This is a genomic window from Bradyrhizobium sp. Ec3.3, from assembly GCF_000472925.1.
Taxonomy (GTDB): Bacteria; Pseudomonadota; Alphaproteobacteria; order Rhizobiales; family Xanthobacteraceae; genus Bradyrhizobium.
On the sequence record NZ_AXAS01000008.1, the window covers coordinates 1 to 56,535 of the forward strand.

General features: G+C 60.7%; 53 protein-coding genes, 1 tRNA gene and 7 pseudogenes (1 of these 61 only partly in view). 26 read left to right on the forward strand and 35 right to left on the reverse strand.

All coding sequences use genetic code 11. The annotated features are described in order from the left end of the window. From YUU_RS50485 to YUU_RS0109140, 3 genes are all read left to right on the forward strand, one after another. The coding region (locus YUU_RS50485; protein WP_035661843.1) for a prolyl oligopeptidase family serine peptidase at positions 1-347 on the forward strand (347 nt) is incomplete at its 5' end. Between the two features lie 381 nt (positions 348-728). Next, a complete protein-coding gene (locus YUU_RS0109135) occupies positions 729-1,052 on the forward strand; it encodes a hypothetical protein (RefSeq protein ID WP_027522095.1) in 324 nt (107 codons plus the stop codon). Further along, on the forward strand, positions 1,049-4,189 hold the full coding sequence (locus tag YUU_RS0109140) for a hypothetical protein (RefSeq protein ID WP_156944184.1): 3,141 nt from the start codon (positions 1,049-1,051) through the stop codon (positions 4,187-4,189). The genes YUU_RS0109135 and YUU_RS0109140 overlap by 4 nt, the downstream gene beginning before the upstream one ends. Before the next feature lie 598 nt (positions 4,190-4,787). Here YUU_RS0109140 and YUU_RS0109150 read toward each other — a convergent pair. Together YUU_RS0109150 and YUU_RS0109155 are read right to left on the reverse strand one after the other, a co-directional pair. Further along, positions 4,788-5,177, reverse strand: a pseudogene (locus tag YUU_RS0109150) (helix-turn-helix domain-containing protein); the annotation flags it as partial. Between the two features lie 71 nt (positions 5,178-5,248). Then, a complete protein-coding gene (locus YUU_RS0109155) occupies positions 5,249-6,124 on the reverse strand; it encodes a DUF3800 domain-containing protein (protein WP_156944185.1) in 876 nt (291 codons plus the stop codon). Between the two features lie 78 nt (positions 6,125-6,202). On the opposite strand from YUU_RS0109155, the gene YUU_RS62655 reads away from it, so the two are divergent. Continuing rightward, positions 6,203-6,409, forward strand: coding sequence for an ABC transporter substrate binding protein (locus YUU_RS62655; protein ID WP_198031725.1), 207 nt, complete (start codon positions 6,203-6,205; stop codon positions 6,407-6,409). Between the two features lie 728 nt (positions 6,410-7,137). On the opposite strand, the gene YUU_RS55010 is transcribed toward YUU_RS62655, so the two are convergent. From YUU_RS55010 to YUU_RS62660, 3 genes and pseudogenes are all read right to left on the reverse strand, one after another. Further along, positions 7,138-8,409, reverse strand: a complete 1,272-nt coding sequence (locus YUU_RS55010; protein WP_156944186.1) for a tail fiber domain-containing protein — start codon at positions 8,407-8,409, stop codon at positions 7,138-7,140. Positions 8,410-8,891: 482 nt separating this feature from the next. After that, entirely contained in the window at positions 8,892-10,022 is a 1,131-nt protein-coding gene (locus YUU_RS61080) for a sulfatase (RefSeq protein WP_256375273.1), read from the reverse strand. 61 nt (positions 10,023-10,083) lie between these two features. Continuing rightward, positions 10,084-10,344: pseudogene (locus YUU_RS62660) on the reverse strand (sulfatase-like hydrolase/transferase); the annotation flags it as partial. Between the two features lie 457 nt (positions 10,345-10,801). Between YUU_RS62660 and YUU_RS0109185 the strand changes: the two are divergent. Then, on the forward strand, positions 10,802-11,785 hold the full coding sequence (locus YUU_RS0109185; protein WP_084801390.1) for an ABC transporter substrate-binding protein: 984 nt from the start codon (positions 10,802-10,804) through the stop codon (positions 11,783-11,785). 81 nt (positions 11,786-11,866) lie between these two features. Here YUU_RS0109185 and YUU_RS0109190 read toward each other — a convergent pair whose 3' ends face one another. Beyond that, positions 11,867-12,328, reverse strand: a complete 462-nt coding sequence (locus YUU_RS0109190; protein WP_027522101.1) for a MaoC/PaaZ C-terminal domain-containing protein — start codon at positions 12,326-12,328, stop codon at positions 11,867-11,869. Positions 12,329-12,478: 150 nt separating this feature from the next. Between YUU_RS0109190 and YUU_RS0109195 the strand changes: the two are divergent. From YUU_RS0109195 to YUU_RS56245, 3 genes and pseudogenes are all read left to right on the forward strand, one after another. Continuing rightward, a pseudogene (locus YUU_RS0109195) lies at positions 12,479-12,880 on the forward strand (methyl-accepting chemotaxis protein); the annotation flags it as partial. A gap of 389 nt (positions 12,881-13,269) precedes the next feature. Beyond that, the gene (locus YUU_RS62665) at positions 13,270-13,557 is read left to right on the forward strand and encodes a LysR family transcriptional regulator (RefSeq protein ID WP_210164172.1); all 288 of its coding nucleotides are present in this window, start codon (positions 13,270-13,272) and stop codon (positions 13,555-13,557) included. 523 nt (positions 13,558-14,080) lie between these two features. After that, entirely contained in the window at positions 14,081-14,230 is a 150-nt protein-coding gene (locus tag YUU_RS56245) for a hypothetical protein (RefSeq protein WP_198031727.1), read from the forward strand. Positions 14,231-15,021: 791 nt separating this feature from the next. Here YUU_RS56245 and YUU_RS58500 read toward each other — a convergent pair. From YUU_RS58500 to YUU_RS0109235, 5 genes and pseudogenes are all read right to left on the reverse strand, one after another. After that, positions 15,022-15,164, reverse strand: a pseudogene (locus tag YUU_RS58500) (IS630 family transposase); the annotation flags it as partial. A 756-nt stretch (positions 15,165-15,920) separates the two neighbouring features. Further along, positions 15,921-16,376, reverse strand: a complete 456-nt coding sequence (locus YUU_RS61085; protein ID WP_051389681.1) for a hypothetical protein — start codon at positions 16,374-16,376, stop codon at positions 15,921-15,923. 139 nt (positions 16,377-16,515) lie between these two features. Next, positions 16,516-16,695: a hypothetical protein gene (locus tag YUU_RS61090; protein WP_035661853.1), complete on the reverse strand. Its 180-nt coding sequence runs from the start codon at positions 16,693-16,695 to the stop codon at positions 16,516-16,518. Between the two features lie 572 nt (positions 16,696-17,267). Continuing rightward, on the reverse strand, positions 17,268-17,681 hold the full coding sequence (locus YUU_RS0109230) for a hypothetical protein (RefSeq protein WP_027522105.1): 414 nt from the start codon (positions 17,679-17,681) through the stop codon (positions 17,268-17,270). Positions 17,682-17,779: 98 nt separating this feature from the next. Next, the gene (locus YUU_RS0109235) at positions 17,780-18,061 is read right to left on the reverse strand and encodes a DNA -binding domain-containing protein (RefSeq protein WP_027522106.1); all 282 of its coding nucleotides are present in this window, start codon (positions 18,059-18,061) and stop codon (positions 17,780-17,782) included. Positions 18,062-18,461: 400 nt separating this feature from the next. Between YUU_RS0109235 and YUU_RS55015 the strand changes: the two genes are divergently transcribed. The 3 genes from YUU_RS55015 (at position 18,462) to YUU_RS0109245 (ending at position 21,103) form a co-directional block, all read left to right on the forward strand. After that, complete coding sequence (locus tag YUU_RS55015) at positions 18,462-18,692, forward strand: hypothetical protein (protein WP_051389682.1); 231 nt, start codon at positions 18,462-18,464, stop codon at positions 18,690-18,692. Beyond that, positions 18,643-20,364 carry a chromosome partitioning protein ParB gene (locus YUU_RS50515; protein ID WP_156944187.1) on the forward strand — a complete coding sequence of 574 codons (1,722 nt, stop codon included), beginning with the start codon at positions 18,643-18,645 and terminating at the stop codon, positions 20,362-20,364. Before YUU_RS55015 ends, YUU_RS50515 begins: the two co-directional genes overlap by 50 nt. A gap of 139 nt (positions 20,365-20,503) precedes the next feature. Next, entirely contained in the window at positions 20,504-21,103 is a 600-nt protein-coding gene (locus YUU_RS0109245; RefSeq protein WP_027522107.1) for a DUF6088 family protein, read from the forward strand. A 438-nt stretch (positions 21,104-21,541) separates the two neighbouring features. Here YUU_RS0109245 and YUU_RS0109250 read toward each other — a convergent pair whose 3' ends face one another. Further along, the gene (locus YUU_RS0109250; protein ID WP_027522108.1) at positions 21,542-22,660 is read right to left on the reverse strand and encodes a DUF4407 domain-containing protein; all 1,119 of its coding nucleotides are present in this window, start codon (positions 22,658-22,660) and stop codon (positions 21,542-21,544) included. Between the two features lie 1,200 nt (positions 22,661-23,860). Here YUU_RS0109250 and YUU_RS0109265 point away from each other — a divergent pair. Then, positions 23,861-25,123 carry an ATP-binding protein gene (locus YUU_RS0109265; protein WP_027522110.1) on the forward strand — a complete coding sequence of 421 codons (1,263 nt, stop codon included), beginning with the start codon at positions 23,861-23,863 and terminating at the stop codon, positions 25,121-25,123. 121 nt (positions 25,124-25,244) lie between these two features. Here the strand turns inward: YUU_RS0109265 and mobC are convergent, their stop codons facing one another. The 4 genes from mobC to YUU_RS0109290 all read right to left on the reverse strand — a co-directional run bounded on the left by mobC (position 25,245) and on the right by YUU_RS0109290 (position 27,191). After that, positions 25,245-25,580, reverse strand: a complete 336-nt coding sequence (gene mobC, locus YUU_RS56255; RefSeq protein WP_198031728.1) for a plasmid mobilization relaxosome protein MobC — start codon at positions 25,578-25,580, stop codon at positions 25,245-25,247. Positions 25,581-25,929: 349 nt separating this feature from the next. Beyond that, positions 25,930-26,274 carry a hypothetical protein gene (locus tag YUU_RS0109275; protein ID WP_027522111.1) on the reverse strand — a complete coding sequence of 115 codons (345 nt, stop codon included), beginning with the start codon at positions 26,272-26,274 and terminating at the stop codon, positions 25,930-25,932. Between the two features lie 336 nt (positions 26,275-26,610). Next, positions 26,611-26,982: a DUF2958 domain-containing protein gene (locus YUU_RS50520; RefSeq protein ID WP_035661858.1), complete on the reverse strand. Its 372-nt coding sequence runs from the start codon at positions 26,980-26,982 to the stop codon at positions 26,611-26,613. Continuing rightward, entirely contained in the window at positions 26,982-27,191 is a 210-nt protein-coding gene (locus YUU_RS0109290; protein WP_027522112.1) for a hypothetical protein, read from the reverse strand. Before YUU_RS0109290 ends, YUU_RS50520 begins: the two co-directional genes overlap by 1 nt. 425 nt (positions 27,192-27,616) lie before the next feature. On the opposite strand from YUU_RS0109290, the pseudogene YUU_RS50525 reads away from it, so the two are divergent. Continuing rightward, a pseudogene (locus YUU_RS50525) lies at positions 27,617-28,219 on the forward strand (IS5 family transposase); the annotation flags it as partial. A 478-nt stretch (positions 28,220-28,697) separates the two neighbouring features. On the opposite strand, the gene YUU_RS0109300 reads toward YUU_RS50525, so the two are convergent. Next, the gene (locus YUU_RS0109300; protein ID WP_027522113.1) at positions 28,698-30,068 is read right to left on the reverse strand and encodes a site-specific integrase; all 1,371 of its coding nucleotides are present in this window, start codon (positions 30,066-30,068) and stop codon (positions 28,698-28,700) included. Positions 30,069-30,280: 212 nt separating this feature from the next. Continuing rightward, a tRNA-Leu gene (locus tag YUU_RS0109305) sits at positions 30,281-30,365 on the reverse strand. A 154-nt stretch (positions 30,366-30,519) separates the two neighbouring features. On the opposite strand from YUU_RS0109305, the gene YUU_RS0109310 reads away from it, so the two are divergent. Further along, positions 30,520-31,059 carry a disulfide bond formation protein B gene (locus tag YUU_RS0109310; protein ID WP_027522114.1) on the forward strand — a complete coding sequence of 180 codons (540 nt, stop codon included), beginning with the start codon at positions 30,520-30,522 and terminating at the stop codon, positions 31,057-31,059. 44 nt (positions 31,060-31,103) lie between these two features. Here YUU_RS0109310 and YUU_RS0109315 read toward each other — a convergent pair whose 3' ends face one another. Both YUU_RS0109315 and YUU_RS0109320 read right to left on the reverse strand, forming a co-directional pair. After that, positions 31,104-32,189, reverse strand: coding sequence for an AbrB family transcriptional regulator (locus YUU_RS0109315; RefSeq protein ID WP_027522115.1), 1,086 nt, complete (start codon positions 32,187-32,189; stop codon positions 31,104-31,106). Positions 32,190-32,277: 88 nt separating this feature from the next. Next, the gene (locus YUU_RS0109320) at positions 32,278-32,547 is read right to left on the reverse strand and encodes a PsiF family protein (protein ID WP_027522116.1); all 270 of its coding nucleotides are present in this window, start codon (positions 32,545-32,547) and stop codon (positions 32,278-32,280) included. 197 nt (positions 32,548-32,744) lie between these two features. Between YUU_RS0109320 and YUU_RS0109325 the strand changes: the two genes are divergently transcribed. Further along, positions 32,745-33,239, forward strand: a complete 495-nt coding sequence (locus tag YUU_RS0109325) for a hypothetical protein (protein ID WP_027522117.1) — start codon at positions 32,745-32,747, stop codon at positions 33,237-33,239. A gap of 42 nt (positions 33,240-33,281) precedes the next feature. Here the strand turns inward: YUU_RS0109325 and YUU_RS0109330 are convergent, their stop codons facing one another. Further along, positions 33,282-33,836 carry a TetR/AcrR family transcriptional regulator gene (locus YUU_RS0109330; protein ID WP_027522118.1) on the reverse strand — a complete coding sequence of 185 codons (555 nt, stop codon included), beginning with the start codon at positions 33,834-33,836 and terminating at the stop codon, positions 33,282-33,284. A 98-nt stretch (positions 33,837-33,934) separates the two neighbouring features. On the opposite strand from YUU_RS0109330, the gene YUU_RS0109335 reads away from it, so the two are divergent. From YUU_RS0109335 to YUU_RS0109345, 3 genes are all read left to right on the forward strand, one after another. Then, positions 33,935-34,360 (forward strand): thioesterase family protein, encoded by a 426-nt coding sequence (locus YUU_RS0109335; RefSeq protein WP_027522119.1) that lies wholly within the window; start codon positions 33,935-33,937, stop codon positions 34,358-34,360. 2 nt (positions 34,361-34,362) lie between these two features. Next, positions 34,363-34,830, forward strand: a complete 468-nt coding sequence (locus tag YUU_RS0109340) for a PaaI family thioesterase (protein WP_027522120.1) — start codon at positions 34,363-34,365, stop codon at positions 34,828-34,830. A 134-nt stretch (positions 34,831-34,964) separates the two neighbouring features. Beyond that, positions 34,965-35,627 (forward strand): DsbA family protein, encoded by a 663-nt coding sequence (locus tag YUU_RS0109345; protein ID WP_027522121.1) that lies wholly within the window; start codon positions 34,965-34,967, stop codon positions 35,625-35,627. Between the two features lie 75 nt (positions 35,628-35,702). Here YUU_RS0109345 and YUU_RS0109350 read toward each other — a convergent pair whose 3' ends face one another. The 3 genes from YUU_RS0109350 to YUU_RS0109360 form a co-directional block, all read right to left on the reverse strand. After that, positions 35,703-35,903: a hypothetical protein gene (locus YUU_RS0109350; protein WP_027522122.1), complete on the reverse strand. Its 201-nt coding sequence runs from the start codon at positions 35,901-35,903 to the stop codon at positions 35,703-35,705. An 82-nt stretch (positions 35,904-35,985) separates the two neighbouring features. Continuing rightward, complete coding sequence (locus tag YUU_RS0109355) at positions 35,986-37,056, reverse strand: phospholipase (protein WP_027522123.1); 1,071 nt, start codon at positions 37,054-37,056, stop codon at positions 35,986-35,988. Between the two features lie 37 nt (positions 37,057-37,093). Continuing rightward, positions 37,094-38,065 carry a S1C family serine protease gene (locus tag YUU_RS0109360; RefSeq protein ID WP_027522124.1) on the reverse strand — a complete coding sequence of 324 codons (972 nt, stop codon included), beginning with the start codon at positions 38,063-38,065 and terminating at the stop codon, positions 37,094-37,096. Between the two features lie 269 nt (positions 38,066-38,334). Here YUU_RS0109360 and YUU_RS0109365 point away from each other — a divergent pair, with 269 nt between their 5' ends. The 7 genes from YUU_RS0109365 to YUU_RS55020 all read left to right on the forward strand — a co-directional run bounded on the left by YUU_RS0109365 (position 38,335) and on the right by YUU_RS55020 (position 46,607). Beyond that, positions 38,335-39,753 carry a M20 family metallopeptidase gene (locus YUU_RS0109365; RefSeq protein WP_027522125.1) on the forward strand — a complete coding sequence of 473 codons (1,419 nt, stop codon included), beginning with the start codon at positions 38,335-38,337 and terminating at the stop codon, positions 39,751-39,753. Between the two features lie 260 nt (positions 39,754-40,013). After that, a complete protein-coding gene (locus tag YUU_RS0109370) occupies positions 40,014-41,807 on the forward strand; it encodes a peptide ABC transporter substrate-binding protein (RefSeq protein WP_027522126.1) in 1,794 nt (597 codons plus the stop codon). Positions 41,808-41,835: 28 nt separating this feature from the next. Continuing rightward, a complete protein-coding gene (locus YUU_RS0109375) occupies positions 41,836-42,795 on the forward strand; it encodes an ABC transporter permease (RefSeq protein ID WP_027522127.1) in 960 nt (319 codons plus the stop codon). Beyond that, the gene (locus YUU_RS0109380; RefSeq protein ID WP_027522128.1) at positions 42,761-43,690 is read left to right on the forward strand and encodes an ABC transporter permease; all 930 of its coding nucleotides are present in this window, start codon (positions 42,761-42,763) and stop codon (positions 43,688-43,690) included. Before YUU_RS0109375 ends, YUU_RS0109380 begins: the two co-directional genes overlap by 35 nt. Beyond that, complete coding sequence (locus YUU_RS0109385; RefSeq protein ID WP_027522129.1) at positions 43,690-44,670, forward strand: ABC transporter ATP-binding protein; 981 nt, start codon at positions 43,690-43,692, stop codon at positions 44,668-44,670. Before YUU_RS0109380 ends, YUU_RS0109385 begins: the two co-directional genes overlap by 1 nt. After that, positions 44,667-45,635 (forward strand): ABC transporter ATP-binding protein, encoded by a 969-nt coding sequence (locus YUU_RS0109390; RefSeq protein WP_027522130.1) that lies wholly within the window; start codon positions 44,667-44,669, stop codon positions 45,633-45,635. Before YUU_RS0109385 ends, YUU_RS0109390 begins: the two co-directional genes overlap by 4 nt. A gap of 66 nt (positions 45,636-45,701) precedes the next feature. Further along, positions 45,702-46,607 (forward strand): type VI immunity family protein, encoded by a 906-nt coding sequence (locus YUU_RS55020; RefSeq protein ID WP_051389684.1) that lies wholly within the window; start codon positions 45,702-45,704, stop codon positions 46,605-46,607. A gap of 155 nt (positions 46,608-46,762) precedes the next feature. Here YUU_RS55020 and YUU_RS56260 read toward each other — a convergent pair. The 11 genes and pseudogenes from YUU_RS56260 to YUU_RS0109445 all read right to left on the reverse strand — a co-directional run. Continuing rightward, positions 46,763-46,999: pseudogene (locus tag YUU_RS56260) on the reverse strand (HAD-IA family hydrolase); the annotation flags it as partial. Then, positions 46,983-47,930: pseudogene (locus YUU_RS50535) on the reverse strand (cache domain-containing protein); the annotation flags it as partial. The pseudogenes YUU_RS50535 and YUU_RS56260, both read right to left, overlap by 17 nt. Positions 47,931-48,111: 181 nt before the next feature. Further along, entirely contained in the window at positions 48,112-48,333 is a 222-nt protein-coding gene (locus tag YUU_RS0109405) for a dodecin (protein WP_027522131.1), read from the reverse strand. A 120-nt stretch (positions 48,334-48,453) separates the two neighbouring features. Continuing rightward, the gene (locus YUU_RS50540; RefSeq protein ID WP_063621688.1) at positions 48,454-49,746 is read right to left on the reverse strand and encodes a glycosyltransferase family 87 protein; all 1,293 of its coding nucleotides are present in this window, start codon (positions 49,744-49,746) and stop codon (positions 48,454-48,456) included. A gap of 89 nt (positions 49,747-49,835) precedes the next feature. Then, entirely contained in the window at positions 49,836-50,030 is a 195-nt protein-coding gene (locus tag YUU_RS0109415; RefSeq protein WP_027522132.1) for a hypothetical protein, read from the reverse strand. Between the two features lie 55 nt (positions 50,031-50,085). Beyond that, positions 50,086-50,628, reverse strand: coding sequence for a hypothetical protein (locus YUU_RS60140; protein WP_051389685.1), 543 nt, complete (start codon positions 50,626-50,628; stop codon positions 50,086-50,088). Between the two features lie 31 nt (positions 50,629-50,659). After that, on the reverse strand, positions 50,660-51,217 hold the full coding sequence (locus YUU_RS0109425) for an HNH endonuclease (protein WP_027522133.1): 558 nt from the start codon (positions 51,215-51,217) through the stop codon (positions 50,660-50,662). A gap of 328 nt (positions 51,218-51,545) precedes the next feature. After that, on the reverse strand, positions 51,546-52,517 hold the full coding sequence (locus YUU_RS0109430; protein WP_027522134.1) for a peptidyl-alpha-hydroxyglycine alpha-amidating lyase family protein: 972 nt from the start codon (positions 52,515-52,517) through the stop codon (positions 51,546-51,548). 143 nt (positions 52,518-52,660) lie between these two features. Continuing rightward, on the reverse strand, positions 52,661-54,448 hold the full coding sequence (locus YUU_RS0109435) for an NAD(P)/FAD-dependent oxidoreductase (protein WP_027522135.1): 1,788 nt from the start codon (positions 54,446-54,448) through the stop codon (positions 52,661-52,663). A gap of 78 nt (positions 54,449-54,526) precedes the next feature. Next, positions 54,527-55,612, reverse strand: coding sequence for a DUF2855 family protein (locus YUU_RS0109440; protein ID WP_027522136.1), 1,086 nt, complete (start codon positions 55,610-55,612; stop codon positions 54,527-54,529). Further along, positions 55,609-56,349 (reverse strand): DNA-3-methyladenine glycosylase, encoded by a 741-nt coding sequence (locus YUU_RS0109445; protein ID WP_027522137.1) that lies wholly within the window; start codon positions 56,347-56,349, stop codon positions 55,609-55,611. Before YUU_RS0109445 ends, YUU_RS0109440 begins: the two co-directional genes overlap by 4 nt. A gap of 123 nt (positions 56,350-56,472) precedes the next feature. Between YUU_RS0109445 and YUU_RS50550 the strand changes: the two genes are divergently transcribed. Further along, a protein-coding gene (locus YUU_RS50550) for a nucleotidyltransferase domain-containing protein (RefSeq protein ID WP_245287982.1) crosses the window boundary here: on the forward strand, positions 56,473-56,535 show its beginning. It continues 765 nt past the right edge of the window; 63 of the gene's 828 nt are visible here — the first part of the coding sequence; its start codon is at positions 56,473-56,475; its stop codon lies off the right edge, out of view.

A 56,535-nucleotide genomic window follows, 5' to 3' on the forward strand; every position in this document is an offset into this window, starting at 1 on the left:
GGCTCTGGGCTCGGGAATACGGCGATCCGGAAGATTCCAAGATGTTCCCGATCCTGCGCAGCTATTCGCCCTACCATAACATCCAGCCAGGCCGCCGATACCCGGCCATACTGATCGGGACGGCAGAAACTGACGATCGCGTCGCGCCCATGCACAGCTTGAAGTTCGCCGCGCGCCTGCAAGCGTTGGCCGCCACCGATAAGCCGGTGTTGCTCGAGGTGCAGATGAAGGCCGGGCATGGGGCGGGGACAAGGCGATCCTCGGTCGCGAATGAGGCTGCGGATCGGCTCGCCTTTTCGCTCAAGAACCTTTACATGCACCTCCCACCAGGCTTCGGTCGTCCTTAGAGTCTGACTAGTGTGCTAATCGAGAGTCTGATTCGTCATCACGGTGCACTGCCACGCCAAACCCGCGGTTTTATTGAACAGAACGACATCCGATTGACGCCGGATTCCGCCGTGGCATGCTGGTCCTGAGGGCAGAGAAAGCCTGTCTTCGGGGTGTGAGAACCTCTCGGTTAGCGTAACGGTGTCACGTCACGATGCCGCCTTTCGACCCTATGGGCCGGGAGGCGGCGGCGGAGTCTATGCTTAGCATGGGCTCTGGATGTCGAAGCCTCGCGGCCAAAGGCGGTCGCAGTCGTCTAACCGCGACTTCTCAACTCCCGTGCTCGCCAGTGGAAGGTCCCCTTCCTGGTGTCTTTCCGAGCTTTCCGGAAGGGAGTTCTTGTGAAGCGTCTTGTGTGCGTCCTCTTGCTTGTGCTGGCTACCATCGCGAAGAGCGCGGCGGCGGCCGATCAGCCGAAGACCGTTTCACCGAAGAACGACCCACTTGGGGGCATGATCTTCTCCGGCGCCAACCATTGCTGCGTCGGTATCGGCACCGCAAATCCCGCGGCGCATCTGGACGTCTATCAGGGCGAGCTCAAGGTTGGTTCATCCGGCGTCGGATGCGCGGACAAGAACGCAGGCTCGATCCGCTACGCCGACAAGCACTTGCAACTTTGCGACGGAACGAGCTGGCGAAATGTCAGCCTCGATAAGGTTGAATGAAATCTGGTCGCTCAAATAGTCTTATCGGCGTGCTGGCGCTGATCGCTCTGCTCAATCCGGCGCAAAGTCCGGCCCAGCTCGCGACGCCGCCCGGCTTCGCGGTAGGCACCTCAGGTCAGTCGTGCAGCGGTTCGAGCATTCAGTATGGCTGGCCGGACGCCAACGGGCAGATACTGAAATGTTCATCCAATGTCTGGAGCGTTGTCACGCAAACCGCTGGTGCGGGCGGGGCGAACGGCCAAGTGCAGTTCAACAGTTCGAATGCGCTGGCGGGCAACAGCAATCTGTTTTGGGACAATACAAACAACAGGCTGGGCATCGGAACGGCGGCACCGGGCAGCTTGTTGTCCGTAGGAGCAACGAACGCAGTTTCTATCGACAATAGCGGTAATGTCACAATCGCAACGTCCACGGCAGCGACATCGGGAACGCAACAAGTCTCATCGCCAAACCTGGTGCTTTCGTCAAACTATTGGACGGGTTCGTCTTCCGCCGCCAACAATCTGACAATGTCTTGGACCGCCCCCTATGTCGGCAGTATTGGGCCTGTGTTGACATTTTCTCCGTCTGTAAATCTTGGTTCCGGAAATGAAGTGAGGTTTGGCTTTGGAAACACCTTATTGGAGTCGTGGAATATCAACGACAATGAAGGTGCAGCTTTCGGCGAAACGTACAACACGGCCTATTTTGGCCTCAAGAATGTCACCGGTGCAACAAGCGGCGTCATTCCTAATGGTTCGGCCTATGGCTTCCTGGCTTTGAATAGAACCGGCGTTGTGGGCACCGTTCAGCATTCCATGGTCAACACCGCGCCATCGTATCGAAACGTGCTCGACGACGGATCAGCATCAGCAAAAGTCGGCCTCGGCACGACGGCGCCACTGAACAAGCTCGATGTCTCGGGTGGCGAGGTTGTCGGCGCGGGCTATATCGGCACCACCACCGCCCCCTCCAATGGCCTAATTGTGCAGGGGAGCGTCGGGATTGGCACGCAGACAGCGCTGAATGCGCTGGATGTTAACGGCGGCAATATAAGCGTGAATAACGGGGGAATGTATTTCGGCTACGCCAATAGTGGTTCTTATCCGCTTCGTATCGTGGCTCCAAGTTCGGCCTCGGCAAGACTGCAGATCGGCGGCCCGGGCGGCAGCATTCTTTTTGCCAGTAACACTGCATCTACGACTGGGGTTTATGCAAACTCCGGCGCTTTGTCATTGTATAACGGACCTCTTGCTGTCGGCACAACAACAGCTTTGAATATGCTCGACGTCTCTGGCGGTTCGGTCATTGGCGCGGGCTATATCGGCACCACCACCGCGCCCACCAACGGCCTTGTCGTGCAGGGGAATGTGGGGATCGGGACATCTTCGCCAGACATGCTCCTCACTGTCCGAAATGCGGTGAACAATTCCAACTTCGTCCCGGTTCAGGATCTGATCGTAGCGGACACGTCCGGGGCGGGATACGTCGACAAATTCTCCTTTCTCGTTGGCGCAACTGCGGCGCGCGGCGGGGCCATTGAGTTTGGCGAAACCGGTGGCAGCTTTCCAGCCATAGCTGAACAGATGCGTGCTGGCTTGAATGTCTTGGATTTCGCACAGGCCGGTGGGTACCCGATTACATTCAGCACCAACAACTGCAACACGACTTCTTACGGTTATATAAGTTGCTCTGAGAGAATGCGTATTGATGGCTCCGGTAACGTCGGCATCGGGACGACGACGGCGCTGAACAAGCTCGATGTCTCGGGCGGCGAGGTTGTCGGCGCGGGCTTTATCGGGACCACTACGGCCCCTACGAATGGCTTAGCCGTGCAGGGAAACATCGCTGTAGGTACGTCAGCGGCGGCAGCTGCCCTGACCATTGCCTCAGCTCCGGCAATGGCCTTGAGCGTCGTGAACAGCGCCGCAACTTCGCTAGGCGGTATTACCAACAATGCGGTTTTTCGTGCTCAATCAGGCGGCGCAGGCAGCCAGGGCTACGTGTTCACCAGCGACCTGAATTCTGGCATCGGCAATCCGGCAACCGGCAATGTTATTGTTGTCGCCTCCAGCGCCGAGCAAATGCGCGTCAATTCAACTGGCGTCGGCATCGGCACAACAAGCCCGATGAGCAAGTTGCAGGTGAATGCCGGTGAAGTACAGATCGGGTCCTCGGGCGCAAGCTGTACCGCTAACACGGCGGGTGCATTGCGTTACAACAGTGGCTCATTCCTCGTCTGTAATGGCGCAAGCTGGAGCGCGCCGTCTTATGCTGCGGGCGGTTCAGATGGACAGGTTCAGTACAACAGCTCCAATGCTCTCGCCGGCAGCAGTAGTTTCACCTGGGATTATACCAACAACAGGCTCGGCATCGGCACCAACGTTCCGCTCGCCTCACTCGATCTCAGCCGCAAAACTGACGCAGCACTTCTTCCTGTCGGCACGACAGGACAACAACCAACCTGCAACAGCAACACGACAGGAGGCATACGCTACAATTCCTCGACCGGCTATCCGGAATTCTGTTCGGGGTCAGCGTGGATCCCTTTTAAGGCAACCGGCGCTCCGCCGGGCTCGGGGTACTTCATCATGGACGCGGCAGCCAGCACTTATCTCGGAAATCTCGGCAGTTACAGTGCGGCAGGCGGCAATACGGGCCTTGCGGCAGGCAACGCAATTTGCCTGCATGATTTGACGACCTTTACCAACTGGTGGGGATACGCAACCGCCAATGCCGCCGGTATTCTGGCACCATCGCACGTGTTCGCGTTTTTGTGCGACGGCACCTCGTGTAACACCTTGTCAGCAAACACGACCTACTACGTCGGAAGCAATGGAGACAGCACCGTTGGCGGAGCATCCTTTACGACAGACTCTAGTGGCAATGGTCCTAACAGCAGCATGACCTTTTCTCTTGGTTCAGGCTGGGGATACGTAAATCCGGCCAAATTGATTTATTGGACCGGCCGAGGAACGGGCTCAACCAATACTTGGCCGGCAACCAGTGGTTCATCGACATGTAGCGGCTGGACAGATTCCACAAACGGAAACCCTGGCGTCATCGGCGCTATAAACGGATCCAGCACAGCACGTTGGTCAAACGGCGGTGGTAACTGCGGACAAGGCTATTACCTTGTTTGCTACGTCAATCCGTAGTCGTTTTGTCCGAGAATAAAGAGCAATCCGCGCCGCGAACCAATCCGGCGAATCCGCAGCGGTCAGGATCACCTGCGCAGGCGTCCCGCCTGACCCAACGCTAGTGTCGCAACGAAGTGCCGCAACTGCGAACTTCCAACAATGTCACTAAAACAGATGTGCGGCGTCCATGCGCGTCGTTGCAATAAGTTGATCAATCCTCCTGGACTGCGCCTCCAGTCGCTTTCGAGTTGTCTCGCTTTCGGTCCGGCCAATGAGAAGCCGAATGCATGCGTTTGCGCGTTCAAGGAAGACAATGACGTCACGCAGATCGTTCGCCGTACGAATTCCTTCACTGTGGATCTTCGAAAGCAAGGATGCTGCAAGGCTGATGACTTCGGAAGCTTCCGAATGCGACCGGTCTTGTTCGGACCTGCCTGGGTCGGGTTGAGGAAAGTTCAGGATCGTAGCCATCTAGTCAATAAATCTGAATAGTGTTTAGTCCCGGCATTTGCTGGAGCGGATTAAGTTTGAATCGTTCTCGCTGCGAAGTCCAGCATTTGCAGATGTATTCGTAAGGGGTGAGCCCCTTCAGGGTTTTCAGCCGCCGAGCATAGTTGTAAGCCTTGAACTTTTTCTTCGAAGGCTTGCTGCCCTCGACCTCCGGCAATCGGCTGATGCCGTGTCGCTGGAGGCAACGATGCAGGGATGATCGCGTCAGATGCGGGATGGTCGGCTGGAGCGCATAGAGGCAATCGTCGAGCGGCAGTAGCGTATGCTGCCGGAAAGCGACGATGATCGCCTCCTCCTCGATGGAAAGCACGCTCGATTTGGCTGCCTTGGGACCTGTCGGGAGATCGGCGACGGCCTCGCGCTCCTTCCACTTGGCGACAGTCTTCTGGTTGATCCCGTAGCGCTTGGCGAGCGCTCTCAGGCTCTCTTGACCATTTTGTATTGCTCGACGGACCGCCTCAGTCGTGGTGGCGCAGCCGTGTAAAACTTGTCCCATAGCGCATCCTTCGAATCGTACGATAAGAATGCACCATCAAAGCCCGGGACTAAACACCTAGTAAGCGCCCGTCAAAGTGAGCGACCGGTTTTTTTATCGATTATTCTTCGGTCGCCATGCTGCTCTCTGATTTTGAGGCAGAAGAACTCAAGTAACTGTTCCTCAGTAAGCCAAACATAAAGCGAGTAGTTATTCCGAATCGGAAAAAGTTTCTCGATCCTATCGTGCTCACCTGCTTCGCAGCCTTCTCTCACCCACCACGCCCAAAAATCAGCCGCCTGCAAAGGCAAAAATTTCGAGTCATCTTCAAACCTGGGCGTAGAACCGAATCTTTTCCTAATCTCAGGCTTCATGCTTTCGATCCAGCCATCCCAATTATCTAAGACCCTTCTCTTCTTGCTCGTATTGTCGAAGATAAAGTCAACAGGTTCTTGGGATGGCACCACGCTATGGATCACATCTCTGGTTTCATGGAGTGTTCTCAACAGCCCTTGAAATAAAAGGTCGAAATAGTCTCCCTCATATTTGAACGATATGCCGTCATCGATCAGGATTTTGTTCTGTGCGCTGACGCAGTCTTGATGCTTGATGAAGCAGGACAGTGAAACAGACACATGTTTTGCAATGATTTTGTAGAATGCCCGCACCCGCTCCATTCGTTCGGGATTGGCCGCCATTTGGCTCATTTTGAAATTGAAATTGCCATCCTTGTCCATAGACGAGTACGGGAGCATCTCTTCCCATTCCCGACTAAAATTCGCCCATGCTTCAGCGCTCGCAACATGTCCAGAAAACACGGAACACGAGTCGGACACGCTGTCGTCTATGTAGGCTTGAAAAACCATCGGGAATCTCGCCGCTGATTTGCTCGGGCGCAAACCACTGACCTGAGACCAAACACGATCTGCGGCTGGCGAAACGCCCCAACGATGGGTCAAGATGCTCATCTTAGCCATTCGCGCGGGTACGTAAAGTATAACGTTCCCCAACGCTCTAGCTTACCGAGAGTTTGTCGATATCGGAGGATGGATGGCTTATGGCATCGACAGAAACTACATGTTCCGTCAGTCGCGCACTACATCGATATGATCTTTAAGGGAGCCAAGCCCGGCGACATACCGATCTATCAAATGGACAAGCATATTTTGGTCATCAATCTTAAAGCGGTCCAGACGCAGGGCATCGCGATCCCCGCCTCTCTCGTTCTCCGGGCTGACGAATTGATCGAGTAGGACCGAGCTTCTGCGTGGGGCCGCAAGTGGCTCTTCGCGTCATTTAGCTGTGCTGCAGAATTTTGGTCGCTATGGAGGCATAGCGGACTCTGGCGAGCCGTGCGCTGGCAGATCTATGGGTTCACGGCCTAGATAAACAATAGACTCAAGTAAAAATGACCATGACAAACTGGTCATTGCTTCTTAGACCTCGTTTGGATTGCAATCCGGGACGGGGTCGGACAGAAGGGCGGCTTCCGTCATTGGGCCGACGTTTGCGATTGGAATGAAAAAACACGCGGCAGTGATGGGCTACTCCACGAAATGCTTAGCTATTCAATAAGTGAGGCTGACTTCAGGTGCTGAGCCGCGCGAGCAACGCCTTTGTCAGTACGCCTGCTTTGTAAAGCGAGGATATCAGAAGACGGTGATCAACGTTGATGGCCAAGACCTATTCCCAGTGTCAGGGCCTTCTGCCGAAGCGCTCCCACAGACCTTTTCATCTGTCTCGAGATCCTCGCGACCGGCGTCCTGGTCCTCGAATGCTGCTTCAGCAGCTTTATATCAGCCGCAGTGTAGGCTTTCTTGCGAGGTGGGGTTTTCTTTTTCGCGTTGGCCACATTGTTCTCCTTGAACGGGCGGCCTACATAGCGAGCTCTGCTCGCACAGTCAAACCGCTACGCCGCCAGATCCGGCAGCGTCGTACTCGGCTTAGATTCGCGCACGGCCAGCTCGAAATCCGGTCGTCCCTATTGCGAATGGAGTTTGGTTTTGAGTTCGGCGATTTCGCGATGATCGTCGTCCAGGAGCCTGCGAAGCTCTTTGTCTTCCGCGCGCAGATTGTCGTTGTCGGTCTTGAGCTCGCGGATCGCTTCGATCACGGGGCCGACCAGGCTGTCATATTCAACAGCCATGTCGCCTTCGGGGGTTTTGCTAACGATATTCGGGAAGGTCTCGCTCACATTCTGCGCCGTAACACCCATGTCGTGCTTGCCGTTGGACTTCCAATCGAATTCGATACCCTGCAAAGCAAGAAGCTTGTTCAGTGCATCTTGGATAGGGTGGATGTTCGTTTTCAAACGGGCATCCGAGGTATGATAAAAGGCAGATCCATAAACGGGCCCGGCCGAATAGACACCATAGCTGCTTCCGCCAACCCATATGCCGTAGGGCGAGGCCGGGCTGCCGCCATTGTAGTTGAACATGGCTGCCCATATCGAACTCGTCGGCTCGACATCCATTCTGCTGTACGCATAGGGTGTCGCAACACCGATCCCGAGACTGCCGCTTTGTGTGAGCACCATGACGTCGCTTGCACCCGCGGTCCAAAAATGCAAATCCTGACTGTTTGAGGGTCTGTAGATGACGATATCCTGTCCGTTGGTGTCATCATTGAACGCTAGCGAACTTTGGTTTCCAAATGGCGCTCGAATACGCAGGTAAGTATGAGGGCCAGCCGGATTATAAACGGTCAGCGTGTCAGAGCTTTGAAGCAGGCTGGTTGTCCCGATTAGCACGTTGCCGGCTGGTGATATGACGAAGCCATAATGCCAGAGCGATCCATCCCAATATGCATTGCCGTAGTAATTCTGCATTCCAGGGACGTCCGTGTACGCATTGCCTCTTGCAAAAGTCGACCAGCCCCGGTTACCCGACGAGGCGCCTAGCCACGTGCCGTTGTCCTTGGTGACGAAGTCTATGCTGGCTTGCTGCTCCCCTTGCGTGCCTGGCGTTACGACATTGATATTGCTGTCTGTGTTCCAGGGATCATAAATTTCGAGCGTAGCAAACGGAGATTGCGTTCCGATCCCGACATAACCGTTCGTCCCGATCGTCATATAGACATTGTTGTTGGTGCCCATATAAAGCGGCGTCGTCGCATCAGGCGTATTGATGCCGGTCTGGACGGCCATGGCGGGGCCATTGACGAGAGCCATGGTGATGACGCCGCCGCTGAGCAACAATCGGCGAGCGACCGCGGCAAAGCATGAACTGAAGCGCAACGATGTGATGTGCCGCACGATTGGATCCCCCGCTGAATAAATGCTGATTTTCCTAAAATCTGCCAGCGGATGCCTAACGATTCATTAATTCGGAAAAAAGGCACGTAAAACGGGAAGTTAGGCGCTTTCGCAGAACGCGAAACCGGGCTCTACGCGCTGCGCTTGCCGAGTCTCACGCTTCGTCCCATCCGGGTCACGATCCCTTCTGTAATCCGAAGTCAGACGTCCAGCTTCTTATTGTCGGTTCGCCGACCACCGGTCACGCGACGAATTGCAGACTCTTCGCTGGCATGGCTGCCCCATGCGCCCGCTAAGGGTAGGAGGGTTGCGGCGTCCAAGCGCACCAGCAGCCCTTAGAAAGTCGACATGTTCGCCGCGAAGGACTTAAGGCGGCTGAACTCAGGGCGGCCAAACCGATCGACTTCGGCTTGTCGCGGGGAGAAAATCGATCGCCACCTGCTGCGCTTAGAAGGGCCGGCGTTCATTCGAAAGTGTGGGCTTCAATCGAGTGCTGGATCCGGGTCGAGTGTCACTGGTTTTGCGCCCGGTCGATCGACCCATTGTTTGCCAATATTGTTATAGGTGAAGCTCGTGGCGGTTTCTGGCAGCATGGTCGCATTCCACTTGTTCCATTCGGCGACGAGACGATCGTAGATATCCTTGTGCCGCTCCTTCAGATTGGCGCGCTCCATCGGATCGTCGGCAACGTTGAACAGAAATGTATTGTCGAGAATCTTTAGATATTTCCAGTCCCCGATGCGCGCGGCACGCTGCCAGAGCGCCTTGTAGCGCCAAAACAACCGCCGCTCCACCGGACGCGCGCCCTCCGAAAGCTGTGGCAACAGATTCATCCCGTCCGATGGATAGGCCGGATCTAGTGCTGCCCCGGCTGCGGCAAGCAGCGTCGGAAGCCAGTCCATATTCGCGGTCACCTGCTGGCTAACGAGGCCCGCGGGAATGCGCGCGGGCCAGGAGACGAGCGCAGGAACGCGCAGGCCGCCCTCCAAAAGCTCCGTCTTTCGCCCGCTGAAGGGCCAAGTGTCGGAAAAGCGTTCGCCGCCGTTGTCGCTGGTGAAAATCACGATCGTGTTGCTGGTGAGGCCGTGGTCGTCCAGCGCTTTCAAGACGCGCCCGACCTGATCGTCGAGTGCAAGTATCATTCGCCGATACGTCTCGCTCGAACCGCCGTCAAGGTGGAACAGATTGCGTCCTCCGAGGCGCTCGGCCTCGGCTTGGTCCTCCGGACCTTCCCAAGGCCAATGGGGTGCGCTGAAATGAAGACTAAGGAGAAACCGCTGGTCCGCGCGTGCATAATCTTCAATGACCTTCACTGCCCGATCGCCAAGAAGGGTAGTCATATAGCCGGTTTGAGATACTGGTTGGTCTTCGTCCCAAAGGTCCGGCTTGCCCTCCGTGTCGACGTGGAGGAAGTAGTCAACCGCGCCGCTTCTATAGCCGTAAAAATGGTCATACCCGCTCCTCAAAGGACTAAATTCAGGCAGGTTGCCGAGGCGCCATTTGCCGACCAGCGTCGTGCCGTAACCGACTTTCTTTAGAAGCGACGGCAAAGTCGGATGCTCTGGCGGCACGCCAATGCCCGGTTTTGTGACTATTGTAAGCGGCTCTTCCATTCTCTTCCATTCCGACCCGCAATCTGGCTTGGTACCGGCCTGTTATGATAGCAACGCGCGATGCTGTGCAGACCGGCGAGTTGGCGTACGCTTGGGAAAAACGCGCACCCTGCATGGCAATGCGATCGATGTTCGGCGTCATGAAGTCGCGTCGACCGTTGCATGAAATATCCGCGTAACCCATGTCGTCGGCAATGATGAAAACGATGTTTGGCTTCTGCGGCTCGGGCTGAGCGAGAGAAGCGGAGGAGCCCAACGCCAAGGTAACGCCGCCGGACGCAGCGTTCCGAAGAATTGTTCGTCGCGTGTATATTGGCGTCATAGCTTGCCTCCCTTCTTTGGACTTTCGGCGCGGCTGAAATCATGATCGACGCCCTGAGCCCGTTTTTGAGGATCTTGACCATGTCTGGCTCGCAGACTTGGCCGATCATGTTCTTGGGGAGACTAGAGCCAAGGGATCTCACGTTCGAACAACCGACGCTCTTCAAAATGAATTTATCATTGCAAGACTGCAAAAGCACCCTGGCTTGAGCTTCCGCGCTGCAGTGCACGACTCCGTTGTTGGCCCTTCGCTACATATTGCACCACCATTGGTCGCTAACGGGGCATAGCGGAAATCGACAGGCCGACATCTATTGCAGAGTTCGACGCCCATGCCCCAAAGCTGCCTCAGACGCCCTTTGGTTCTCCGCGTCTGCCCCAGCTCTTTAGTAGCCTCTCGCAAAGCCGAAAAAGTGCTAGTCTCCCGCTATCATAGGCGTGGTCCTTGAGGGGGACACATGCGACGGCGCGATCTTCTTGCAGGGTTGTTGGCTACCACGACGGTGACCGCGCTGCGGGCTGCCGAGTCAAATAGGGTCTATCGGCTCGCATTCGTGTCCTCGGTCGCCGATCTAAGCGAAACCGGTATTTACAAACCGCTCTTTGCCGAGTTGCGTCGACTTGGTTACGTCGAAGGACAGAACTTTGTTGCTGGCCGCTTCTCGGCAAAGGGAGATGCCTCGCGCTACGATACGATCATCCGCGACGCCGTCAGCTCGTCCCCAGATGTCATTCTCATTACAGGGACTATGGAGATGGTCCTTCGTGTCAAAGCGCTGGTTCACTCCATTCCAGCCGTTGCGACGATGGCCGATCCGGTTGCATTTGGGGTCCTCAACAACCTTGCTCGTCCGGAAGGAAACATAACCGGAATCAGTGTGGATGCCGGGATCAAAATCTGGGGCAAGCGGGTCGAGATACTTCTCGAGGCTATTCCGACAGCTCATCGGGTGGGGTATCTTTCCACGGAAGGAGCCTGGAACGGCGGTTACGCTGACGTGGTGCGCGCGGCAGCTCGCAGCTTTTCAGTTAGTGTCGTGGGGCAGCCGATGCGGGCGTTAGAAGAAACCGAGTATCTACGCGCTTTTGATCTTCTCCAACGTGAACAGGCTGATGGTCTGCTCGTCGGTGAAATTGGGAATCACTTGGACCACCGACTTCTAATTGTACACCTCGCAGAAAGGGCTCGCCTCCCAACGCTCTATGCTTACCGGGAGTTTGTCGATATCGGAGGATTGATGGCTTATGGCATCGACAGAAACTACATGTTCCGTCAAGTCGCGCACTACACCGATATGATCTTTAAGGGAGCCAAGCCCGGCGACATACCGATCTATCAAATGGACAAGCACATTTTGGTCATCAATCTTAAAGCGGCCCAGACGCAGGGCATCGCGATCCCCGCCTCTCTCGTTCTCCGGGCTGACGAATTGATCGAGTAGGACGGAGCTTCTGCGTGGGTCCGCAAGTGGGCCCTGAGCGGACGTCGCGTCCAAAACCGATTGACCGCACTTGTTTGAATTCTACGTCGATGCTTTCGCATCCGGCCGCCTCGCGACGAAAACAGTGCCGAAGCATTGCAACACCGTCTCGTGTCTTTGGTTGCGCAGGTAGATTTGACTGCGAAGGATTCCCGTATCCGGTCTCGACTTCGACTCGCGCTTCTCTGAGACGATCGCCTCAAGCTCGAGTTCATCGCCCGGGCGTACTGCGTTTGGCAGCCTCAGCTCATCATAGCCAAGTCCAGCAAGTGAACGGATCGGAGGCTGATATTTGTTTGTTAGAAAGATGAAGATCGCGAACGTGTGGGCGGCAGATGCCGATAGTCCTCCAAAGACGGAACGCGCGGCAGCTTCCTCATCGATATGGAAAGGCCGGGGGTCGTACTGCTTGGCGAACTGAATAATTTCGGCCTTGGAAACAAGATAGGGACCAGCCTTGCGGCTGTCGCCGACTTCAAAATCTTCAAAATATCCGCTAGTCATCTGGTCGATCCTCCACGCACGGGTTGAGAAGGGGACGGCACGAAATGGGCTGATTTTGGACCACTATAGCCCAGTGCTGGTCCAGAATCAGCACGTCCCCTTCTGGCCCTTCGCGTCATTTAGCTGCGCTGTAGAATTTTGGTCGCTATCGAGCGGCTCACTGAGGCCGCGCAGGCGATGAGCGGTATTGTCGAGATGATCAACAACATCACCGCGCAGATCAACCTGCTCGCGCTCAACGCCACGATCGAGTCCGCGCGCGCGGGCGAAGCAGGCCGGGGCTTTGCGGTGGTCGCCTCCGAGGTCAAGAGCCTCGCCAACCAGGCCAAGCAGGCGACCGACAAAATCGCCGCTGAGATTGGTAGCCTCAACGGTATCTCGGGAGACGTTGTCGGTGCGCTGAATTCGATCAAGCAGGCCATCAACAATGTCAGTGAGTATGTGACGTCGACTGCCGCTGCCATCGAGGAGCAGAGCACAGTGACGAACGAGATGTCGACCAGCATGCAGCGCGCCGCTGCGGAGGCGGCAGCGATGACCAGCCGGGCTTGATCGTGAAGGATCGCCAGACCGGCAACATCATCCCCTTCATTCAGCGAAAGCTGCCAAACGGGTCACGATCCCATCGTGCAAGTGCTGATGTGCGTCTCGCCGGAGGCACTCGCTGGAGGGGCTCGCCTTCGGCGAACGCTATTACTGCCCATCCAGTCGGGTGCCTTTTTGAACCGGTCTCGTCGCTGCACTCGTCCCGCGTGCCGGCTTCGCCGTCGCTATGCTCACGCGGCCCGTGCCATTTCAGGTGGGCGATGCGCTGCGCGCACGCTGATTGAGTATCGCTGATGACTTTCCGGACTATACAATTATGAATTGTGTTTATGCTATAAGATGACCACAATGGAGTCGATTGGGGGCGCTACCATATGACATCTATCCTGAGGGAGATGGCTGATGAGGCCATTCTGACTGTCATTCGAGAATGTCGAATTGAAGTGGAGGTTTTGAGGCAGGTTGTTCAGAACGGTAGTTTCGCATCTGCGGTAAGCAGTCTGGATTTAACTGCATCAGAAGTCGAAGAATTGATCGCGAGGCTCGAACGTCTGCTCAATGCTCGAATTCTCTTGCATGACGACGGTCGATTGGCTCTAACTGAGTTGGGATACGCACTATATTGCGAGGCCTTACGAAACCGGGCACTGAGCAGGCGCGACGAGGAAGAAGCTCAAACTTAGTGCCTCCCCACTGAGTCATCGGAAGCAGTTGGTTCACTTCGGTAACCGCGCGTCCGGCCCTGCTGCACTGATGCTCGCTTGGACCGATGAGCATTGGCTAGTTCGAAGCTGGCCAGCCATCACGCAACAGAAGCCTGTAGCCGTACTCGGTCGTCCACTTGGCGCGTTCAAGGTGACTTTCATAGGCTCTCCGCGCGCGAGTCGGTTCGCGCTCGGGATCGATGTGCAGCACACGCCGCATCAATTCACGTTTGGTCTGCTGCTGCTCTGCAAGATCTGACGATAGCCATGCCCGCTCATCCACTGGGCGCGCACCAGATGGCTGTCATAGGCCTGCTTTGCACGTTCAGGCTCACGATCCGGATCGATGCGCAGGACTAACGCTGTTCGCCTGCGCATTTGCGTCGAATTTCCGACTACGCTTTCTCGCCCTCGTCGAATTCGACGCTCGCGAGGCCGACGAGGCGGAGCCATGTGATGATGAAGTCGAGGACGTTGCCGATGTGGCAGAAGAAACGGCGGCATGAAACTCACGACGCTTGCCGAGCCACAGCTGGAATTCGGCACCGATACACACATTTGTCCCCGCACCGGGATCGAGCACTTGGGCGTCTACGACCAGCGGGACAAGTTGCGTCGGACTGAACTGCGGATCGGGGTGGTTGGTCGCTGAGAGGGCATAGACCTGCTCGACGAGTGGCTCGAGAAGTATCGGAATGGGATCGAGCGCAAGCAAGGAGTCCAAGCTTCCACCCAACCTGATGGGGATGGAGGTCAGTGAACCGCACGCTAGGGCTGCTGCCGTCGCGAGGCGGGGTCTGAACGAAGCGTGGATCAAAGGTGCGAGCCGATGAACAAAAACCGGATATGAGCCGCAAGCGTCGGACGAGCGGGCGCCATGAAGGATGCGAAGCGTAGATATTGCCCGAGGCGAATTGGTTGGCGATGAGATTGAGAATACGCCGTCGAGAAACACGCGGCTCCCCTTCTTGAGAACTGAACGTAGTCCCAGTTGGTCCAACTGTGAGATCTTCTGACCTCGTCAGCTTCTCGCAAGCTTGCCCTGCCAAGGTGCGAGCCTAGAACTTTGGATTGCGAGGCAGTTGAGTGAGCGCCTTACGAAATGAACAGTCACTCAAAGGTCGACGTAACCCAAAAGTTCGGCATCCTTCTGACCGATAGGTTGGACTCGGGCTCCTCAAACGATCTCCACCCTCACATCGGAGTATAGTGCTATGCAGCTCAACACCTCTTCGTCATCCGCCAGTGCGGCTCCAGCTCTGTTCGTGCTTGCTCCGGGAACCACGGCCGTGGGTCCTTCCGTGCAGCCGCCCGGCCAGCAAGGCGCCCCCTTCGAGGCCATGTTGTCCAGTCGCGCGCGGGAAGCCAAATCCGAGTTGCCGTTATCTCGTTACGAGGGAGAAAGCGCGTGAGCGTTAGCCTCCCTATTACCCAGAATCAGGCCTAAGCGATACGGCCGCCTTTGAAACGGCGTTGACGGACCTTTTTCTTGGTCCAGACGAAGGGCTCGGCTTGTCGTTGTACGCGCTGACGTAGGCATCTATGTGTTCGTGAAGCTGCTTGAGGCTTGTGAAGGAGGTGCCGCTATCGCTGCAGCATTGGGGGCGAAGAACCTCCGTCGAAGCTCCTCCAGACCAACCGGTTCAACATGAGTACGATCTCCTCAAAGACGCTTCTGCGCAATCGGCCGACGTATTCCGTGGCCAATGCTGATGATCGTCGCGCCCGCTCTCGTTTACCCTTTGTCACGGTCATCGCATCGGCGCTCACCCTGTTCAGTCCCGTTCTTGCTGCCCCTAAGACCAAATTCTGCGCTTCATTAGACGAGACGACAGCATCCTCATCTTTAGACTGCGTCCGGTGGTATTTCGCCTGCCACATGGGAGCGCCGTCTCCGAACCCAGAGCCCCCGTACGACCAATTGCCGTACCCCGAGCGCGCAAGGCTGCGCGCCACCGCTACATTTCTGGTCGCCGAGACCACATGCAAACACTTCAGCTACGCCGAAGCCTGGTCTGCCCTGCAAGCTCACATGCAAGATCCGCCGGAGCCGTCACGCTGACCTCAGCCGTATCCGCAGGGGCAGCAAACCGCAACCGAAGGATAGCATCGACGTCAGGTTTCGCGTCTAGTCCTCAAAACCGCATCACGTGATGCTTCGAATGCAACACCAATTGTGTGAACCGAGAAAATAATTCTACCGAGTGACCCGATAAGGGTGGAACGGTCCTGTCAGCCCGCCGGCGTCGTGTGGTCTCAATCAAGCGCGAAGAGTCCCAATGCCGCACGCCCCTCACGCAGCGTTGCATCCGTTGTCTCGCGCGCACGCTCGGTACCCGCTTTCACAAGGCCCAGCACGTGACCAGGATCCTGCGCCAGAAAACGCGCCGGCGTTCCCGTATCGGCGTCAGTAGCGCTTGCGGCACGTCGTTCAGACGTTTTTTCACGAGGCTGTCGCCCAGACCACCCCGCCTGTAGCGATCCTTGAGAGCGGCGACCGCTCCCTGCTCGTCATCGAACGCATCGAGATAGCTGAAAACGGCATTGCCTTCCACACGGCCGGGGTCGGACGCGCGCACATGGTTGGGGTCGGTGAACATCTGAGAGATCGCAGCGCTGATCTCGTCGGGCGTTGCCGCGAGGGGGGTCGCGTTGCCCTGCGACTTGCTCATCTTGGCCTTGCCATTAACGCCCGGAAGGCGGCCCATGCGTGGGATCAGCGCCTGCGCCTCGGGTAGTACCTCGCGATCAGCCAGGCGATTGATGCGCCGGACAACTTCATTGGTCTGCTCGATCAAGGGCGCCTGATCTTCGCCGACCGGTACGGCGCTCTCTCGCTGGATGGCTGGGACAGCCGCATAACCTACTTCCCGGTGCGTCAGCCGGACGCGAGCCTGCCGGACTACATGCGGTGAACTGAGGAATGGGCTAGAGCCCCTAATAGTGCAGGCCGCGGCGACCCATTGCACGGCGGATATTATTGAGCGTCGTAAGTACGGCGTATCTCTCGCAGGTGCCGGCCTCGAATTCCGCCAGAGCGTGCCGCAGGTTGCCATCGAGATTGCAGAGCTCGTCACGCGTCAGGTGCATCAGTTCGCCTATCGTCCAGAGCAGCATCGTGTCCTCCGTCGCTGGACCGCGCCAATCGCGGCCTTCTGACGAAGGCCCTTGCGACGGAGGAGGCGGGCGCACCCTTGGGCGGAAGCGAAGCGGACGAGCGCTATGCGCTTGCGCCCATCAGCCGAGACCGGTGCGAAAAGGCCGGAGAAAGGACGCGTGGCATGCGTCAGGATGGTGGAAATGATGATGTTCTGGATGGTGCGCGTCCGCTACGCGGAGCGAGCTCTACAAGCTGCGCTTGCCGAGTCTGCGCCTCGGCCCATGCGGGTCACGATCCCATCGCGCAAGATCTGATGAGCGCCTCGCCGGGGGCACTCGGAAAAAGGGGCTCGCCTGCGGCGACCGCTATCACTGCCCCGTTCCCGGGTGCCGCTATTGAACCGGTCTCGTCGCTGCACTCGTTCCGCGTGCCGGCTTCGCCGTCGCTATGCTCACGCGGCCCGGGTGCCATTTCACGGGGGCGATGCGCTTCGCGCACGCCAACGGCACTGCGTGCCGGATCAATTCGGGTACGCCCCGCGAAAAATATGACGGTAGTCGTGCTCGGTCATCCAAAGCGCCAGCGCGATTCAAGGCGCATGGCCTGGGTCATCTGCCGCGTCTTGGACGTCCTCGCGCCTAAGGAACCACTTTCCGTTTTTGCGCTCGACAAGGCCGAGATTCGACTTCATTAGGGAGAGCGTGGTGCTGACCGCATTGCTAAGCTGGGAATCGGTCTTGACGAAAAAGCGGCTATCCGTCGATTTGAGCCAATCCCTAATATCCCTCGCCGACCTTCCGTTCGGAAACTTGGTTAGTTGCTGCAAAATAAGTTTTGCCAGTTTCGGTGGACGGGAAGCTCTCCGTCGCCGCTCTGCTGCCCTGAAAATCCGCACTGCGTCGCTAATGGCCGCCGCGTAACCCTTTTCGTACGCTTCGTCGAGTAAGGTTTTTGCCGCACGTTCGCGGTGGTTAGACAATGGATTTGTTGAATGTGCTTTCATTGAGGTTAGTTTTCCACAATCCTCGGCAGCATTCAAGAATCGTGTTCGGCGCTTCGAGCTCGGCCAATTCATCAGCCGCAACAGCAGCGTTACTCAATTCAACAGCGAGCCACGCCACGCAAAAGTTGCCTGAAACCATTCTCCATCATCCACTTCGCTCGCGCCAAGTGGCTGTCGAAAGCCCGCTGCGCTCGTACTGTTTCGCGCTCGGGATCCATATGCAGCACGAGCTGCGCCACTTCGCGCCAATCGGCCCCTTCCGCGTTCGCATCCAACAAACGCAGATACGTGATCGCATGTTCGCGATCGTAAGGGGTGAGGGCGACCGGATCGGCCGGCGCCGCGTCCGCGACATCAGGATCGGAAGGGATATTTCGCATTTTATTGGGCCTCAAGCGTGGCAGTTGGCCCGCCATTCTGCGCGAATGCCACGCTCCGCATAGTGTCGTTTTCAGCACCACGTGGTGCGCCACCCCGACCACCGACCCGGCCGTCGTAGAAAATCCTGCTCCTGGGACGCGCTGCGCGCGGCATTTCTTTCATTGGCATTTTTCGCCGCTGCTGCGGCAGTCGCTTAGGGGCGCGGCCCCTCGGCGCGGCGCAAGGGCAGGCCCTTCGGGTTTTGGCTCCCTCCACACGCTACGCGTGCGGCCCCTCCCAAAAAACTTGCTGCGCAAGTTCCTTCGGCCCTTGCGCCTTGCACACCGCGCTACTCGCCGCGAGGCAGGGGTTATGGCGGCTTTTTGCCGCGCACAACCCCAGCCACGAAGGAAAACAGCCATGAGCAACCGAAAGACCGTTCCCGCCGAAGCCCGCAACATCGTAATGGTGCCGCTCGGCAAATTGAAGAAGTCGCCGAAGAATGTGCGGAAAGTCCCACATACCGAAAGCGAGATCGCTTCACTTGCCGCCAGCATCGCCACCGTCGGCATGCTGCAATTTCCGGTGATCGAGCCCGAGCTTGGCCCCCAAGAACAAACCGACCGGCAATTTTCTGGTCAATGCCGGTGAGGGCCGACGCCTTGCGCAGTTGCTGCGGGCCAAGCGCAAGGAAATCGCGAAGGACGAGCCGATCCCTTGCGTCGTCGATACCGAACACAACGCGGCCGAGATCAGCCTTGCCGAAAACACCATCCGCAGCAACATGCATCCGGCCGACGAGTTCGAAGCGTTCGCCGAACTGAACCAGAAGGAAGGCATGAGCGCCGAGGATATCGCGGGTCGCTACGGCGTCACCGCAGCCGTGGTCAAGCAGCGGTTGAAGTTGGGAGCCGTCAGTCCGTCCCTGCTCGCTCTCTACCGCGAAGGGGCGATGAACCTCGATCAACTGACCGCCTTCACTATCACCGACGACCATGCCAGGCAGGAACAGGTCTGGGCCGAACTCGGCCGGGACAAGAGCCGTCAGGCCATCCTGCGCGAACTGACCGACGGGCAGGTCGCGGCGAACGACCGGCGCGTCAACTTCATCGGTCTTGAAGCTTATGAGGCAGCGGGTGGCACCGTCATCCGCGATCTGTTCGATGAGGAGGATGGTGGTTATCTGACCGATGCGCCCCTGCTCACCCGCCTTGTGCGCGAGAAGCTTCCGCGCGTCGCCGAAACCGTCACGGCCGAAGGTTGGAAATGGGTGCAGGTTGATGTCGAGTATGATTATCAGCGCACGGCCAGCATGGCGACCATCGATACCGTGCCAAGGCCGCTTAGCGACGAGGAACAGCAGCAGCTCACCGCCTTGCAGGAAGAGCTTGAGCAGATCAGCGTTGAGGCCGAAGAAAACGGTGAAGGCGAAGACACCTACGCCGAGATCGAGCGGCTGGAGACCGAGATCGCCAAGCTCTCCGAAGAAACCTTCCTTCCCGAGGACATCGCCCGCGCCGGTGCGTTCGTTGCGCTGGGCACCAACGGCGAGGCTCGAATCGAACGTGGCTATCTGCGGCCGGAAGACGTCCAGCACAAGGAAGGTGAGGGCGGCGCGGAAGGCAAGACTGCCTCTCCCGCCGTCAAGCAGGCGGAAGGTCTATCGGCGGCCTTGGTCGCCGAACTGAGCGCGCATCGCACGGCCGCCCTGCAAAATGATCTCGCGCAGGCTCCCGACCTCGCACTGATCGCGGTCACCCATGCGCTGGCGGCCAAGGCATTCTATCACTTTGGTGACCTATCGTGCCTCGGGGTGTCGTTGAATGCGACCTCGCTTTCAGGGGCAGCTTCGGGAATCGAGGAGACCGTCGCGGGTCAAGCTATCGCCGAGCGCCACGCCGCATGGGAAGCACGGATGCCCGAGGAGCGGGAAGCCCTCTGGGCGTTCGTCTCTTCCCTCGCCATGGACGACCTGCTGGCCCTGCTCGCCCATTGCGCGTCGCTGTCGCTCGATGCGGTGCAGCGGCCCGGTTCGCATTCGCGTGGGGCCGCGCTAACCCATGCGGATACGCTGGCAAAGGCCATGCCGCATGACATGACGCGCTACTGGCAGCCGACCGTCGCCAATTATCTCGGCCGCGTCAGCAAGGAGCGCATCCTTGAAGCCGTTCGCGAGGGAAGGGGGGAGGACGAGGCCCGGCACATCGCCGGTCTCAAGAAGCAGGCGATGGCCGAGCTTGCCGAGCAGAGTCTGAGCGGCGAGAACTGGCTGCCGCCCCTGCTTCGCATCTCCGTAGAGGAAGCAGCGCAAATCGAGGCATGATTGCCGAGCAGAGAGCCGCACTTCTCGCGGCTCTCTACCTTTTTGGTGGCGACCTATAAGCAATTGTAAAAACGTAGGAAAATCCAATATTCTGGATTTCTGTCAGAAATAGTATTATGTTTCTGACAGGAGATTATCCATGCAGACAATTGCCGAACGCGTCATCGAGCACGCTCATTCACTACCCGAAGGTACCCTCATCAGCGCCAAGGAACTGCTGCACCTTGGAAGCCGGGCAGCCATCGATCAGGCCCTTAAGCGGCTCGAAGATCACAAGGAGCTGATGCGTCTCGGCCGCGGCCTTTATGTGCTGCCCATCAAGACGCGGTTCGGCACGCGGGCACCCGCGCCGGAAAAGGTGGTTGAGCGCCTTGCCGCAAGCCGTGCGGAAACCATCGTTCCGCACGGAGCGGCTGCCGCTAACCGCCTCGGTCTTACAACCCAGGTGCCGACAAAACTGGTCTATTTGACCTCGGGCCGCAATCGCCAATTCAAGCTCGGGGCGCAAACCGTCGAGCTTCACCATGCGCCACAATGGATGCTGCTGCCGACCCAACCTGCGGCTGGGCAGGCTGTGCGGGCTCTCGCATGGCTCGGACAAAAACGTGCGGCCGAAGCCCTGACGATGCTCAAGCAGAAATTACCCGAAAGCACCTTGCAGGAGCTGGTCGCCCTGCGACCCGCTCTGCCCGGCTGGATGTCGAGATCGATCAGCCAGAAGCTGGTGGCCAATGGCTGATCAGCAGCACGAATCCTACCTGGCGCTCTCGCGCGAGGATCGGCTCGGCGTTGCGGCTCAAACTGATCCTGCCCGCAACACGGGGCTCGTTGCCGTCGAGCGTCGCACTACCAAACATTCTCGTGCATCACGGCTAGCGGTTTGCAAGAACCCACCTACAATGCCGGTACGCTGTTTTATCTTGAATGTTGGAGCGTCTAATGTGGGAGCCTCTCACAGCTACCGGCGAGCCGTTGCGTGGGCCGTCTGCGCATGAACGCGTCGAACGCGAGCGCGCCGCCGCCTGGAGCCACTACGGTAATGGCGGGGGTGGCGCGATTGACTATTTTGACGGGTATCGATGGTTTGAGATGGTCTGCCGCCGCATAGGAAAAAAGGCGACGTCCGACGTGCGGGTCGGCTCCGGGCCGGCGTTTTCGGGAAGGGGCTCATGGAGGCTCATTGCACAGCTCCTGCCGTATGATCGAAGCCATTCTTACGGGGACGGCCGGGGCCGCGGCGCGCGGGCGCAGGTTGAGGCGACGGCGTAGGCGCCTCTGGCGGCGCCGGCTCGCCATCGGCCGCCGCATCCGCCTCGGCGAGGCGAGCTTGCTGCACCATGGCCCGCAGATGGCGGCGCGCTTCGGCCATGCTGTAGGTCGAAGGTACCGCTATGTGCTTGAGGACGACGATTGCGGCATCGCACCCGAATATAAAGCCGTCGATCATAAGGGTCGGAACCGCAGTCCACCAATCGGAGTGGATCAGCGAGAATAGCAATTTGATGCGTGTGACCAACGAGTCGTCGCGCGGCACGAAATCCGGCGAGGCCTGAATGGCCATCTCAACATTTGAGGCACGGCTGGCATCGAGAGTTTCTAGAACGCGACGCTTCTCATCGAGGGCCGCCCGGGCCTGCGTCAGCCGGCTCTCATTTGCCGCGAGTTTGGAGGTTGTGGCATCCGAGGCCTTGCGATTGGTCTGCTTGAGCAGCCGATCAACCTCCGGCGACAGAGTGTTCATGACCGCCAGAGCCTGGTCGTACTCCTTCAGCGCCCGCGCATGCTTGCCATCCTCATCTTTCATAGCCTTTTGGGCCGCGCTGGCGTTCTGGACATAGTGCTGCTTGGTCTCCAAGACGCCGATTGCCTGATCGTTGAGGAAGAGGCCGATGAAGTTGGCGAGCACCAGCGCCAGAAGCCCCATCAGGAAGACCCTGATCGACTTACAGGCGCGTGAAACGGAATCCGAGCCGAGCGGTACGTTGACGCCGAACCCGCCGTGGAGGAGCTGCCGCATTCCATCCGGAAACACCGCTGCCCGGATGAAGGCGTAATGGTCGATCAGGCCGATATAGATAGCGAGCAGGATCGCCAGCAGCGTGATCGCGAGGCTCGGACTGCTTCGCAGCAGATTGTGCCCGATAAAGGTCAGTACGATCGCCAGAAGGACAACGTAGAGCAGGAACAGTAGCCCTCGTGCGATCGCCGTGTTGCGCTCGCCTGGCGAGCACTCTGCGATCTGCTTGTCGTCGTCATACGCTGAAACCCGATATGGCAGGTTGAGAAGTGCTTTCACTGATGCCGACTCCGTCCAGGAGCGGCGGGGCTGGTGTACCCGCAGGGAAGAGGACAGTTTTCGGTCCTCCTCGCCTTGGGGCACCAGGTTCGTAACGTCTGTCATGCTGAGTTTCTCTTCTGTTGGAAAAAGGGCGTGACGAGCCGTTCGGCGTCGCAGGAGCGGCGTCGGGCGGCGGCGGGCTAAAGGTCTGCTAGTGGAGGGCGCTGACCGTTCGAGAAAGCTGTCGCGTCGGACGGGACAAGGTCAGCAGGGCAAGTAGGTACAAGCGGTACAAGCTTTGCGCGGTGTGGCAAATTGTCGTAGAAATTACAGTCGCTTAGAAAGTTATGGGAAGCGAGGTTTCGGCAATATTGACCTAAGACGCACGAGCTTTTCGAGGGCTTTGGTCTGCTCGGTCAAATCTTCAGGGGAGGAGAATTTAGTCGATGTCACTTCGCCCCTGATGTTGCGCCAGATCTCGTGCGGCCCCTCCGAAGGGTCTCGGTACGGTTGACCGGCAAAAGCATATGATTCACGAGAACCCCCGTCGCGGAACAAGGTCGTCTCTTGCGGACCCTGCGCGGGGTCGCGATGGCGCTGACCGTGAAAAAAGTAGTTCTCCTGCAGACAACGACCCGTGGCCCGATCCCACTTAATTAATGCCGGGCCATCGAGGCGGTGGTAGTGGCCGTTCCAATAGTAGGTCGCAGTTATTTCATTCCCCAAAGCTTCGATGTACGCGGGGCCCTGGAGAGGATCACGATGCAGAACGTCTTCGCATGTCCACTGCTCAGCGTAATGGCGACCGTCATTTGGAAATGTGTAAGGGCATTTCTCCATATCCGAAATTGTGCGTGTAAGACATTAAAATACAACTAAAGAGCGTGTTAGCCGTAAAAAGCTATTCAGGCCAGAGGCTTGGTATGGTTAAAATCATCAGCAGGCAGGATGGCAGGGCGGCGATGCGCAGAGTAAAGGTCAAGAAAAGCAGTCAGGACAGTGACTTAATTAAGCGCGAAATCCGAACCCTGAGCATTCAGATTTGGGAGCAACTGGGCCCTGACGCCGCCGCTGGATTGGACCCTGGGCCGGCTGGCTAGTTTTAAGCTCGGACTGCGGAAGCTTCCAGGAGTTGGTGTTCCACGGTGGTTCGAGATCTCGGGTGAGGGCAAGCACCAGAATCCGCCAAACAAGACCGAATGGGCCAACTGGCTTGGCATGTCTGATGACCGCTATTTGGAGGAGCGTTCAGAGATATCAGCCTTTATTCAACCCGAGCATTGCGCGCGGCTCGAATATTGCCTGCAGCAACTCGACATCTTGCCCAAGGCCACGAGAACAGAGGTCGAGCACTTCGAACCGTTACAAAATCGGCTTGAAAAGTTGCGGGAGTTCAGCGCGGCACTCGCAAATAAAATCCAAGCTCACGATCCTGACGATCCGCAAGAGATCGAAGCCGAGTTGGTCGCGCAGGATCCTCCGTCAGTTCCTGTGCCGGATCCAGAGCCATCACAGTCTGAGGCGACCCCCGCCGATCCAGACGTCGATCTCCCGCTGACCGATCCGCGCATTGCTATCCCGAAAGAGAAAGGCGTCTTTCCAGCAAGCTTTTGGGCGCGCGCCGAATTCGACACGTTTCAAGGCCGCAAGGACGAGCTCGGCAAGCTGAGGCGCTTCATCGATTGGTGCAACGAGGGCGGCCAGCCTAAACCGTTAGCATGGACGCTCATCACCGCTCGACACGGCGCAGGAAAAACACGTCTCGTTCTGCAATTTTTTCAGGAGCTGGAAGCGAGAGGATTTAGATACGGCTTTCTCGATCCGGCCAATCTGACATCGATCGCGCGTTGGCAGCCAACGCGACCCACTCTCATCGTCGTTGAACATCGGCCAAGTCTAACTGAAGCCACGACCGAATTTCTCCGCGCATTGTCTGCGAAAGCTGAGCGAGCTCCGTTCGCCCACGTCGTACGGTTTATCGTGCTTGGTGATGAGAATGTATCATTGAAGCAGTTCAAGCCTACCGATGGCGGCGAGGTCGCCGCAGCCCCATACTACGATTTCGCTCCCGATGACCGTTCGTCCTGTTCCCTAGGGCCTCTCTCGGACGACGCGCTCCTCGATATAGCTTTAGGCAGGCTTGGCGCTTTCACAGTCGACCCACGCCGTCTACTCCGCGCCATCTATCGGACCACCTTCAATAGAAAGACACCTCAGAAACTCTATCCGACGCCTCTGCTGGCGGCAGCGATGGGCCAGGCCATCGCAGAATTAGCCGAGAGCGGCGGTAAGGTAGACGAGATTGTCGATCGCATAAACGAAGATGAAGTCATCTCGTGGTTTCTCCGTAGCGACCGATCAGGTGCATTTATTGTCGTAAAATCACACTTCACCAGCGGGCTGCGATGGAAGGAAATCGACGAAGCGGAAGTGACACGTTACGAAAACCTGCTGGTTCTCGCCACCATCGTTCGAGGTTAGTCGTTGGCAAGATTATGAGTATGCGTCCAGGCGACGCGTTCGTCCGTTTGCGCTTTTGGATCATGCGTCAAATAGTCGGAAAGCCCCTTGAATGACGAGCCGCTGCCGGAACTCTTCGGAATCATCGCGAATTCCCTCGCGCAATTATTCTTCGAATATCGATGAGCAAGGGTTCGAGATCGGCAGGCAGCGGATCGCCGGTTGCGTGCAGATGGCGCACCATCTGATTGAGATTGTTGCCGAGGCGCGAGAGGTGACTAAGAACCTGTCGTCGCGCGTCTGCATCATGATCTCTCGGAATAACGATGCGACCATCCGACAGCAGAACAGCGCGCCCAAAGTGTACCGGGCGCATTCCAAGCGCTTGCGCCCGCTTTTCAATGCTGGCCAGTTCTCCCGCCGTAAAATACAGCTTGAGTTGTTTATTGCGCGGATCGGGGACACGGGGTCTGACCATTTTTACTTTCCTTGCAGAGCGCATGCGTCCTGGGTTTTTAGGGGCCATACACACCGGCCCCTAAACGAGGTTTCGCGGCCCGCGAAACACAACTCGCTACCTTTTCCGCCAATTTATTCTTTTGACCTTTTCACCTCCATCGGAAGCATTTGTAATTCTCAAACATTCCTAAATCCGTTGGTCGAGAAATCTCGATCATTGACTTGATGTGTTGGGATTACCCGGTCGCGACATTCACTAGCGCAGACTATCAGCTCGAATCCTCGCAACGGATCGCTTTGGAGTGCGTGACGCCAAACGGCGCGCGATTAGCCAGCCGGTAATGACGTCACCGGCTGGCTGGAACTGTTCAGAATTCTTCGGTCATCATGCCAACATCGACCAGAACTTCTTCGAGCTCACTTTTGACCGCAAGAATGTCGGCACGTTCAATGAGGGCAAGTTCGACGATGCAGAGTGGGAAACTCCGCATATCAATATGAGTGACAGCGCCGCTGTGCATCAACCTGAGCGCAGTCCAAAGGGTGCCGTAGATTGTTCGGGCGTATCGGCCACTGCCATCGTGACAGATGAACGCACGAACGCGCCCTGCTGACGGGTCAAAGCAAATGAGCTCGTCATGATGACCGAGCCACCATTTCGTTGTTGGGGGGAATCCGCGCTGGAAGGTAAATACATTGAGCTTGGCGAGCATGGGGTTTCTCCTTGTTCTGATTGGAGGCCGCGACGATGGGCCTCGATGCGGTCGAAGACGGCCGGCGCGGGCGCGCGTCCACTGCCTTCGCAGGGACCCGGAACGACAGAAAATTTGATCCGCCTGCGGGCAATTTTCTGTCGTTCGGGGTGGAAGGCGGTTGACGCATAGGCGCCGCGACCGGACGTATCACCGCATTATCGAGGTCCACGGTTGTGGCCTAGACGTGCAAGGTGAAGCCCCATGCCCGCCAAGCTCAATGGCCTAACTTGTCAATGTTGAACGCCCTTTGGCAGCGGCAAGAAGGAGGTGCCCGTATGAGCACCTCCTTCATTCCTAGGTCCGCCGGACAGCTCCGCGAATATGCTGTGCGCACTCGGCCGCCTTGATATAAATTGAGATCGGACCTTCGGCCTTGAAGTGGAGATCGCGCTCGATCCCGAGACCCAACGGACCGCGGAATTCAGCCAGCTCGGTCAGGCTGACTGTGCCGAACTCGGGAAAGCCCATGCCGAGATCGCACAGGCCCCAGGCCACGGTCTCATCCGACGGGTCAATCTCGGTGAGCAGCCAGGTGGCCGCACCACACGGATTGAAGAGCTTGACGACCGGCTCGAAGTCGATCTCGTTGGGCGTTCCCTTAACGGCCGCCTGACGGCGGCCGTTGTCGAGAAGCTTCGCGCGTTGAGCGGAAGTTAGGAGCTTCATTACGCCTCTCCTTCCGGCTTGCCCGCGGCTTTGTCGTCCTTCGGCTCCAGTAGAACGATACGCCCACCGAGCGGCAGGGCGTCGAGGTCGATCGTCAGACCCTGGCCCTTCTCGTGCGGGAACGCAGCGCCGATCCGGCGGAAGAAGTCTTGTTTGCCCTCGCGTTGCTTGACGCTGTAGGCGATCAGTGTTGGTTGCTTGTTGCTCACGATGTATTCTTTTCGGCTTTGAGACCGCCGGGATGGCAATCTCGATGCCGTTCGAGAACCGATGCGATTGAGCGAAGCGGTCAAAAGCGCGCAGCGCCTTGCCGTAATGGGAGGCAGGCCGTAGGCAGGCACCGTTCGGTTTTGACGGCTGCGCGCGCGTCGGTAGAACGGGCATCATGAGAGATTGACCTTGGCGGCTTTCACGGCCGGAAGGATGAAGGAGGGAATGGGCAACGCCAGCACGTGCCAATGCGTTGAGCAGGCGGCCGGACATCTTCGGCTATCGGCGTGGGGTGGACCCGTGCCACATGCGCCGGGCGATTTCATGCTCTTCGGCGCCGGACACGTCGAGGTACACCGCCGTACTGCGGAGCGACGCGTGGCCAAGCCAGCGCTGAAGGAGGGTCAAGGGCACTTTTGCCCGGATCCGGACGATCGTGAACGAGGCGCTGGCGGTCGCGCTCTATTCGCCGATTGGGCGGCCGTCGATCCCACCGGAGAAGCTGCTGTGGGCAATGCTGTTGGAGGCGTTTTATTCGATCCGCTCCGAGCGGCTTCTGATGGAGCGGTTGGAATATGACCTGTTGTTTCGCTGGTTCGTGGGAATCGGCGTCGACGACACGGCCTGGAACCATTCGGTGTTCTCGAAGAACCGCGACCGGCTGCTGGAAGGCGACATCGCAGCCAAGTTCCTGGCGGCGGTGTTGGCGCAGCCCAAGGTGAAGAAGCTTCTGTCGAGCGATCACTTCTCGGTCGATGGCACACTGATCGAGGCCTGGGCCTCGAAGAAGAGCGTCAAGCCCAAGGATGGCTCGGGCGAGCCGCCGGCGCAAGGCGGCGGGCGCAATGCCGAGGCGGACTTCCACGGCGAGAAACGCTCGAACGACACCCATGCTTCGACTACCGACCCCGATGCAAGGCTCTACCGCAAGGGTAAAGGCAAGGAGACGAAGCTGTGCTTCATCGGGCATGGGCTGATGAAGAACCGCCACGGGCTGCTGGTCGATGCCTGCTTGAAAGTTGCCGACCTCAGCAACCGCAGTCACGGTAACGATGAAGGCGACGCCGCGCATGACCTGCACGGCCTCAACAAATGGCGTCATCGACCATCGCAGCGCCAGCTCTTCTGCGCCTCCAGGATTTTAACCTGTTCCATGGTTCTCTTACGCGCGGATGGGTCGCTAGCTAATGAACGGTGGCTCACTGGCCTCGCCAATTAGTCTAGTTTCCCATCGGAAACAGGCCCCCCAGTGGACCTCCGCGACCAATGCCAAGCGCTCACGCCACTGTACTCAGCACAAACAGCGGTTCGTCGTGTCGGCGATTGCGTATGATTCCCTCCCTGGGCTCCAACGCTTCTCGACACTTTGTCCGCCTGATGGTCACTTCAGACTAGCGGATAACCGCGATTGCTTTCGCAAAGGTTTGGCGGCGATTCCAACGCTGTCCACATGAGCTTGCCACGGATTGAATTTGGCAACATTAGCCAGCCTGATGATAGTTGACTCAAGCCTGCGCGACTCCCTTTATCGGCATTACCTTCTTGGGATTGAGCCAGTGGTCGATCCGATCAGCCCAATGCTGCATCAGCTTCGTGCGCGAGCCGACCAGCGCGAGAGGTCCGTGCTTCTTGTAGAGACCTTCCACAGTCGAATTATCGAGATGCGCGAGCTGCAGCTCGACGACATCGCCATCCCATGCCTTGGCGTCCCTGATCTCTTCGTGGTGAGACAGGGTCGAGAAGGTGGTCCGGAATCCGTGGGCACAATGATCAGTCTTGGTGTCAATGCCAAGCAGCCGCAGGCGCTTGTTGAGCGTGTTGTTCGATAGCGGCGCGTCCTTCGAGCAGGAAAACGCGTACCGGCGATGGCCGGTCAGCTTCTGAACGCTGCGCAGGATCGCGAGTGCCTGCCGTGACAAAGGTACGACATGGTCCCAGCCGGTCTTCATCTTGGCGGCTGGAATAGTCCAGCGTTCGGCATCCCAATCGACCTCGCTCCACTCCATTTCATTGACCATGCCGGGGCGGGGAATGGTTAGCGCATCGAAGCGCAAGGCAAGGCCAACAACGTCGCCAAACCTCGCTCTCGTCCACGGTGCACTGATGAGCTTGAAGATGCGCGTCACATCACGTGGTTCGGTGACGCCGGGGCGCGGCGTCGAAATGTTGGCAATCATCTGTCCCTTCAGGTTGCGAAATGGATTGTGGCCGTCGCCTTCCACATCGGCATAGTCGCAGATTTGCTCACCGATGCTGCGCACGCGGTCGCGCGTTTCCAACTTTCCCTCGACTTCGTATGAACGCATGAAAGCGAGCACGTCTGGACGCTTGATGTCTTGCCTACACAACTTGCCGAAGCGAGCCTTGACGTAGCCGACGCGCAGCTCGAGCACCTCGATCGTCTTGGGGTCGCGCACCGCGACAATTCTGCCGCGTTTGACTTTCTCCACCTTCTTCTTCGCGAGCCACTCGTCGGCCCATTGCCCGAAGGACCGGGCGGCCGACTGCCTATGCTTGTCGAGCTGCTTTTCGGTGCTTGGGTCTTTGCCTTCCTTGAGCAGGTCTTTGGCTTTGTCACGTTCGCGACGCGCGTCGGCGAGTGAGAACGTGCCGCCCTTGCCGTTGCCGTAAGGGCCGATGGAGTACGTTTTCTGCCGACCATGGAAGCGGTAGCCCATTCGCCAGAGCTTGGAGGCAGCGTTGCCGGGATTGTTCTCGTCCGGCGTGACGAAGAGATAGAGACCACCACCGGTCGCGTCGGAAATCTTGGCGGGACTCCACGCGCCTTTGTCGAATTTGGGTCGGGCGGCTCGACAGTCGACGTCGGTCTTGATCTGTTTCGGGGTGGCGCTCGTGCCATCGTTCTTGCCGGCCATCTGCTCATTCCCTTCGTTCGGAAATAGCGAAAGTCACCGTGAACGTTTGTTCTCCCGATACCAACAAAAATACCAACAAATCGGGCGGCTGGGATCGGATGAGAACAAACGGTGACGAACACCGATGTACGCGGAAATGCCTGTTTTTCAAGGGTTTCCGAGCACTGCGCGGACGGTTGCGGACGCTTTAGAACTGGCTTGAACAGCCTAGTTGGTGCCCCTGGCCGGAATCGAACCAGCACTCCTTGCGGAACTCGATTTTGAGTCGAGCGCGTCTACCAGTTCCGCCACAGGGGCCCTCGGTCGGCCCGTGGCTGGGCGTCGCGAAGCCGGCGGACTATAGCCATGGAAAAGACGGGGTCAACCCGCGCCAAAGTGATCCCGCGTGTTCTCGACAGGGGCTTCGACGGAGGCTAGAGGCTAGGTCGATTCCAGACGCCCAGAGGCTGCCGTGACGACGAAAAGTGCTGCAATACCAGCGTTCAGCTCGGCTGCCGCAAGTCCCGCGCTGACGGCTTCGGCGGCCGTCACCCTGATTGCGGCCGCTACCATCGCGGGCGCCTGGTTCTTCCAGCTCGTGCTGGAGATCCTGCCCTGCCCGCTGTGCCTGGAGCAGCGCTACGCCTACTATCTGGCGATCCCGCTCGGCGCGCTCACGGCGCTTGCCGCAAGAGGCGGCGCGCCGCGGCCGCTGCTCCTGGCCGGGCTCGCCGTGCTTGCGTTGGCGACACTGGCCAATGCCGGCCTCGGCACCTACCACGCCGGCGTGGAATGGGGATTTTGGCAGGGCCCGACCGATTGCTCCGGTCCCGTTGTCAACCTCGGCTCGGCCTCCGATCTGCTGTCGCGGCTCGACACGGTGAAGGTGATCCGCTGCGATGAGGTGCAGTGGCGTTTCCTCGGCCTCTCGCTGGCCGGCTACAACGTGCTCATCTCGCTTGCGATGGCGGCGATCGCGGCGTGGGGATTTGTCAAAACCGCGAAAAGCTAATCCCTCATGGTTCGAGACGTGCGCCTCAGGATGAGGATTGGCAGCTAATCATCCACGTCGTCCTGCGTGCGTCCGAACAGATGCACGATGCCCGGGGTTGCGATGGTCACGAACACGAAGCGTGACAGATGATGCGCGCCGACGAAGATCGGGTCGATGTGCAGAGTCAGCGCCAGCGCCAGCATCGCGTCCATCGCACCCGGCGCGAACGCGACGATGACGTCGGAAAATTTCACGTGGGTCGTCAGCGCCACGATCGCGACGAAGATACCGGAGACCGCGATCGCGATCGCGAACGAGCCGAGCGCCGCGTTGATGTGACCGGCAAGGGTCTTGATCTTCATCCGCGCAAAACGGCTGCCGATCAGCGCGCCGATGCCGACCAGCGCCACGCCGCGTACCCAGTTCGGCAGGCCGCCTTCGACCCAACCCGCCCCGTGCAGCACGCTGGAGGCGATCATCGCACCGAACATCCAGCTCGCGGGAAATTTCGCGAGCCGCAACAAAAGCGATAGCGCGAGCGACGCGACGACGAGGATCAGGAGCTCGAACGGCGAGGCGATCGTGGTCGTGAGCGACGGCGCTGCCGCAGGCGCGACACCGCCGATCGCCAGCACCATCGGCAGTGCCGCGGTGAGGATGATCACGCGCATGGTCTGCACCACCGCGATCCCCGGCAGATCGGCGCCGCGTTCGACCGCCAGGATCGTGATCTGCGACAGCGCGCCTGGGCTTCCGGCGAGAAAAGCCGAGGTGCGGTCCCAGCCATGGATGCGTTGCAGGTAGTAGCTCGAGCCGAACGTCGAGCAGAAGGTCGCCAGCGCGAGCAGCCCGATCGTCAGCGGATAGGCGCTGACCTGCTGAATCAGATGACGTGAAACGACGGACCCCAGGGAGATGCCGAGCAGCACCAGCACGGTCTGCGTCAGGATCGGCGGTACCGCGAGCGGGCGGCCGGCGATCGCGGCGATCCCGACCGCGATCATGGCGCCGGATATCAATCCCCCCGGCAGGTTCGCGAACTGGAAGACCAGTCCGCCGACCGCGCCGATGACGAGCGTCTCGACCGCGCTTCTGATCTTGGCGCGGGACGGCGGCTCAATGGGCAGGGAGGCGGTGATCTGTTCCACACCGCCTTATGGCAAATCGGAAAGACGCGCACAATTGCGGCCATGTCATGCCGCAATGCGCGCGCTTCCAGGGGCGAATGTGACGGAATTACTTCGCGGCGGGGGCGGCGGTGCCGGCCTTCGCTTCCTTCATGCACTCGGAGCGGAATTTCTTGCGCTCCTTGCCGTGCAGGCCCTTCGCATCCGCCTGCTTGGAACATTCGAGCGATTCGGCCGAGTGCTGCTTCGGTGCCTTCTTGTCGGTCGTGGTGGCTGCAGTATCGCTCTTTGCGGCGGGCGCCGCGGTCTGCGCGAAGGCGGTGCCGGTGGCGAACAGGGAGGCGAGGGCGACGACGGCGAGGCGCGAGGCGAGGGTCATGTGTTGCACTCTTGGTTGCAAATTGAGAAGGCGGAGAACGTCGGCCCGCATTGCTGAACGCCACATGAATGGAGGGCGCACGGCGATCACTTAATTTTGGCCGCGAAAAGCATCGCTTCCTTGTCCAGTGCCGCCGACACGCTAGGATAGTGATCCCAATTTGCTTCCCCCGGGGCAGATCTAAGGAGGAGACGAGGATGACCAATCAGGCAAAATTGTTCTGCGCAATTGCGGCATCGAGCGTTGCGGCGTTGCTCGCGACCGCGCCGGCCCAGGCGCTGACCACGCAGGAATGCAGCGCCAAGTATCAGGCGGCCAAGAAGGACGGCACGCTTGGTAGCATGAAGTGGAATGATTTCCGGAAAGCCCAGTGCGGTGCGGATGCAAGCCCCGCCGCAGCTCCCGCTGCCGCCGCACCGGCGGCCCCGGCAGTAACTCCCGAGCCTAAGCAGGCGAAGAAGGAAGCTGCTCCGCCCGCAACTGCGGCGCCGGCTGCCACTGGCCCCGCGATCTTCCCGAACGCGGTCGATCCGAAATACAGCAAGGAGACCGCCGGCAAGGCCCGCATGCATACGTGCGTCGACCAGTACAACGCCAACAAGGCGACCAACGGCAATGGCGGCCTGAAGTGGATCCAGAAAGGCGGTGGCTATTACAGCGAATGCACCAAGCGCCTGAAGGGCGCAGCCTAAGCTTTGAAGTAAGATGAGCGGCCGGGGCTATCCTCCGGCCGCTCAGTCGTTCGCCAGCAGCTTCTCGGCCGACTTTGCAATCATCTGTGCCCGCTTGCGCGGGCCACGCTCGACGAAGAGCATGCTCTGGCCGAACACGAAGCAGTAGAACAGGAAGGCCTGCGCATCGGCCTCATCGGCCCCGCGGCCCGCCTTGCGATAGAGTTCCGCGACATGTTTGAGGCGCGCCGCGTCGACGCTCGCCACCGCTGATGCCGCAGTCTCGTCGGCTCTCGCCCATTGCCGGATCGCAAGCTCGATCGCCATCGCGGCCGGGTTCATGCGTTCGGAATAAAGCTGGATCACCGCCTTCAGCCGCTCGCGCGGGCTTTGTCCGCCGAGGCTCGTCTGCTGCGCGATCGCTTCCGTGCGCCCCTCGCGCCAGCGTTCCAGCATTGCGCCAAGCAGCGCGGCGCGGTCGGCGAAGCGGCGGTAGAAGCCGCCTTTGGTGACGCCGAGATTTTTCGCGAGCACCTCGACCCGCACGCCCTCGACCCCAGTGCGGGCAAGCTCCGCGAAGGCCGCCTCGACCCAGACATCGCCTTTGGCATCACTCATGAATTCGCCTCTCACCGAGGTTTGATACGGTGCCGTATTGCTAACCCGCCATGGCCCTGATACGCTACCGTATCAAAAATCAAAAGGCGGGAACGGCGATGCAGGAGGCGACCTATCGCGGCACGGTCTATCCGTGGCAATGCGACCATGTCGGCCACATGAACATCATGTGGTATGTCGGCAAGTTCGACGAGGCCAACTGGAATCTGTTCGCGCGCCTCGGGTTGACGCCGAGCTATCTGCGCACCTCCGGCCGCGGCATGGCCGCAGTGCAGCAGAACATCACCTACAAGCGCGAGCTGCTCGCCGGCGACATCATCGAGGTCCGCAGCATCCTGCTCGAGGTCCGCGAGAAATTGATCCGCTTCCGGCACGACATGACCAACGCCGAGACCGGCGAGATATCAGCAACCTGCGAGATCACCGGCGTGCACATGGACCGCGAGGCCCGCAAGTCGACGCCATTCGACGCCGTGATCCGCGAGACCGCGATGCGGCATCTCGCCGAGCCGGTCATGGCGTGACGATGGCCACTTTCGAGCCGAAGAATCCAGATTTTCGCGCGGCCGCAGCCCGCCTGTTCAACGGGCAGCCGGCGATGCGCACCCTCGGCATCTCGCTCGCGCGCCTTGCGCCGGGCGAGGCGGAGCTGGCGATGGATTATGCGGCCGGCTTCACCCAGCAGAACGGCTTTGTCCATGCCGGCATCATCACCGCAGGCCTCGACAATGCCTGCGGCGTGGCCGCCTTCACGCTGATGCCGCGCGAGGCCGACATCCTCACCGTCGAGTTCAAGACGAACCTGCTCGCGCCGGCGCGGGGCAAGGGCTTCATCTTCAGGGCGGAGGTGGTCAAGCCGGGCCGCACGCTCACCTTCTGCGAGGCCAAGGCCTTCGCGCGGCAGGACGGTGGGACGACGCTGGTTGCGACCATGGCTGCCACGCTGATGGCGCTGGTCCGCCGGGACGCCGCGCAGGCCGGCTCTCCCGCCTGAGCCAGAAGCGGGCGGGATAGCCTGCATTCGGTTTTTTCGGCTGTCATTGCCAGCGGGGCATTCTATATGCTGGTCCGTAACGTTTCTGCGCCTCTGGCCGTAGGAGTACCGACGGGCCGAATTGGGACGGGTTTATGACTGGACTTAAAGATAAACGGACGCGTCGCGAGGCGCTTGCGCTGATCGGAGCCGCCGCGGTGCTCGCAGGCGGTCTCCGGGTTGGCCGCGCCGCGACGGCCGATGACGATACGATCCTGACTGAAGCCGCCGTGCTGCGCGATCCCGACGTGCCCGTGATCGGCAACCGCGACGGTGACATCACCATCGTCGAATGGTCGGACTATCAATGTCCCTACTGCCGCCGCGTCGAGCCGGAGCTGCGCCAGATCGTCCAGGACGACGGCAAGGTCCGGCTGGTGCTGAAGGACTGGCCGATCCTCGGACCCGTCTCGGTGACTGCGGCGCGGCTGGCGCTCGCGGCCAAATTCCAGGACAAGTACAACCAGGCGCATGATGCGATGATGGGCGTGAACTCTCGCCTGACCGAGCCGCGCATCAACGAGCTGCTGGCGGGCGCCGGGGTCGACATGGATCGCCTCAAGCGTGATCTCACCGGCCGCGCCAAGGACATCGACGCGATCCTGAAACGCAACCGCGATCAGGCCGTGGCCTTCGGCTTCAACGGCACGCCGTCCTTCATCGTCGGCAAATTCCGCGTGCCCGGCGTGCTCACCATGGCCGAGTTCGAGCAGGTGATCGCGGACGCGCGCAAGGCCAAGGCGGGCAAAGGCGACTGAGCGCCGCGCAGCAAGACAAGGGCGCCGTCGCGGATGGCGACGGCGCCCTGTCGATGGCTTGCTGAGTGCAAGCCGTTACTTCGACGAAATTCTCACCCAGTCCTTGTGCGCGCGATCAACGAGCGCGTCCCAATCGGCCTTCGCGACGTCCCAGTTGACGATGGTGCGACTGGTCGCGGCGACCTCGCTGTTGGCAGACGTCTGCATCGAATCGTGAATGTAGACGCCGATGCCGAGCAGCAGCGCGCCCAGGATCATTCCAAACAAAACTCTCATAGCGAACCTCCGGTGACCGGCAATAACGTTCAGTGCCTAACAAGAGTTCCCCGTCAGTGCGGCGAGGATAAGGACGACCTGTTCACCCGCCATTCAGCCATTGCAGCAGCTCCGCGTTGATCTCGCGCGGATAGCAATGGCTGAGATCGTCGATCTCGCGATAGGTGACGTCTGCGCCGGCGGCTGACAGGGCAGACTGGGTTTGCCGCGCGACCTGGACTGGAAACATCCAGTCGAGCTTGCCGTGAGTGATGAAAGTCGGCAGGCCCTGCAGGCGCGCGGCGTCCGCCATCTCCGCCATCAGCGGATGGAAGGTCGCCGAGACCGGCGCGAGATGCGTGAAGGGCGAGGCGGCCTCGAGGCCGCTGACATAGCAGAACGTGCCGCCGTCACTCATGCCGGTCAAAAGCAGGCGCGATGGATCGACATTCCACAGGCTGCGGACGGTTTCGAGGATGCGCGCGAGATTCGGCGTATCGGCGTCGTCGCCCATCAGCGCCCAGGTCGGCCCCGTCGCGGTCGGCGCGATCAGGATCGCACCGATGCTGCGCGCATCGCGCAGCCAGCTCCACAGGAAGCCGCGGCCATTGCCGCTGCCGCCATGCAGCGCCATCACCAGCGGCCAGGACCGCTCGGGCGTGTAATATTCCGGCACGTAGAGCGAGTAGCCGCCGCGGCTGCCGGGTTCGTTGTTACGATGGAAGATGCCGGTCTGCCCGGTGGGAGCCGCGGCCAGCCGGCCCAGGAGATTCTCGTCCGCGCGCATCTCGGCGTTGAGAAAGAAGCTGCTCACCGGCGGAAATTTTTGAGCAAGCGGATAGAGCGCTTCCTGCGCACGCGGCACGTGCCGCAGCGCGCGGAAGACGGCGACGAGATCACCATTGCCGGTTTGAACCGTCCGCAGGCCAACGAATGCGCCGAGCGTTTCCTCGCATGCGCGATCAAGCGAGCTTCGCATGTCGGCAAAGGCGTCTGGCCATTCGGAAAGCTGCGACCGCGCGGCCTGCAACGTCTCGTCCGGCGTGCCGATCGCAGACATGACGGAGTCGAAGGCTGGCGGGTGCAAATGCCGCGCGACGAAGCCGAGCGCGTTCAACGCATCGAGCAGCGGCGGCAGCACGGCCACGATGTCATCGACCACGGCCTCGCTCATCGGCTCGCGTTCCTGTCCGGCTTTGGCGCAGCCTTAATCAGTGCAGCCTCGGTGCCTTCAACAGCTTCATGCGGTCGGTCGAGGTCACCGTCACGTCGAAGGTGACGCCTTCGTGGTGCACCGTCAGCGGCACATCGACGCCCGCCGTGCCGAGCGACCACAGTTTGCGATAGAAGCCCGTCTGGCTGGTCACCTTCTCGCCATCGACGGCCAGGATGACGTCGCCGGTCTTGAGCTCGGCGCGCGCCGCTGGCCCGTTCGAGGAGATGCCGATGATCACCACGCGGCGATCGATCTCGGTCGAAAACAACCCGAGCCACGGCCGTGCCGGCTTGTTGACGCGGCCGAATTTACGCAAATCGTCCAGGATCGGCGTGAGCAGATCGATCGGCACGACCATGTTGACGTGCTCGGCCTTGCCATCGCGTTCGCGCTCGAGTTGCAGCGAGCCGATCCCGATCAGCTCGCCGCGATCGTTGAACAGCCCCGTGCCACCCCAGTTCGGATGGGCAGGATAGGTGAAGATCGCTTCATCCAGGAGATATTCCCAGTAGCCGGCGAATTCCTGTTTGGCCACGATCTGGCTCGCGACCGATCGCGTGCGCCCGCCGGCACCGCCGACCACGACGCGGTCGCCGGTTCTGGTCGCGGCCGACGAGCCGAGCGGAACTGGCGCGAGGTCGAGCTTGCCGAGCGCCTGCACCAGGCCGAAGCCGGTGACCTGGTCGAAACCCAGCACATGGCCTTCCATCACGCGTCCGTCGCCGAGATGCAGCCATACGGCTTCCGCCTCGGTAATGAGGTAGCCGATGGTCAGCACCAGTCCGTCATCGATCACGATGCCATTGCCGGCGCGCTCGGTGCCGAGCGTCTCGGCGCTGAAGGCATCCGCCGGGATGATGGAATGCAGGCCGACGACGGAGGAGAGCACACGGTCGAGATCGAATCCGTAGTCACCGGCACGCGGCTGATGTGCCGGCGGCACTCTCCATTCGGTCAGAGCGGGCATGGAGTTCTCTCCTTGCGAGTCTCTTGGCCTGGGCGTTCCAGCATTTGCGGCAACGAGCAAGGCGCGAAGTACGGTCAATGTAAGCCTCGAAGGGCTGTCTTGAAAGACCGTCGGAACAGACGGCCAACGCGAATTGATGAAATTGGTGTCACAACTCGCGTGCCGCTTCGGCCGCATGGCAGGTGTCCCGGCCGGTGCTAGGCGGGCTGGAGCGAAGCTGCTAACCATTGCCGCTTCTCGTTTTGACCAAGGGATCACGGACCGAAAGCATGGACAACCGCAGCGATATCTGGCGTGGCATTGATACGATCAAGGCGCGTTTCATCGACTTGAGCGACAAGGTCTGGGGAACGCCGGAGGTGTGCTACACCGAGGCGCGCTCCGCCGCCGAGCATCTTGCCGAGCTGCGGCATCAGGGCTTCCGCATCACCGAGAATGTCGCTGATATTCCGACCGCGCTGATAGGCGAGTGGGGCGAGGGCGGTCCGGTCATCGCTTTCATGGGCGAATATGACGCGTTGCCGGGTCTCAGCCAGGAGGCGGGCGTCGCGGAGCACCGTCCGGTCGAGACCGGCGGCCATGGTCACGGTTGCGGTCACAATCTGCTCGGCTCTGCCGCGCTGCTAGCGGCGACGGCGGTGAAGGACTGGCTCGCCGAGCACAAGGTACCCGGCCGCGTGCGTTATTACGGCTGCCCGGCAGAAGAAGGCGGCGCGGCCAAGGCCTTCATGGTGCGCTCCGGCGCGTTCGAGGACGCCGACATCGCGATCACCTGGCATCCGCACAGCTTCTGGGAAGTGGCGGTGACGCCGTCGCTCGCCAACACGCGTGCCGATTTCATCTTCACCGGCCGCACCTCGCATGCGGCGGCTTCGCCGCATCTGGGTCGCTCCGCACTCGACGCGGTCGAATTGATGAACGTCGGCGTCAACTACATGCGCGAGCACATGCCGAGCGACGCGCGCGTTCATTATGCGCTGCTCGACACCGGCGGCATCGCGCCGAACGTGGTGCAGGCCCATGCCCGCGTGCGCTACTCCATTCGCGCCCGGGATCTGCCCGGCATGAATGAACTCGTCGAGCGCGTGAGCAAGATCGCGCAGGGCGCTGCCCTGATGACCGAGACCAAGGTGGAGATGAAGATCATTTCCGCCGTCTCCAACATCCTGCCCAATGCGCCGCTGGAGCAGGCGCTGCACCGGGTCATGGAAGAGCTCGGACCGCCGCATTTCGACGATGCCGACAAGAATTTCGCCGGCCAGATTCGCGCAACGCTGAGCGACAAGGATATCGCGTCGGTCTATTACGCGATCGGCATGGAGCCGACGGAGCGGCCGCTCGCCGACTTCCTGGTGCCGCTCGATGCCAAGCGCAATCCGCTGGTCGGCTCGACCGACGTCGGTGACGTAAGCTGGGTGGTGCCGACGGTGCAGGTCCATGCACCGACGGTTGCAATCGGCACGCCGTTCCACACCTGGCAGGTGGTGGCGCAGGGCAAGAGCCCGCACGCCCACAAGGCGATGGTGCAGGCCGCCAAGGCGATGGCCGGTCTCGGCATCAAGGCGCTGACGGAGCCCGAGCTGATCAAGGAAGCGAAAGCGGACCTGAAGAAGCGCACGGCAAAGACACCTTATGTCTGTCCGCTGCCTGATCATGTTGCGCCACCGCTGGATATGTCCGTGGCGTAGAATTCTGTCTCGTTACTTCGTCTGATCTGCCGAACAAATTTTCCGCAGTGCAACGTTGATAAGCGGGCGTTTTGCTGCCGAATTGCCGAACGGTTGGGCGGCGGAACAGAGTTTTGCCCAAGAGACAGCCAGAAGACCGTTTGCATACACACGGTCGCAGTTGACGTACGCCCCATTCGGTGTGCCATCTACCGCCAGCAAACCCGGCGGCCGCTCTTGCGGCCGCCTGCATCCATTTCGGAACCAGACGGGGGACAACCATGCTGGACAAGAAACTGCGCGCAATGATCGACAAGGTGGCGGACGGCCGGATGGATCGCCGCGCCTTCATTCAGCGCATGGCCGCTGTCGGCCTGACCGCCCCGCTGGCCAACCAGATCCTCGCGCTCGGCGGCGTCGCCATGGCCGAGGGTCCCTCGACCTACAAGCCCACCAAGCGCGGTGGCGGCGGCGCACTGAAGCTGCTGTGGTGGCAGGGCCCGACCCTGCTCAACCCGCATTTCGCGACCGGCACCAAGGACCAGGACGGCTCGCGCCTGTTCTATGAACCGCTCGCCTGCTGGGATCCCGACGGCAACATGAAGCTGGTGCTCGCCGCCGAGATCCCCTCGATCCAGAACGGCGGTCTCGCCGCCGACGGCAAGTCGGTGACCTGGAAGCTCAAGCCCGGCGTCAAATGGCATGACGGCAAGCCGTTCACCGCCGACGACGTCGTGTTCAACTGGGAATATGCCAAGGATCCCGCGACGGCGGCGACCAGCATTGCCGTCTATCGCGATATCACGGTGGAGAAGGTCGACGATCTCACGGTCCGTATCCTGTTTCCCAAGCCGACCCCGTTCTGGGCCGACGCCTTCGTCGGCGCTGCGGTCGGACCGATCATCCCCAAGCATTTGTTTGAGGCGTACAAGGGCGCCAAATCCCGTGAAGCGCCGAACAACCTCTCGCCGGTTGGCACCGGCCCGTACAAGTTCATCGAGTTCAAGCCGGGCGATCTCGTGCGCGGCGAGCTCAATCCCGACTATCACATGCCGAACCGTCCCTATTTCGACACGCTCGAGATGAAGGGCGGCGGCGATGCCGTCTCGGCGGCGCGTGCCGTCATCCAGACCGGCGAATATGATTTCGGTTACAACATCCAGGTCGAAGACGACGTGCTGCTTCGCCTGGAGAAGGGCGGCAAGGGCAAGGCGGTCTACGCTGTCGGCGGCGATACCGAGTTCATCGTGCTGAACTCCACCGATCCCAACACCGAGGTGGACGGCGAGCGCTCCTCGATGAAGACCAAGCATCCGCTGTTCTCGGATCCCGCGGTGCGCAAGGCACTGACGATGCTGGTCGACCGCGAGGCGGTCAAAAAGGCGATCTACGGCCGCGCCGGACGGACCACCGCGAACTTCCTCAACGGTCCCGAAAAGTTCGTGTCGAAGAACAACACCTGGGAATTTAATATCGAGAAGGCGGCGAAGGTCCTCGACGACGCCGGCTGGAAGCCCGGTGCGGACGGCATTCGCGAGAAGGACGGCAAGAAGCTGAAGCTCCTCTACCAGACCTCGATCAACGGCCCGCGCCAGAAGACCCAGGCCATCGTCAAGCAGGCCTGCCAGAAGGCCGGTATCGACGTCGAGCTGAAATCGGTCGTCGCCTCCGTGTTCTTCTCCTCCGACGTCGGCAATCCCGACACCTATCCGAAGTTCTATGCGGATATGGAGATGTTCCAGATCCCGATGAGCCAGCCCGACCCGGCCCAACACATGCGCCGCTACATCTCGAGCAACGTCGCCACCAAGGAGAACAAGTGGCAGGGTCCCAACTTCACGCGTTGGGCCAACAAGGACTACGACGCGATCATCGAAGCCGCGGAAGGCGAGATGGATCCGATCAAGCGCGCGGAGCTCTACATCAAGGCCAATGATCTCCTGATCAAGGAGGTCGTCTTCATCCCCGTGCAGCATCGCCTCAAGGTGGAAGCCGCCGCCAATAACCTCGTGTGTATCGTCAGCGGCTGGGCCAACGAAACCGACAACCTGTTCGACTGGTACCGGGAGGTATGAGCGCGGGGCGTAGACGGGGTCTTTCCCTATGAGTCAGTATGTCCTGCGTCGCGTCTTGATCGCCATTCCGAGCCTGCTCGGCATCTCGCTCGTGTTGTTCGTGGTGCTGGCGCTTGCTCCGGGCGATCCGTTCTCGGAGCTGGCGACCAATCCGAACGTGCCGGCCGAAGTCGCAGCCTCCCTTCGGGCGAAGTTCGGCCTCGATGATCCGATCTATCTTCGCTACCTGCACTGGATCTCGGCCATGGCGCATGGCGACTGGGGCTTCTCCTTCGTCAGTCGGATGAACGTCGACCAGCTCATCCTCCAGCGCCTGCCGGCGACGCTCTACGTGGTCGGCTCGGCGCAGATCCTGGCGCTCCTGATCGCCATACCCGTCGGCGTCTACGCGGCGACCAAGCCATATTCGCTGTTCGACCAGATCGCCAACACGCTCGCCTTCGTCGGCTTCTCGCTGCCGACCTTCTTTACCGGCATCCTGTTCATCCTGATCTTCTCGGTCACGCTGGACTGGCTGCCCCTGGTCTACACCACCGATGTCAAGGGGACCGGGATCCACTGGGTGCTCGAGATGATCCGGCAGGCGATTATGCCTGTGGCGGTGCTCGGCCTGTTCCAGGCGGCTTCCATGACGCGCTTCGTGCGCTCGGCGATGCTCGATGTGATCCGGCTCGATTACGTCACCACCGCCCGCGCCAAGGGGCTCGGACAGGCCAAGGTGATCGTCAAGCACGTGATGCGCAACGCGATGATCCCGGTCGTCACGCTCATTGCGTTGCAGATGCCGGCCGTGTTCGGCGGCGCCATCGTCACCGAGCAGATCTTCCGCATCCCCGGCATCGGCTCGCTGCTCATTTCCTCCATCCTCGCCAACGACACGCCGGTGGTGATGGCCGTCACCTTCGTCTTCGCGTGCCTCGTTGTGCTGTTCAATCTCATCGCGGACGTCCTGTATGGCTGGCTTGACCCTCGCATCTCCCTCCGCTGAGACGGCCACCGAGCGGGCCGCCTACTCGCCCTGGCGCGAGACGTGGCGGCGTTTTCGCCGCCATCGGCTCGCCGTGCTCAGCGCGTTCCTGCTGCTGCTCCTGATCCTTGCGGTGCTGGTCGGCCCGTTGCTCTGGCGGGTCAAGATCAACGATATCGACATCGTGGCTGGGCTCCAGGGACCCTCGCTCGCCCACCCCTTCGGCACCGACGATCTCGGCCAGGACCTGCTGGCGCGCATGATCTACGGCGGCCGCATCTCGCTTGCGGTGGGCCTTGCCGCGATGCTGGTCTCGGTATTCGTCGGCACGCTGATCGGCGCGCTCGCCGGCATGTCGCGCGGTGCGCTCGGACATGGCCTGATGTGGCTCACCGATCTCTTCCTGTCGCTGCCGCCATTGCCGCTCTTGCTCCTGCTCATCTATCTCTTCCGCGACGGGCTGAAGGCGATGTTCGGCCCCGAAGGCGGCATCTTCATCCTGATCGTGCTCGTGATCGGCGGCCTGCGCTGGATGCCGGTCGCCCGTCTCGTGCGCGCGCAGTTCCTGTCGATCCGCGAGAAGGAATTTGTCGAGGCGGCACGCGCGCTCGGGGCGAGCCCGGTGCGGCAGGTGGTGCGCCACATCCTGCCCAATGCCGTGGGGCCGGTAATCATTGCTGGCACCATCGACGTCGCGGCCGCGATCATCGCGGAATCGACGCTGTCCTTCCTCGGCCTCGGCTTTCCGCCGGATACCCCGACCTGGGGACGGCTGCTCTATGATGCCAAGGATTTTCTCGACATCGGCCCGCACTGGGCGCTCTTTCCGGGCAGCGCGATCTTCATCGCGGTGGTCGCCATCAACTTTATCGGCGACGGCCTGCGTGACGCGCTCGATGCGCGACGGGTGATCTGATGGCGCCGCTGCTCGAAATCAAAGGGCTCAAGACCCACTTTTCGACCGACGACGGCATTTTGCAGGCCGTCGACGGCGTCGACATCTCCATCAACAGGGGCGAGACGCTCTGCGTCGTCGGCGAATCCGGCTGCGGCAAGACCGTGACCGCGATGTCGATCCTGAAGCTGATCGCGATGCCGCCCGGCCGCATTGCGGCCGGCCAGATCATCTTCGAGGGCCGCGATCTCGTGCCGCTGACGAGCAACCAACTGGACGACATCAGGGCCAAGGAGATCGGCTTCATCTTCCAGGAGCCGATGACCTCGCTCAACCCGGTGCTGACCGTCGGCGAGCAGATCGCCGAGAGCCTGCGCCGCCACGAGGCAGTGACCAGGAAGCAGGCGCTCGAGCGCACCATCGAGATGCTGAAGCTGGTGCAGATCCCGAATGCCGAAGGCCGCGTGCACAATTATCCGCATCAGTTCTCCGGCGGCATGCGCCAGCGCGTGATGATCGCGATGGCGCTCGCCTGCAAGCCCAAGCTCGTTATCGCCGATGAACCCACCACCGCGCTTGACGTCACCATCCAGGCGCAGATCCTCGATCTGCTCCAGGACATGAAGGAGCGTTTTGGCATGGCGGTGATGCTGATCACCCATGCCATGGGCGTCGTCGCCGAGACCGCACAGCGCGTCGTCGTGATGTATGCCGGCAAGGTGGTCGAGGAGGCGCTCGTCGACGACCTGTTCGGCGATCCCCGACATCCCTATACGCAAGGCCTGATCCGTTCGATCCCGCGCATCGATCTCGACAGCGAGCACAAGACGCGCCTCGAGGCGATCGGCGGCTCGGTGCCGATCCTGATCAATCCGCCGGTCGGTTGCCGCTTCGCGCCGCGCTGCCGCCACGCCATGAGCATCTGCACCGAGAAGGAGCCGCGTTTGCGCGAAATCGCCCCCGGCCACCGCATGGCCTGTCATCTGGGAGACGCGTCATGAGCGAACCCTTGCTGCGGGTCTCGGGCCTCAAGAAGCATTTTCCTGTGCTCGGCGGCCTGTTGTCACGCCAGGTCGGCAGCGTCTATGCGGTCGACGGCGTGTCGTTCTCGGTCAATCGCGGCGAGACGCTTGGTCTCGTCGGCGAATCCGGCTGCGGCAAGTCCACGACGGGACGCTGCGTGCTGCGCCTGATCGAGCCGACCGACGGCGAGGTGGTGTTCGACGGCCAGGACGTGCGCAAGCTCGGCGGCAATGATCTGCGCGCGATGCGGCGGAACATGCAGCTCGTGTTCCAGGACCCGTTCGCCTCGCTCAATCCGCGCATGACCGTGGGCGCGATCCTCGGCGAGGCCTTCACCATCCATAACCTTGCGTCATCGGCCAAGGAGCGCGAGGAGCGCGTAGCAGGCCTCCTGGTGAAGGTCGGGTTGAAGGCCGAGCACATGCGGCGCTACCCGCACGAATTCTCCGGCGGCCAGCGCCAGCGCATCGTGATTGCACGCGCGCTCGCGGTCGAGCCGAAACTGATCGTCTGCGACGAGCCGGTCTCCGCGCTCGACGTCTCGATCCAGGCGCAGGTGATCAACCTCTTGGAGGATCTCCAGGCCGAGCTGAACCTCACTTATCTCTTCGTCGCGCACGACCTCTCGGTGGTCGAGCACATCTCCGACCGCGTGGCCGTGATGTATCTCGGCCGCATCGTCGAACTCGCGAAAGCGAGCGATCTCTACCGCAACCCGCAGCATCCCTATACCAAGGCGCTGCTCTCGGCCGTGCCGGTGCCCGATCCCAAGCTCAAGCGCAACCGCATCCGCCTCAAGGGCGACGTACCGAGCCCGATGAATCCGCCAAAGGGCTGTCACTTCCACACCCGCTGCCCGATTGCCCAGCCGCGCTGCTCAGAGAGCGCGCCGGAGCTGAAGGAAGGGGCGGGCGGTCACGCCGTGGCGTGTCATCTGGTCTGACGGATGCGCTGAGTCACAGCGGTCCAACGCAAATGCAATGCGTGCACCGGCACGGGATTTCAGCGAATGAATGCGTTCGAGTTAGGCACTTCGATCGATTCTCTACCATTCGTCGACGGAAAGCCAACGCTGTGCGCGGCCTTTTATGTGACCCTTTATTTTGAAGACGGGCACCTCGAAGAAAAGCGCCAAGCCTGTATCGACTTGTTCGAGGATTACTCCAAAATGGGTGGAGAGGCGTTCAAGTGGCGTTGGTGTACTGATCCCAAGAGCCACAGATGGAGGCGTTTTGCACCAGACTATCACCCCCGCTGCTGGCACTTGGAGCTACAGGGAAACGTCTGGCAGTACTGCTATCACTCTGGCGAGACCTACGACAACTGTACGCCTTGGCGAATCTGCGCATTCGGCTATCCATTGTCGGCTCCGGGACACAAGTTGAGTTACTTCAATGCTGCCTGGCCGGTCAGCTGGCTTACAGACTTCTCTTCTTCCAAGGTAGCTACGTTCGTTGAAAATTGGTGCGCGCGTCTTCAGCCGTTGCATGGTAGCGGCGGCATTTGTGTCTTGTCCCCGCTTGACACAACGAGGGAGGCGCAGATGGCACCGCATGTGCGCGGTTTAGCGGGGCGATTTCCAGGTGTGGAGGTCGATTATCCAGCTAGCCATGCGCTTTACCTCCAAGACGGCATCAAGGGCGTCAATTGGCTAACTTGTCTTGGAGAACGCTGGATCGCGAAATTGGGAGGGGTGTCCAATTTCAAGAGCGCTCTAAGTGAGGAGCTGACCCTTCATGAGTATGCAGGCGGCGTGCTAATTCAGGCTGGTGCAATGCCTCAGATCGGGGACGCCTGCCTTCCGCAATACCGGCGGATGTCTCGTCTCCTGAAGCCGGTTCGTGTCCAGGATCATGGTTCCTTTCCCGGATTTGACAAAGAGGCTACCCGAGCGTGGTTCAATCGCTTCGACTAGGTGATACATCGCCCTGAAAATCCTTGGCGGCGTGTCAACTGGCTTGACGAAGCAGCACGCCGGTGAAGGCCTAGAGAAGGTCGTAGTCCGAAAGTGCCTGCCTGAAGGCCTTCGCAGAGGTGTGTCAGAGCTGCGTGCCGTCGCGATTGGCGCGCTTACCGCTTGTCGCGCAGGCCGTAATCCGCAAGTGCCTGCCGGAAAGCCGCTGTCGACGTGTGGTGATGAGCGAACAGGCCTGCTTCCCGCGCGCCGGCGACATTCTCCGCGAGGTCGTCGACGAAAAGAACCGCCTCACGCCTCGCCCGCAGCTCCGACAGGCAAAGGCGGTAGCATCGCGGGTCCGGCTTCGCCGCCTTGAACTGGGCGGAGGTGTAGGAGCTGGCGAACCAGGGAGAAGCCGATCACAGCGATCAGCAGGACGAGGCCAACGACGTAGGTCATTCGCACGGCGGCCGCCCGGCGCCAGGGGGCTAGCACGTCATCCTGCGACTTGCTCGCGAGCACCATCAGGGGGTGTTGGTCGCTTCGTTGATAGTAACTCAAGCGCTGCACGCCATCGAGCGGCGACTTGAAATAGTAGACAGAGGCGGCGGGCCGGCTGCTCCACTGTTTGAACAACGGTGCATTGGACAAGTCACGTCCGACATAGCTTGCGCTCTCGTCGTGGCTGCGCGCCAGCATGATGCCGTCATTGTTGAGCAGCGACGCCGAGCCGTTCGCTCCGACGTCGAATCGCTCATAGAACTTGACGAAATAGGCCACGTCGATCGTGATCAGGGCGACGCCGGCAAAACTGCCGTCAGGATGGTTGAAGCGCCGCGATGCCGTGACGATCCACTGGCCGCCGGAACGGCTCCTGATCGGCCGGCCGATCAGGGTGCTGCGGTCCGTCGAGGCACGATGACGCTGAAAATATTCCCGGTCGCTGTTGTTGAACTTGGAGAAGTCGATCTGCTCGGTCGTGGCGAGCCATCGGCCGGTTTCGTCATAGACGAAGATGCCGCGGATGCGATCCGATGATTTGCGGGTGGGCAGATAGGCCTGGAGCTTTGAAATCGTGTCGGGTCCCGTTCCATCGAGCTCGAGCCGATGGACGAGGCCGACCAGGAGCGTATCGGCAAGCTCGAATGTGTCGTCCGCATGCTGCACTAGCGAGTGGGCGAGATTGGCCACGTCCACTTCGGCATTCCTGAGCTCGGCGTTCCGCGTCTCCCATTCGCGCCAGCCGCTCAAGGCCAGAATGGCGATGCAGATCAGCACCACGAATCCCGCCGCCCAGAACGGCAGGCGGGTTTTGCCGAGTTCGCCACGGCTTGTGGGCATCCGGTTTGCTCCGATTCGGCGCAAACCTCTCACTGTCGCCTTAACGGCTTGTTGCATCATCCGCGCTGATTGCACGGAGTCCGTACTCGAGCGGACGATTCCCCGATGTTTCGACGGATTATCGTGGGGCGACGTTAACCGTGCCGCGGCTCGCGCAGCGGTCGCGCTTTTTGTGCCAGGCTCACGCTTCCAGCGTGAAGCCGACGCGCAGCGTGACCTGGTAGTGTCGGACGGTGCCGTTCTCGATATGGCCGCGCGTCTGCACGACCTCGAACCATTTCATCTCACGGATGGTTTTTGCAGCGCGGCTGATCGCGTTCTGGATCGCGTCCTCGATCGACTTTTCCGACGATCCGACCAGTTCCAGGATCTTGTAGACGTGATCCTTGTCTTGAGCGGGCATGACGAACCTCCATGAGTGGCGGCAGGGCGCAAGTCAGGATTTCCGTCTGTAGAGACTAAACTGCGCCTGAACGAAGTCCAGAGGTGAACTCGGGTGAACGCGCAGCCTGCACGCGGGTTTCTAGTCGGGCACATGGAGGGCATCGCCGAGGGCACTGCGCGGCAGGTGACCCGCGCTGCCGTCATGAACGGCTGCCTCATCGCGCAACAGCCATCGCAGCTGCAGCGCGAGCACGGCCATCAAGGCAAAGCCGGCCATGGCGGGCGCGGCTTGCTGACCCGACGCCTGCGTCGACAGCACGAGCCCATAGGCGCCGGCGAGCAGGATCAGCCCGAACAGGGTGCTGCGTTCGCGCGGCGTCGCGATGCGGGCAAGGTCGGGCAGGGCGAGCGCAAGGCCGATCCCCAGTATCGGCAGGTCGTAGTCGTAGGCGTAGGGGCTGATCATCACCGAGGCCATCGCGGTGACGCCGAGCGCGAAGGCGGGGGAGATCGCGCGATAAGCGCCGAGCACGACTGCTAGCAGCGCAAGGGCCGCGACGCCGACCTGTGCCCAGAAGTCACCCGCAGCCGGAATGCCTGCCGTATGCAGTGCCGCAAAGGCCGAGATCATCCGGAAGAGCTGATAGTGACCTTGATCGAGATAGCTCGCCGATTCCTTCACCGAGCCGATCAGCGCGCTCCAGATTTGCGGTCCGAAGATGAGCGTGCAAACAAGCGAGCTCACCAGGACCACTGTTCCGGCAGCGGCAACCGCAGTCCAGCGGCGCGTCGCCAGCAGATAGACGGCGGCGGCAATCGCAAGGTGCGGCTTGATCACCATCGCGCCGAGCGCAAGGCCTGCAAGCACCGGGCGCTTCTGCAAGGTGAGGCAGAACAGGCCGATCAGCGCACCGGTAAGAAAGCCGTTCTGGCCGCAGCCGATCGTGACCGAGAGCGCGGGAAACGAGATGATCAGGACTTGCACGAGATTCTCGCGAGCGATCGCGCGCAGCGTGACGAGATAGAGCGCGAGCGTTACCGCGGTGAACAACAGATACGCTGCGCCGACCGGCAGCAAAGCGAGCGGCGCAAGCAGCAGGTCGAATTGCGGCGGATAGGTCCAGGGCATCACCCCGGTCGTGCCGCCAGCCGCCTCCCCCTGCATCCTGCCGAAGGTCGCGAGCCGATAGACCTCGCCGACATCGCCGAGCCAGACCCGCTGCGCCACGATGTGAAACGCGTCGAAATCGGCGAGCTCGCGCAAGTGCCAGGGACCGACCCGCGCGAACCAGAACATCTTGACGGCAACGAGCGCCGCCAGCGCTGCGAGGATAACGCGCACATAGATCGCCCGCCGCGACGGCGAGGACTGAATCTGCTCCAGCGCTTCGGCAAGCATGACGATCTCGGGCCCGGCGGCGGCGTGCAGCACCCTGCATCGCCCATCAGGCCCAAGATTGCCGTGCGAGGCTTAAAGGACGGTAACGAACCTGAAAGGATTTTGCGACCGCGAGGCGCGGCCTATCGGCCTTGCGAGCGGGCCTCGCGCGCCAGCCGTTCCGCCCTCAGCCGCTCCATGTTGGAATAGAGCGCCTTCTGCGCAGCCTCATGCTCACGCATGGCCTGCTCCGCGTCAGCCCGTCGTGCCTCATCGCGCGCCCTGCGCTCGTCAGGCGTGAGAATGCGGGGCGGTCGTACCGAATGATCAACTGTCATGGGAACATAACGCACGGCAGGCCGGCGGGTTCCCATTGCCCACCATGCGCTTAAACTAGCGCCAGCGCCCGAAGTCACCGGTCGGATCCTCAGGTTCGCGCTTCTCCGGCCAGAAATCGCCGGTTGGGCCGGCCGGCCCGCGCTCGCGCATCTGCTCCGCTACCTTGCACACCTTTGTCAGCATCGTCTCGGTATTCTTGTGGCCGCTCTTGAGCTGGTCGGTAATCCCCGTCGGAATCCCGCATGTCGTCGCATGCGAATCCACAAATTTGATGAGACCGCTCTCGGCCTGGCTGAAATCCCCGATCAGCTTGCAGGCTTCATCCGGCGGCGCATGCCGATCGCTGGCGGACTTGATCAGCTTGCCTCGCCTTTCGGCCTCTTCGCGCAGGGGAAGAAATTCTTTCCTGCATTCGTCAGCGATCGATGGTGGCTTGATGCCGGACAGTGGCGCGGTTGCGGCTCTCGTGCCGCTCGTGGCCGTGCCGTCCGGCCCGTTCGTCTGCCCGGGTAACGGATCCTGCGCCTGTACGCCAGCCGCGGTAATGGCCAGGATCGCGGAAACTGCAAACGAGTTTATGAGGCTGCGTGAGGTCAACGCCGGTTCTCCGCCAGATGACGCGCGGATCCTACGGATCCAGCTCCGTATCCCAGTAGAGATAGTCGAGCCAGCTATCGTGCAGATAGTTCGGCGGGAAGAGGCGGCCGTTGCGGTGGAGCTGGTGGACGGTCGGCGCGAATGCCGTCTGCCTCGGAAACATCTTTGCCTGTGCCGGCGTCAGATTGCCCTTCCGCAAATTGCAGGGCGAGCAGGCCGCGACCACGTTCTCCCAGGTGGTCTGACCGCCTTTGCTGCGCGGGATGATGTGATCGAAAGTGAGGTCTTCGGGCGAGCCGCAATATTGGCAATTGAAGCGGTCGCGCAGGAAGACGTTGAAACGGGTGAAGGCAGGATGGGTGGTCGGCTTGACGAAGGATTTGAGCGAGACGACGCTCGGCAGCTGCATCTCCAGCGTCGGACTTCGTACCGCCTGGTCGTAATGCGCGACGATGTTGACGCGATCGAGAAACACCGCCTTGATCGCGTCCTGCCACGACCAGAGAGACAGCGGGTAGTAGCTCAGCGGCCGGAAGTCCGCATTCAGCACCAAGACCGGCCAACTGCCTTGCGAGACATGTGCGTTCAAGTAACGCTCCTGGCCTCCATATCGCTGCGAAGCAGCATGTGTTGACATACTACATGCAGCGTGACGGGATTGTGAAGCCCGCTGAGCGACTTATTCAGGCCCGCCGCGCGCCGGAACGCGCTGCAAAAAAGCCGCTTTTCGGGGAAGCGCGACCGCCGCGCGCGTCGTCCGCCCGATCTGCCGTTCCCCGCCGGCGTGCCGCCGATGGCGCTGTTCCAGGACGAGTCGCCGGCGCGCCGCTCCGGGACAACAAGTCGTGATCAGGAAGGTATGCGGCACCGCAGCCCGGGGGACGATGACCTGCCGCTGCGTTCCCAATGACGCGTGGTCAGCGCACCCGCTCCAGCTTCTGTAGGCACCGCGTGGCGCGCACCACCGCCGGCATCTCATCGTTCGGAAAGCTGGTCTTCCAGTCGGTGACGCCGACCTCGCCGACATAGATGTCGCCTTTCGAGTCCAGTGCGATGCCGTGCGGTGCCAAGAACTTGCCGCTCGCGATTCCCGGGCCGTCCTCGCCACCGAGCCGCGCGATGCGCTTTCCCTTGGCATCGACGATCGACAGCCGCGGCCCGAGATTGGGCACCTTGCGGTTGACGGCCATACCGGGCCCGAGTTCGCCGATCACGAAGGTTGGCTGCTTGCCGCCGCAGCAGCACAGCGCACAAGGCCGGTGCAGGTTGTTCCACTGCGTCTCGTATCGTCCGTTGCCGTCGAACACCTGCACGCGGTGGTTCTCGCGGTCGGCGACGTAGACATAACCGTCGGCATCGGCGGCGATGTTGTGAACGATGTTGAACTGCCCGGGATCGGTGCCGGGCTCGCCCCAGCTCATCATCAGCTTGCCGTCTGGCGTGAACTTGTGGACGCGCGCGTTGCCGTAGCCGTCGGAGACGTAGATCTCGCCGTTCGGCGACAGCGCGGTGTGGGTGCAGCGGTGAAACGGATCGCCGCTCATGAACGGCGCAGGCTTCTCGGGGATGCCGATCGTCAGCAGCACCTTGCCGTCGGTCGTGCATTTGCGCACGGTGTGGTCGCCATCATCGGTGCAATAGAGATTGTCGTCGGCGTCGATATGCAGACCGTGCGCGCGGGCAAACAGTCCTTCGCCCCAGCTGCGCAGGAAATTGCCCTCGCGGTCGAGCACCACCATCGGATGGGCGCCGCGGTTGAAGACGTAGATGCGGTCCTTGCTGTCGACCGCGACGGAAGCGACATCCGTGAGCTGCCAGCCATCCGGCAGCTTCGCCCAGTTCTCGACGACACGGTAACGATGCTCGCCCGAGCCGAGTATGGCCGGCATTGGTGTCCTCCCTCTTTTTGTCGCCGTAGCGCTTCCGTTGTACCCATATCGTCATTGCGAGCGAAGCGAAGCAATCCAGTCTGTCTCTGCGAAACGATTCTGGATTGCTTCGTCGCAAGTGCTCCTCGCAATGACGATGGGGCTCAGGTCGTGCGCGCGGGCGTCGCCATGTCCCGCCCCAACATCCCTTGTTCGATCGCCTTGATCTGGAGCGCCAGGAACCTCGAATTGATGCGGCATTGCGCGAGGCTGCCGGCGATGAACCACAGGCCGGGCTGCTTCGTGCGCGCATACATGTTACGCAGCTCAAAACCGTCGCCAAAGCCCCAGATCGGGCCGACGCGATCGGCAACGGCATCGCCGAACAGCTTTCGCACCAGATAGGCTTGCGGCTTGTAGCCGGTCGAGAGCACGATGAGGTCGGCCGGGATGATCCCGCCGTCCTTCGTCCGCGCGCCCTCGGCGACGAAGCTTTCGATGTCCTCGAATTGCCTGAGCCCGACCTCGCCCTTCACGATGAGATCGGAGCAGCCGACGTTGAAATAATAGCCGCCGCCGCGAGTGAGGTATTTGAACTGCCAGCCGGTTCCGCCTTCGCCGAAATCGAGCTTGAAGCCGACGCGAGTGAGACCGTCGAGCAGCTCCTTGTCGAGCGCTTTCGACTGCTCCGTCAGCATCACGTGGGTCTTCTTCGTGAGCGGCGTCGGCATCGAGGTCGCGATCAGGTCGTTGTCCTCGAGCGTGCCCTCGTTGTAGGTCGCGTAGGCGAGCTGTGCCGAGGGTTCGATATTGGTGACCAGCGTCGGCGAGCGCTGCACCAGCGTCACCTCCGCACCGCTGGAGTAGAGATCCTGCGCAATGTCGTGGCCGCTGTTGCCGGTGCCGATGACGATCGCGCGCTTGCCGGTCCAGCTCTCGCCGTCCTCATAGCGGCTGGAATGCACGAGTGGGCCGTTGAAATTTTTCAGGCTCGGAATATCGGGCATGCTCGGGATGCCGCTGACGCCGGTTGCCATCACGACATGGCGCGGATGCATGGTGCGCGTGGTGCCGTCGGCACGGCGTAGCGTGACCGTCCAGCATCCCTTCGCATCGTCGTAGGTGCCGCCCTCGAACTCGGTGCCGGTCCAGTAGTTCAGCTCCATCGCCTCGACGTAAGCCTCGAACCAGTTCGCGAGCTTGTCCTTGGGGATATAGACCGGCCAGTTCGGCGGGAACGGCATGTAGGGCAGGTGATTGACCTGCACCTGGTTGTGCAGCGTGAGCGCGTGATAGCGTTTGCGCCAATTGTCGCCGATGCGTGGCCAGCGGTCGACGATCAGCGTGTCGACGTTCAACTGCTTCAGCCGCGCCGCGATCGCCAGCCCCGCCTGGCCGCCGCCGATCACCAGCACGGCCGGATCGCGATCGGCATAGTCGCCGGACGCTGTGCGCAGATCGAGCCAGTTCGGTCCGCGGAAGTCGCGCGAATAGGCCTGGCCGCGCGGCCGCGTCCGGTTGAGCTGCTCCTCAAATCCCTTCAGCTCCTCAAGCGCGGTGAGCAGCGTCCACGCCTTCAGGCGGTCGCCGTCATCGGCGTCCGGCAGTAGCCGCACGATGCCGCTGCCGCGGCCGACGGCCGTTTCGAACGAGAAGATTGCTTCGATCGTCTTGGTGCCGGCGCGAGTCACCCAGCGTGGCGGCGCGCGGGTCGATGCGATTTCGAAAGAACTCGGCGCAGCTTCGGATGCGAGCGCGCTCAATTCCCGCACGGTCGCATCGCGACCGGCGATCGTTTGCAGGTTCCAGCTGAGCGCGAGCACGTCGCGCCAGTAGCTGTCGGCCAGGAAGAGCTTATGCAGCGCGCCGTGACCCGGGTCGCCAAGCGCCTGCTCGAACTGGTCGAGCCAGGTTTGCGCGGACACAAGAATGTCCTTCGTCCTGTCCAGCATGCGCGACCTCGTGGCCGTCTTCGCGGCGCTTCCTCTCGGGCACGAGGCTATACCGGTTCGGTCCGTACAAAAAGGCAACTATCCGAGCAGCGAGAGCATATGCCCCTGCTCAGGCGGAATACGGCCCTTGAGGGTATCGAGATAAACCCGCCGCACCGCGTCGGCTCCGCGGCTCTCGACCACGGCGATGCACTTTTCGAGCATCGGCGCAAAGCCCGACCACGTCACGCCAAAGCGCTGATCGATTCCGCCCGGGCCCCAGTCCTTCGCACGCTTGCGCAGATGATCCGGCGCGAAGAACCAGCGCGGCTTTGCGCCGGGCAGGGCGCCTTCGTCGGCATCGGTGGCGCGATGCGTCAGGCCGACGCGCACCGAGCACGCCATCCGGTTGCCGAAATGGTGGTGCAGCTCGGCCCGCAACGCGCTGCTGCCGGCCATGTCGACGAAGGCGACCGGCTTATCCGTCGGCAGCGAGCTGAAGCGGTCATAAGTGACGACCTCGTCGTAGCAGGGTAGCGAGCCGACGAAGCCGGCGTTGCCGGCCGAGGTCAGCCCGATCACCCTGCGGCCGCGGCTGTGCAGGAGATGCGCGAGCCCGAACGCGGTCTTGCTGGAGGCGCTCGAGAGCAGCACGCTATGCGCGCCAAAGTCGTCGTTCTCGGCGAGGAAATCGTCGACCAGGAACGACAGCATGAACAGCGGCCGCAGCAGCGCCTGAAGATCGCCCTGATGCCCCGCAAAGTTGGGATCACCGGTGACACGGGAATAGACGTTATAGACCGGCGACACCTGCTTGCGATGCTCTGCGCCGTCGCGAAGAGCGCGCTTGCTGACGTCCGTGGCTTCGATGACGAGATGCGTCGCCATCGGGAAATAGCCGAACAGTCGCTCGCCGACAGCGACGCCAGGGTGTTTCGAGGCGATGACCTCGCCAAAACCCCACACCGGGATGTTGCCGAAGCCGTGCGGCGCCGGAAAGATTTGCCAGTATTTCAGCTCGTCGCCCATCACGGCATAGGTGATGTTGTTGGCGGTGAACGCGAAGCGTTCGACCTTCACCAAAAGCGCATCCGCCGGTAGCGTGGCTGGATCGGGAATTGCGGTCTCGGTCAGCTTGCACTGCTCGAGGTCGTTGCGCGCAACGATGAAGTCGGTCGATGTCATGGTGAAGGTCCCGGCTTTTTCCGTGCCGGCATCTTTTCTTTCACCCGTGAGCGCTTTGCAACAGCAACATTGTTTAAAACGGCGTTCGCCTCGCCGGCGATGACGCCTTCGCGTTTCTTGACCGCGCGATAGTAGCTCCACCACAGATGCGCGGCCGCGCCGCGCAGGGGCCGCCAGGGCTCGGCGAGCGGGGCCATCTGCTTCTCGGTGGGGCGCGTCTTCAGGCCCAGCCCGAGGCGGATGCCTTCTTGGACTGCGAGATCGCCGGCCGGCCAGGCATCGCCATGGCCGAGGCAAAACAGCAGGTAGACGTCGGCGGTCCACGGTCCGATGCCCGGCAGCGCGATCAGCGTGTGATGCGCGGCGTCGGCATCCTCTTCGGCGAGGACGTCGAGATTCAGCCGTTCGGCCGCGAGCTCGCGTGCCAGATGTTTCAGCGTCTTGATCTTGGCTGCCGAAAGGCCGAGCCGTCCCAGCCGGTCGGCGCGTGCGCGGCGCACGGCATCATGGTCGAACGGATCGAAGGCGGCGTTTAGCCGCCCCCAGATCGCGCCGGCGCTCGCGGTCGAGAGCTGCTGGCCGCAGACGATATGGGCAAGCCCGACAAAGCCAGGCTCACGCCGCCGCAGGCTCGGCATGCCCGCGATCTCCAGCACCGGCTTCAGCCGGGTATCGCGCTTCACCAGCGCCTCAACGGCCTCTTCGAGATCGGACTGGGTTTCGAGGTGGATGGTCATGAAGACACCGGATCGCAGCGATGCGGACTAAGCGTCCTGTGGACGGTTCGGAACGATGAGACTAAGACCATATCACCTTGATTTCGGACGCGCCGGATGAGTTTGAGAAACATTCCTGCCGAGATGATCGGCGAGAAAGTCGCCTTGATCGATGCCATGCTCGGTCGCATCGTCGACGAACATCGC

Excerpts from the sequence above, each read along its gene's own strand:
- YUU_RS0109140 (WP_156944184.1), top strand. The coding sequence starts at position 1,049 with ATGAAATCTGGTCGCTCAAATAGTCTTATCGGCGTGCTGGCGCTGATC.
- YUU_RS0109155 (WP_156944185.1), bottom strand. The coding sequence starts at position 6,124 with ATGAGCATCTTGACCCATCGTTGGGGCGTTTCGCCAGCCGCAGATCGT.
- YUU_RS62655 (WP_198031725.1), top strand. The coding sequence starts at position 6,203 with ATGGATGGCTTATGGCATCGACAGAAACTACATGTTCCGTCAGTCGCG.
- YUU_RS61080 (WP_256375273.1), bottom strand. The coding sequence starts at position 10,022 with ATGGAAGAGCCGCTTACAATAGTCACAAAACCGGGCATTGGCGTGCCG.
- YUU_RS0109185 (WP_084801390.1), top strand. The coding sequence starts at position 10,802 with ATGCGACGGCGCGATCTTCTTGCAGGGTTGTTGGCTACCACGACGGTG.
- YUU_RS0109190 (WP_027522101.1), bottom strand. The coding sequence starts at position 12,328 with ATGACTAGCGGATATTTTGAAGATTTTGAAGTCGGCGACAGCCGCAAG.
- YUU_RS62665 (WP_210164172.1), top strand. The coding sequence starts at position 13,270 with ATGGCTGATGAGGCCATTCTGACTGTCATTCGAGAATGTCGAATTGAA.
- YUU_RS56245 (WP_198031727.1), top strand. The coding sequence starts at position 14,081 with ATGAAACTCACGACGCTTGCCGAGCCACAGCTGGAATTCGGCACCGAT.
- YUU_RS61090 (WP_035661853.1), bottom strand. The coding sequence starts at position 16,695 with ATGCTGCTCTGGACGATAGGCGAACTGATGCACCTGACGCGTGACGAG.
- YUU_RS0109230 (WP_027522105.1), bottom strand. The coding sequence starts at position 17,681 with ATGAAAGCACATTCAACAAATCCATTGTCTAACCACCGCGAACGTGCG.
- YUU_RS0109235 (WP_027522106.1), bottom strand. The coding sequence starts at position 18,061 with ATGCGAAATATCCCTTCCGATCCTGATGTCGCGGACGCGGCGCCGGCC.
- YUU_RS55015 (WP_051389682.1), top strand. The coding sequence starts at position 18,462 with ATGAGCAACCGAAAGACCGTTCCCGCCGAAGCCCGCAACATCGTAATG.
- YUU_RS0109245 (WP_027522107.1), top strand. The coding sequence starts at position 20,504 with ATGCAGACAATTGCCGAACGCGTCATCGAGCACGCTCATTCACTACCC.
- YUU_RS0109265 (WP_027522110.1), top strand. The coding sequence starts at position 23,861 with ATGTCTGATGACCGCTATTTGGAGGAGCGTTCAGAGATATCAGCCTTT.
- mobC (WP_198031728.1), bottom strand. The coding sequence starts at position 25,580 with ATGGTCAGACCCCGTGTCCCCGATCCGCGCAATAAACAACTCAAGCTG.
- YUU_RS0109275 (WP_027522111.1), bottom strand. The coding sequence starts at position 26,274 with ATGCTCGCCAAGCTCAATGTATTTACCTTCCAGCGCGGATTCCCCCCA.
- YUU_RS50520 (WP_035661858.1), bottom strand. The coding sequence starts at position 26,982 with ATGAAGCTCCTAACTTCCGCTCAACGCGCGAAGCTTCTCGACAACGGC.
- YUU_RS0109300 (WP_027522113.1), bottom strand. The coding sequence starts at position 30,068 with ATGGCCGGCAAGAACGATGGCACGAGCGCCACCCCGAAACAGATCAAG.
- YUU_RS0109320 (WP_027522116.1), bottom strand. The coding sequence starts at position 32,547 with ATGACCCTCGCCTCGCGCCTCGCCGTCGTCGCCCTCGCCTCCCTGTTC.
- YUU_RS0109325 (WP_027522117.1), top strand. The coding sequence starts at position 32,745 with ATGACCAATCAGGCAAAATTGTTCTGCGCAATTGCGGCATCGAGCGTT.
- YUU_RS0109330 (WP_027522118.1), bottom strand. The coding sequence starts at position 33,836 with ATGAGTGATGCCAAAGGCGATGTCTGGGTCGAGGCGGCCTTCGCGGAG.
- YUU_RS0109335 (WP_027522119.1), top strand. The coding sequence starts at position 33,935 with ATGCAGGAGGCGACCTATCGCGGCACGGTCTATCCGTGGCAATGCGAC.
- YUU_RS0109340 (WP_027522120.1), top strand. The coding sequence starts at position 34,363 with ATGGCCACTTTCGAGCCGAAGAATCCAGATTTTCGCGCGGCCGCAGCC.
- YUU_RS0109345 (WP_027522121.1), top strand. The coding sequence starts at position 34,965 with ATGACTGGACTTAAAGATAAACGGACGCGTCGCGAGGCGCTTGCGCTG.
- YUU_RS0109350 (WP_027522122.1), bottom strand. The coding sequence starts at position 35,903 with ATGAGAGTTTTGTTTGGAATGATCCTGGGCGCGCTGCTGCTCGGCATC.
- YUU_RS0109355 (WP_027522123.1), bottom strand. The coding sequence starts at position 37,056 with ATGAGCGAGGCCGTGGTCGATGACATCGTGGCCGTGCTGCCGCCGCTG.
- YUU_RS0109360 (WP_027522124.1), bottom strand. The coding sequence starts at position 38,065 with ATGCCCGCTCTGACCGAATGGAGAGTGCCGCCGGCACATCAGCCGCGT.
- YUU_RS0109365 (WP_027522125.1), top strand. The coding sequence starts at position 38,335 with ATGGACAACCGCAGCGATATCTGGCGTGGCATTGATACGATCAAGGCG.
- YUU_RS0109370 (WP_027522126.1), top strand. The coding sequence starts at position 40,014 with ATGCTGGACAAGAAACTGCGCGCAATGATCGACAAGGTGGCGGACGGC.
- YUU_RS0109375 (WP_027522127.1), top strand. The coding sequence starts at position 41,836 with ATGAGTCAGTATGTCCTGCGTCGCGTCTTGATCGCCATTCCGAGCCTG.
- YUU_RS0109380 (WP_027522128.1), top strand. The coding sequence starts at position 42,761 with ATGGCTGGCTTGACCCTCGCATCTCCCTCCGCTGAGACGGCCACCGAG.
- YUU_RS0109385 (WP_027522129.1), top strand. The coding sequence starts at position 43,690 with ATGGCGCCGCTGCTCGAAATCAAAGGGCTCAAGACCCACTTTTCGACC.
- YUU_RS0109390 (WP_027522130.1), top strand. The coding sequence starts at position 44,667 with ATGAGCGAACCCTTGCTGCGGGTCTCGGGCCTCAAGAAGCATTTTCCT.
- YUU_RS55020 (WP_051389684.1), top strand. The coding sequence starts at position 45,702 with ATGAATGCGTTCGAGTTAGGCACTTCGATCGATTCTCTACCATTCGTC.
- YUU_RS0109405 (WP_027522131.1), bottom strand. The coding sequence starts at position 48,333 with ATGCCCGCTCAAGACAAGGATCACGTCTACAAGATCCTGGAACTGGTC.
- YUU_RS0109415 (WP_027522132.1), bottom strand. The coding sequence starts at position 50,030 with ATGACAGTTGATCATTCGGTACGACCGCCCCGCATTCTCACGCCTGAC.
- YUU_RS0109430 (WP_027522134.1), bottom strand. The coding sequence starts at position 52,517 with ATGCCGGCCATACTCGGCTCGGGCGAGCATCGTTACCGTGTCGTCGAG.
- YUU_RS0109435 (WP_027522135.1), bottom strand. The coding sequence starts at position 54,448 with ATGCTGGACAGGACGAAGGACATTCTTGTGTCCGCGCAAACCTGGCTC.
- YUU_RS0109440 (WP_027522136.1), bottom strand. The coding sequence starts at position 55,612 with ATGACATCGACCGACTTCATCGTTGCGCGCAACGACCTCGAGCAGTGC.
- YUU_RS0109445 (WP_027522137.1), bottom strand. The coding sequence starts at position 56,349 with ATGACCATCCACCTCGAAACCCAGTCCGATCTCGAAGAGGCCGTTGAG.